Source organism: Nocardia kruczakiae NBRC 101016, from assembly GCF_001612965.1.
GTDB lineage: Bacteria > Actinomycetota > Actinomycetes > Mycobacteriales > Mycobacteriaceae > Nocardia > Nocardia kruczakiae.
On record NZ_BDBL01000033.1, the window covers coordinates 57,672 to 102,755 of the forward strand.

Sequence of the window (45,084 nt, forward strand, 5' to 3'; positions counted from 1 at the left end):
CGCTGAACTCGACCGCGCGCGCGATCAGATCTTCGAGCGATTCGAAATAGTAGGTCGTGGATGCCAGGGGCAGATCCGCGCGCGTCGCCACCGAACGGTGGCGCACGGCATCGAAGCCGCCTTCGAGTAGCAACTCCGCGGCAGCCGCAACCAACGCTTGGCGACGCCTTTCGCCTTTCGGGGTCGTCGCGGTGATCACCGTGTCATCGTGCCAGTCATCATCGGTTCATCCGTGCCAAATCGGTGCGATCTGTGCAAATCTGTGCGTCTGTGCAATCCCGGCCGAATCGTTGCTGTGCAATCGACCATGGGACCGCGCAAATTTCCGGGATCCGGTCCGAGCGGACAGCCGGGACCGGTTCGAAATAGCAAGGGTTGAAATCACAACCCGAATCATTTGTACCGCATCCACGCGCTCCGGTGGGCCGGTACGGAAAGTCTGTGCGTCAGCTCAGATATCGGCCCAGTCGCACGAGTGCCTCCTCGATATCCGCCGTGGCGCCGGCGAAGGAGAAGCGGACCGTGCGGTGTCCGTTACGAGTGTCGAAATCGATTCCGGGCGCGAGGGCGACACCCGTGTGCGCCAACAGATCCGCGCACCAGCGCGTCGAATCCTGGCTCAGGTGACCGATATCGGCGTAGACGTAGAAGGCGCCGTCGGCGGGCGCCAGATCGGTGATCCCGAGTGCGGGCAGCCCGTCGAGCAGTAGCGCCCGGTTGCGGGCATAGCGGCGCACGTGGCCGTCGAGTTCGGATTTCGCCTCGGTACCGAACGCGTGCGTCGCCGCGAATTGCGAGATCGCCGGCGGGCAGACGGTCATATTGGAGGCCAGCCGCTGCAGCGCCGGACGCAGCCGCGCGGGCGCCAGCATCCAGCCCAGCCGCCAGCCCGTCATCGAGAAATACTTCGACACCGACCCGATCACCACCGATTCGCGCGAGGTCTCCCAGGCCGAGCTCACCGGTTCGGTATCGCCGTCGTCCCCGGAATAGGCGATGCCGTGATAGATCTCGTCGGAGATCAGCAGCGTGCCGTGGTCGTCGCACCAGCGGGCCAGCGCCGCCAGCTCGTCGGGGGCGATCATCGTGCCGGTCGGATTCGCCGGGCTGGCCACGATCACACCGGCGGGCGGTTCGGGCAGTTCCTCCAGCATCGCCACCGTCGGCTGGAACCGGGTCCGGGGCCCGCAGTCCAGTTCGATCACCCGGCAGCCCAGCGCGGTGAGGGTGTTGCGGTAGGCCGGATAACCGGGGCGAGCGACCACGACGGTGTCACCGGCGTCGAATGCGGCCAGGAAGATCAGCGTGAACGCTCCCGAGGAGCCGGTCGTGATCACCACGTCGTCGGCCTCGACCTCGACGCCGTAGGTGGCGCGGTGATGGGCCGCGATGGCGGTGCGCAGTTCCGGGATACCGAAAGTCTCGGTGTAGCCGAGTAATTCGGCGTCGAGGGCCACCCGGGTGGCGCGCCGCACCGGCACCGGGGCGGGTGTGGAGGGCTGACCGGCCGCCAGGACCAGCACATCGCCGTGGGTGCGGGCGCGTTCGGCCGCGGCCTTCCAGACATCCATGACATAGAAGGTCGGAACGGTGGACCGCCGGGATTCACTGCGCACCAGACGACGGTAGAACACCGGATTCGCCGGCCGGCGCGCAGTCCGTTCCCGGCACCGGGCGCCTGAGACGTTGCTGTGCGCCGCCGCGCCTGCCTGCGCGTCCGGGCGAGCCCCTGTTATCGTCGGCAGAATGCCTGACCAGGCACGCCGCGCGAAGTCGTACCAGGGGGGCTGGACCGTGATCCGCCCCGACTGGCGAACGACGCTGCGTCGCGAGCGCCCCTCGATCGCCGGCCGGATACGGTCCTCGGCCCGTCACTCACGCCAACTGGGGCAGGCCGCGACGCTCGAATGGCGCGCGCGATCGCGACGGTGGCGCCGTGCGCTGCGGAATCGGGACTGGCGCGAGGAATTCGAGACCCTGTGGCCCAGGCTGCGCGGCTGGGTCGGCGACCATCGGGTGCTGGTGATCGGCATGGTCGTGGTCGCCCTGTTCGCCGCCGCCGACACCGTTGCGCCGCAACCGATCGATTCGACGCCGAAACCCGGTGCCGCACAACGGATCGCGGTCGCATACCCGCTACAGGTGCAGGCCGAACCCGAAACCAGCAAACGCTATCTGGCCGCCATCGACAACGGGGAGCGCATGCGCGAGGCACAGGTGGTCGCCGCGGCCTCGCGGGCCACCCTCGACCGCGCGAAGGCCGAGGCCGCCGCGGCGGTCGCCGGAACGCCGCAACCGTGGCTGTCCGGACCGGCCACCACGATTCCCGGCGGCATCGCTCCGGGCGGAATCGCCCCGGGCATCGGCGGTTTCGCGCTGCCCGCGCGCGGGGTGTTCACCTCCGGTTACGGCGGCCGGTGGGGCACCTTCCACTACGGGATCGATATCGCCGCACCCATCGGCTCACCGATCTACGCCGTCGCCGACGGCACCGTCATCGACGCCGGGCCGGCGCAGGGCTTCGGACTGTGGGTACGCATCCGCCACGACGACGGCACCATCTCGGTGTACGGCCACATGTACGACTTCTCGGTCTCGGTCGGCGAGCGGGTGCGCGCCGGCCAGCAGATCGCCCGCATCGGCAACCGCGGCGATTCCACCGGCCCGCACCTGCACTTCGAAATCCTCATCGGCGGACAGCACGTGGATCCGCAGCCGTGGCTGGCCGTGCACGGCATCCAGGTCGGCTGACCCGGGCCGCTGTTTCCGCTACACCCGCGTGGGCAGCGAGATCCGGTCCTCCACGGCGGCGAGGCCGATATCGGTCCGGAAGTGGCTACCGGGCAACTTGATTCCCGCGATGCGCTCGTAGGCGTTAGCCCGGGCCTCGGTCAGATCACCGCCCGTCGCAACGACATTCAGCACCCGGCCGCCGGCCGACAGCAGCGCGCCGTCCGCGCGCAGCGACGTACCGGCATGCAGCACTTCGGCATTCGCGCCCGAAGCAGGCGTGCTCTCGGTGCCGGAGATGACGTCGCCGGTGCGGGGGCGGCCCGGGTAGTTCTCCGCGGCCAGCACCACCGTGATCGCCGCGCCGTCCTTCCAGACCGGCGGCTGCGCCTGCGCCAGGGTGCCGGTGGCGGTGGCGTGCAGCAGCGCGCCGAGCGGACTGTCGAGCAGGGCGAGCACGGCCTGGGTCTCGGGATCGCCGAAGCGGCAGTTGAATTCGACGACGGCGGGACCGGCCTGGCCGATCGCGAGGCCCGCGTACAGCAGTCCGGAGAACGGGACGCCCCGCCGGACCATCTCGGCGGCAACGGGTTTCACCACGTCCTCGACGATTTCGGTGACGGTTTCCGGCGGCAGCCACGGCAGCGGGGTGTAGGCGCCCATGCCGCCGGTGTTGGGACCGGTGTCGCCGTCGCCGACGCGCTTGTGATCCTGCGCGGGCAGCAGCGGCACCACGGTCTCGCCGTCGACCAGGCAGAACAGGGAGACCTCGGGACCGTCGAGGAACGATTCCAGCAGCACCGGATGGCCCTGTTCGAGCAGTTCGGCACCGTGGTCGCGGGCCGCGGACCGATCGGCGGTGACCACCACGCCCTTCCCCGCGGCCAGCCCGTCGTCCTTGACGACCCAGGTCGGCCCGAAGCGATCCAGCGCGGCGTCGAGTTCGCCCGGATGATCGACGACCTCGCTGTGCGCGGTGCGCACCCCGGCCGCGGCCATCACATCCTTGGCGAAGGCCTTCGATCCCTCGATCCGCGCGGCGGCGGCGGAGGGGCCGAAGCAGGCGATCCCCGCCGACCGGACCGCGTCGGCGATACCGAGCACCAGCGGCACCTCGGGACCGATCACCACCAGGTCGGCGCCGAAATCGCGGGCCAGGCCCACGACGGCCTCCGCACTGGCCGGATCGACCGCCCGCACCTCGGCGACCTGGGCGATCCCCGGATTGCCGGGCGCGGCCGCGATCGCGGTGACCCCGGGATCCCGACGCAGGGCTTCCACCAGGGCGTGTTCACGGGCTCCGGATCCGATGACGAGTACGCGCACGCGTGACAGCTTAGGGGACGCAGGTGAACAGCGGATGCGGGTACCGGGAGGACAGCCGGCCGCCCTCGTCGGCGGCACCGCCGACCTGTGGGCCCCGCCACCGCCTCCGGCCCGGGCGGGGCAATATGAAACCCATGCCATCTGTATTCAGCGCGATCATTGCCGGACAGCTGCCGGGGCGGTTCGTGTGGGAGGACGAGGAATTCGTCGCCTTCCTGACCATCGCCCCGGTCACCCAGGGTCATACGCTCGTGGTTCCTCGCAAGGAGATCGACCAGTGGCAGGATCTGGATCCCGCCACGTTCGCGCGGATCAACGAGGTCGCCCAGAAGATCGGCCAGGCGGTGCGCAAGGCGTGGGATGCGCCGCGGGCGGGCCTGCTGATCGCCGGGCTGGAGGTGCCGCATCTGCACGTGCACGTCTTCCCGGCGTTCGAGCTGGGCGATTTCGACATCTCCGGCGCGGACACCGATCCGAGCCCGGAGTCGCTGGACGAGGCGCAGGACAAGATCAAGCAGGCGCTGCGCGATCTCGGTTACGGCGCGAACGTCCCTTCCTGAATCACTCCTGCGAACGGGGCAGGCGCACCGCGAACGTGGTGCCCTGTCCTACCGCGCTGCGCACCGAGACCGTGCCGCCGTGCGCGGCGACCAGCGCCTGCACGATCGACAGGCCCAGTCCGGTGCCACCGCTGTCGCGGCTGCGTGAGGTGTCGGTGCGGTAGAAGCGTTCGAAGATGCGCTCGGCGTCCTCGGTGGGCAGGCCCGGTCCGGTATCGCTGACCTCGATGACGACCTCCTCCGGCGCGGGTGTCAGCGCGACGGCGACCGCGGCCTCCGGCGGGGTGTGGATCAGCGCGTTGTTGACCAGATTGCCCAGCACCTGACGCAGCCGCGCCTCGTCACCGCGCACCTCCAACGTTCCCGTCCCCGGACGTATTTCGAGGTCGATGGGCCGGCGTGGCTCCTCGGACCGCTGCGCCGCGTCGACGGCCCGGGCGTTGTGCACCGCATCGCTGGCCAGTGCCAGCAGATCCACCGGCCGCCGTTCCACCGGCCGCTGCGCGTCGAGGCGCGCCAGCATCAGCAGATCCTCCACCAGCAGGCTCATCCGCTTGGATTCGCGTTCGATCCGATCCATGAACAGCGCCGGATCCGCCAGCGCCCCTTGCCGATACAACTCCGCGAAACCCTTGATCGTGGTCAGCGGGGTTCGCAGTTCGTGGCTGGCATCGGCGACGAATCGCCGCATCCGGGCCTCCGAGCGCCGCGCGGATTCCTCCGATGCCTCGGTGGCGGCGAAGGCGCTCTGAATCTGGGACAGCATGCCGTTGAGCGACTGCGACAACCGATCGACCTCGGTGTTGGTGTCCTGCACCGGAACTCGGCGATGCAGATCGCCGCTCGCGATGGCCGCGGCGGTCTTCTCCACCTCACCGAGCGGGCGCAGGCTCCGGCGAATGACGAACTGCGCCACCACCGCGAGCACCGCCAGTACGATCAGGCCCACCGCGACCTGCAATCCGATCAGGCGGTCGATGATGTTCTCGGTTTCGGTGAGCCGCAACGCGACAACGCTGGATCCCTGAGGTGTCACCACCTTGATCGCGCGCCAATGTTCGCTGGGGTCACCGACCGATCCCACGGTCTCGGGATGTTTCGACAGATCAGACGGAGTGTCCGGAACGGTGGGCCCCGAACTCAGCAGCAGGCGCTGATTTCCGGTGGACCCGGTCACCTGCACGTAGAACAGCGCGGGCGGGCGCTCCCGCCCCGGCGGTTGCGGAAGATGCTGGGGCGGTGGCGCATCGGGGCTGGCCCAGCTGTGGGCGGCCTCGAACAGTTGCCGATCGACCTTGTCGATCAAGACATTTCGCATCGCGGAGGTCACCGCGACACCCGACACCAGCAGTCCGAGGCCCGCCAGGCAGACCAGCGCCAGCACCAGGGTGACCCGCAGGGGCACCGCGGCCAGGCGTCGCGAGATCCGGCGCCGAATCCCGCGCCGAGGCGGTGCGACGCCCTCGGCGCTCGCGCCGGGCTCGGCGACCTCGCCGGATCCGGGATCGGTTCCCGGCTCGAATTCACCGGCGGGGCGCACCGATTCGATGTCGCCCGCGTCGTGGTCGGCGCGTTCCCGCACCGAGCGCGGATCGTTCATTTCGCCGACGACCGGCTGCGGCTGGGCGCCCGCATCACGTAGCCGACACCGCGCAGCGTGTGAATCAGCCGGTCGGGGCCGGTGTCGACCTTCTTGCGCAGGTAGGACACATAGGTCTCCACCACGCCCACCTCGCCGCCGAAGTCGTAGCGCCAGACGTGGTCGAGGATGCGCGGCTTGCTCAGGACGGTTCCGGCATTGACCATGAAGTACCGGAGCAGCGTGAATTCCGTCGGCGACAGCGCGACCGGTTCCCCGGCCTTCCACACCTCGTGGGTGTCGTCGTCCAGTTCGATGTCCTCGAAGCGGAGGCGCGAGGACTTCGTCTGCTCCACCACGTGACCGGAGCGGCGCAGAATCACCCGCAGCCGCGCCACCACCTCCTCGAGCGAGAAGGGTTTGGTGACGTAGTCGTCGGCGCCGAGGGTGAGGCCGGTGATCTTGTCCTCCACCTCGTCACGCGCGGTGAGGAACAGGACGGGAGCGTCGATGCCGTCGGCGCGCAGCCGGCGCAGCAGGCCGAAGCCGTCCATACCGGGCATCATGACGTCGACGATGAGGGCGTCGGGCCGGAACTGCTTGGCCCGGTCCAGCCCTTCGGCGCCGTTGGCGGCCGTGGCCACCTCGAAACCCTGATAGCGCAGACTCACCGACAGCAGTTCGACGATCATCGGCTCGTCGTCGACCACCAGCACCCGAGCCTCCGGGGTTCGATCGCCAGCCACTCCACTCATGCTGGATATCGTCTCTCCTGCACCCCGGAATGCGCTGAACGTTGTCTGGGAGTTTCCTGCGAGCCGCCTGCGCGACCCGGACAGCGAGCGGCAGGCGCTCAACTTTCATCACGGCGGCCCGCAGCGGAGCACACGGCGCGAAAAAAGAGCAGAATGGACATCGGAAAGGTCGTCATGGGAGCGATACGGGGCCTGCTCGACGTGGTGTTGGGCATCCTGACGGCCGTGCTGGGCACGGTGGTCGGACTGCTCGCGGTCGTGGTGTGGATCCTCGGCGCGGTGTTGTGCGTGACGATCTTGTTGATTCCGCTGGGAATCCCCGTCTTCAAGCTCGGTAGCCGGCTGTTCGGTCTGGCCCGGCAGCTGATGCATCTGCCCTGACGACGGAAAAAGCTCCGACCTGCTGTCGCAGGCCGAAGCCGAGAGAGCCCCCTGTCAGGATTGAACTGACGACCTTCGCTTTACAAGAGCGGTGCTCTACCACTGAGCTAAGGAGGCGGGTGAAGCGGTGCAATCATAACCGGGGCGCGGGCCGTCCGGAAAAATCGTGCATTACCGCAGGAGGGAACGACGCGATCGCGGCGGCTGCGTGTGCCCCGGCCAGGGCATCACGCAGCCGCCGATCACCGTCGCGCCGCGCCGTGCGTTCCGGCGCGGAAATCAGGACTGGGCGCCCTGGCGAGCCGCGTCGTCGGCGGCCATCGCGTCACGCAGGCTCTTGGGCCGCATATCCGTCCAGTTCTTCTCCACGTATTCGACGCAGGCAGCCCGGCTGTCCTCGCCGAACACCACTCGCCACCCGGCCGGGACCTCGGCGAAAGCAGGCCACAGGGAATGCTGCTCCTCGTCGTTGACCAGAACGAAGAAGCGGCCGTCCTCGTCGTCGAAGGGGTTGGTGCTCATTTCACCTCACTGGATGCTGGCGCTGTGTACGGGAACGCGCTGTGTACGGAAACTCGCGGGGCGCGGGCACGAGCCGAAACCGACCGACCAGAGCCGTAGCCCCCGAGCGATGTGTCGACACTAGCAAGACCGACGTTACGCGTTGGCGGTTACCTCGAGCCCGCGAAGAAATCGAGCAGGATCTTATTGACCGCCTCCGGACGTTCCAGATACCCGTAATGGCCGGCGTCGGGGATCTCCTGGTAGCGGGCGTCGGGAATGACTTCGGCCAGCTCACGGGTCAGATATGCGGGGATCATCCGATCGTCGGCGAATCCGATGGACAGACACGGCACCTTGATCGCCCGATAGGCCTGCAACCGATCGAAATCGTGATCCATCCGGCGCTGGGCCCGGATTCCCGGCGATGCCGGTCCGCCGGTGAATTCGAACAGATCCAGCCAATCGCGCGCGGAATTCGGATCGGCCATCGTGGCCGGCGAAAGATTCATCACCGCGGTGACGGCGGCGTCGTATTTGGCGGGCAGTCGCACGCCGGAGGCGTCGAGTTCGTGCTCGCCCAGCGAGAGGGTCTTCTGGAATTGGTCGAGCCGGGCGTGTCCGGCCATGAAAACGGCCTTACGCACGAGGTCGGGACGCGCCAGGGCCAATTCCTGGGCCACTCGCGCCCCCATCGAGGTGCCGGCGACCAGGGCCGGGCCCTCGTCGAGGAATTCGATCAGCGCCGCGGTGTCGGCGGCCAATTCGTCGATGGTCATCCCGTCGGGCGCCTCATAGGACGGAGCGATGCCGCGATTGTCGAACGTGCACACCCGGTAACCGGCCGCCACCAGCGCCGGAACCTGGTGCAGCTCCCACACCCGGCCGGGACTCCCGGTGCCCATGATCAGCACGACCAGCGGGGCGGCCCCCTTGGTGTCGGTGCCTTTGGCCTTGTCTCCCTTCACCTGGTAGTTCAGCGAGATTCCATTCACCGTGGCCAACGGCATGTGCTGCGACCCTTTCCACTCGATTCGTGCGGTGCTCGGTACACGAGGCAGGTGAAATTCACCTCCCTACCAACGGTATAGGTTCGCGGGGCTCCGGCGTTTCGCCGGTGTGACGGGTCCCGCTCACAGCTGTTGCGGTTCGGCAGCGGTCGGCACCGAGCCGACGGGCCCCCGGCCGGCGACCGATACCATTGACACCGCACGGCGCCGACACCACGACGGTCGAACCCCACCGCCGTGCCACGACCCCGAGCCGAGAGGACACGATGATGGCCGCGAAGAGCGCCAACGACATCGCGGACGACGACCTGGAACCGCTCGCCGACGAGACCGCACGGCAGGCACAGCGCGTCGTGGCCGCCTACGCCACCGATGCCGACGAATGCCGGATGCTGCTGTCGATGCTCGGAATCGGTCCCAGCGCGCGCAGCGAATAGGACGAGCGCGCCGCAGCGCGCATGACAACTAAAACCCACGCCTAGCTCCGCCATTTCGGCGACCGGAGGATCCAGCAGTGGACCAGATGCGCGACATACGCAGCGATCGATCTCGAGACGCTTCGCCGGAAACCGAATCCGCACCAGCGGACCGTCCCGGGGGCGCCGGCTCCGGTTTCGTCGTGGTCGCCAACCGGCTCCCGGTGGATCTGGAACGTCTCCCCGACGGAACCAAGCGGTGGAAGCGCAGTCCGGGCGGCCTCGTCACGGCCCTGGAGCCGGTGCTGCGCAACAACAACGGCGCCTGGGTGGGCTGGGCCGGGGTCCCCGACGTGGATGTCGACCCGATCATCGAGGACGGCCTGGAGTTGTATCCGGTGCCGCTCACCGCCGAGGAGGTCGCCGCCTACTACGAGGGTTTCTCCAACGGCACGCTGTGGCCGCTCTACCACGACGTGATCGTGCGGCCGGAGTACCACCGCGACTGGTGGACGGCGTATGTGGACGTGAACCGGCGCTTCGCCGAATACACCGCGAAGGTGGCCGCCGAGGGCGCGACCGTGTGGGTGCAGGACTACCAGCTGCAGCTGGTGCCGAAGATGCTGCGTATGCTGCGGCCCGATCTGACCATCGGTTTCTTCCTGCACATCCCGTTCCCGCCGGTGGAGCTGTTCATGCAGCTGCCCTGGCGCACCGAGATCGTGGAGGGTCTGCTCGGCGCCGACCTGATCGGCTTCCACCTGCCCGGCGGCGCGCAGAACTTCCTGTATCTGGCGAGAAGGCTTGCCGGGCAACCCACCTCGCGCGGCACGGTCGGTGTGCGGTCGAAACTCGGTGTGGTGCAGGTCGGTTTCCGCACCGTGCGAGTCGGCGCCTTCCCCATCTCGATCGCCTCCGCCGAACTCGACGAGCTGTCGCGAAGACGTTCGGTGCGCGAGCGCGCCGCCCAGATCCGCCGAGAACTCGGTAATCCCAAGCACATCCTGCTCGGTGTGGACCGCCTGGACTACACGAAGGGCATCGATATCCGCCTCGCGGCGCTGCAGGAACTCCTGCACGAGGGTCGGCTGGACCCCGCCGAGACGGTGATGGTGCAGTTGGCCACACCGAGTCGCGAACGCGTCGAGAGCTACATCCAGATGCGCGGCGACATCGAACGACAGGTCGGCCGGATCAACGGCGAATTCTCCCGCGTCGGTTACCCTTTCGTGCACTATCTGCACCGCCCGATCCCCCGCGACGAGCTGGTCGCCTTCTTCGTCGCCGCCGACGTGATGCTGGTGACCCCGCTGCGCGACGGCATGAACCTGGTCGCCAAGGAGTACGTGGCCTCGCACAGCGGCCTCAACGGCGCCCTCGTGCTCAGCGAATTCACCGGCGCCGCAGCCGAATTGCGGCAGGCCTATCTGTGCAACCCACACGATCTGGACAGCGTCGAGAACGCGATCATGTCCGCGATCGACGACGATCCGGAGACCAAGCGCCGCCGGATGCGTTCGCTGCGCCGCCAGGTGCTCGCCCACGACGTCGACCGCTGGGCCCGCTCCTTCCTCGACGCGCTGGCCCAGGATCGGGTGGCGGGCAGTGCCCTGCTCACCGATGCGGATGTGGATCCCGGAGGCGCGGAGCGCTAGACAGCGATCCGAGGCGGGTTACACCCTTCGAACCGACCGTCCGGCAGCCGGAGAGCGCCGCCCACACCGAATCTCGGTCCTGGCCTCCGCCGGGGCCGGCGGTCGCCGCACACCGCCACCCCGGATTCCGCCGCACCCGCCGGATCGCCGCACGGTCACGGCCGTGCGGCACAGGCGCGCTTCACCGGCGGGAGATCTGCGCCGCGACCGGAGCCGGTATCGACCACCGATCCCGCCTCGGAATCGCTGTGCCGTCGACGGTAGGGACGAACTCTTAACGGGGATAACGGGATTCGCTTAAAGGCGGATCAGATCGGGGTGATGGCGTCGACCAGCCAGTGGCCGCCGTCCTTGTCCAGCGCGACGCGGACCCGGCTCGGCGTCACCGTTCCCTGCGGGGAATCCTTGCTGGTGGTCACCTGATTCAGGTACAGCAGCACGACCGCGTGCGAGCGCTCCGCCGACACCACACCGGCCGCCGTGGCGTTCGCCTGCACGGTGAGCTGCTTCTCCTTGGCGCCGGGCGCGATCGCCTGCTGAATCAGCTTCAGATAGTCCTTGCGGAACGACGGAGTGAGGTTGTCCGCCGATTTCGGCAGTTCGGTGTCGACGGTCTTGAAGTCGTAGGTGAACACCGACTCCACCGCGTGCCGGGCCGCGGGGACCGCGTCGGTGCGGGCGTGCTCGACCTGTTTGTCGGACCAGTACTTGTAGCCGGTGACCGAGGCCATCGCGACCGCGGCCACGAACAGCACCGCCGCGCTGATGAACAGGATCGGGCGTAGCTTGCCGGATCCTTGTGTACTCACGCCACGTTCACTCATGCCACGAACTCCACTTGCGAGGCGGTGATACCACCGTTGTCGTCGCGGTCGACCGTGACCCGGAAGCGGTAGTAGCGCTCCTGCGGATCCTTGGCACCGGCGTTGGTCAGGGTCTGCTTGGCCGCGACCAGCACCTTCGCGGTGTGGTCGTCCTGGCTCTCGACCGCGGTCTCGATGATCTCGCCGCTGGCCTTCACCTTGGCCTGCTGCACGACCTGCGCGTAGGCGTCCTTACGCTCGGAGTACTCCTGCTTGAGCTGCCCGGAGGCGACCGAGAGCACCCGGTCGATGTCCTGCTTCGCGGTGTCGTCCTTGATATTGGTCAGATTGAGGATGGCCTGCTTGGCGGTCTGGATATATTCCGTGCGCTGGTCGGCCTGGGCACTGACCTGATGCTGGTGGTAGGCGAAGAAGCCGCCCGAGCCGACCAGCAGGATCAACGACAGCACGGCCACCACCGCGGCGGCCCAGCCCAGCGGGCCGAGGGAGCGCTTCGCCGGCTCGGAGGTGTCGGCCGGTACGTCGGCGGCTTCGGTCTCCTCCGAGGTGCCGGTGAGCCGCACGGTCTTGTCGTCAGCGGCTGCCGTCGAGAGTTCGGCGGTGCGATCCGACGCCGTGTCGGTATGGGAAACCGATGCCACCTCCGAGGACGACTTCGCGCCGCTCGCCGGTGATGTGCTCGACAGTTTCACCGTCGCATCGCCGGCCGGCGCGCTCTCGGCCCGCTCGACAGCGACCGCATCGGTCGGCGCCCCCGCCTGCCTGCTGGCGCGCCGCCGGACGCGACCGGTGGGTGTGGAATTCGATTCGCTCATTTCTGTTGCTCCTCGAGCATCGCCTGCCAACTGGACGGTACAGTGCCCGATCCGTCGGGGCCCACATCCCCCTGGCGGTAGGTCCGGCCGTCGGGTCCGGTGAAGGTGTGGTTCTTCAGGTCGTAGGTGCGCAGCGCCGCAGCCGGCTGGGTCTGCGCGGCGGGAGCGTCGCCCGGGTCGGCCGCCGGCTCACCGGACGGGGTCACCGGATGCGGATCGCCGAACGGCGGGTTGTCGCCCTCGGGGACATAACCCTGCGGGTCGTGGCAGAGTTCCGGACTCGGGGCCCGCTTACCCGGCACATCCGCGCACGGCGTGTTGCGGATACCGCGGACCGCTTCCTTCGCGTTCTGCGCCACCTTGCAGTAGAGGTTCGGCGGCGTGTCCGGCGTGTCCTTCAGGGCCGGCGAGCGGCGCTGATCCTGCGGCAGGAAGCCGGTGGTGCAGCCCGGCGGGTCGTTGAGCCCGAGCATGAAGTCGACCATGGCGCCGTACTGCGTGGGCCCGCGGATCGACGTCAGCAGCGCCGCCACCAGCTGCGGGTAGATCACCAGAATCTGTTCCACACCGGCGTGATAGGTCACCCCGACCTGGCCCACGCTGGTCAGGTTCGACAGCAGCAGCGGCAGCGTCGGTTTCAGATCCTGGAAGGTCTGCGACACCTTCTGCGCGGCCGCGGGCGTGCGGTCGAGCAACTGCCCCAGCGAGGGGTCGTGCAGGCGCAACTGGTCGGTGACGGTCGCCAGATCCTTCGTCCACGAGCGGATCGCGGCATCGGACTGGTTCTGGGTGTCGAGCAGCGGACCGATCTTGTCGAGCAGATCCTTCGTCTCGTTCGTATTCTTCTTCGCCTCCTGCACCAGTAGCGAGGCGGAGTCGATGAACTTCTGCAGATCCGGGCCGGCGCCGTTGAACGCGGTGAAGGCATCGTCGATGACCTGGCGCAGTTTGGTGTCGGCGACACTGCTGAGCAGCCGGTCGGCCTGGTCGAGCATATCGCCGACGTCCTGCGGAAGTTTGGTGCGCTGCACCGGGATCACCGAACCGTCGTGCAGATTCCCGCCGTGCGGATTCTCGGCCGGAACCAGATCCACGTACTGTTCGCCGATCGCAGACACGCTCTTGACGTAGGCATCGACATCGCTCGGAATCTTGAAGTCGCTGCTGATCGACAGCTTGGCGTCGACCCCGTCCGGGGTGAGCTTCACATCCTCGACCTTGCCGACGTTGGTGCCGCGATAGGCGACGTTCGCGGTCGGGTACAGCCCGCCGGTGGCCTCGAGCTTCACGGTCACGCCGTAGCGGCCGATGCCGAACATGGCCGGCAGGTGGACGTAGACGCCCGCCATCACGACCAGGCCGATCACGGTCAGGATCGAGAAGATCACGAGCTGGGTCCGGACGAATTTGCTGAGTTTCATCGACCCGCACCCCCTTGTTGCGGCGCGGGCACCGTCAGCCCGGGTATGGCGGGCAGGTTCGGAATCGGCGGCAGGCCGGGAATGCTCGGCGTCGGCGCGGCCGTGCCCGGTGCGGGCGGTGGCGGCGGCTGCATCGGCCCGGTGACCGGGTCACCCTTGCCCATCGCGGTATCGGGTGCGATCGTGCCGAGCGCGCCCTCGACCCCGCCGAAACGTCCGCCCAGCGGCGTACCGGTGAGGAAGTTCGAATCCAGTCGCGCGCCGGTGAGGTCGACGGTCATCAGCAGGTTGAGGTAGTCGCCCTTGAGCGCCTTGTTCAGGTTCCGCATGGGGAACGGGAAGGTGAGCAGAATCTGCAGGGAGTCGGCCAGTTTCGTTCCGGTGTTGGCCAGCGATTCCAGGGCCGGGTGGAGATTGGCCAGATCCGCCTTCAGGTTGTCACCACTCTCGGCGATCACCCGGCTCACGACATCACTCAGATCACCCAGTGCGGTAATGGTTTTGGTGATGTTCTCACGGCGGTCGGCCAGGACGGTGAGGGCCGGATGCAGCTGCGTGACCGCCCGGGTCACCTGGTCCTTCTGGTTGTTCAGCTGCCCGGCGAAGCGGTCCAGCCCGCTCATCGCGTCGATGATGTCCTTGGTCTGGGCGTCCAGGGTGCTGGTCAGCTGTGTCAGCTGCGGCAGCAGGTCGCGGATGGCGTCGGACCGTCCGGAGAAGGTCTTGTTCAGCTCGTGGGTGATCGTCTCGAGCTGCGAGATTCCGCCACCGTTGAGCACCACCGACAACGACGACAGCGTCTGTTCGGTGGTCGGATAGACACTCGCGCGCGACAGCGGAATCACATCGCCCGGCTTCAACTGACCTTCCGGCGCAACGTCTTTCGGCGCCGACAGTTCGACGTGATTACTGCCGAGCAGGCTGGTCTGCCCGATCGCGGCCACCGTGTTGGCCGGCAGGTGGACACCCTTCTCGAGGCTCACCGTGACCAGTGCGTGCCAATCCTCGACCTGGATGTTCTTCACCGTGCCGACCGTGACGTCGTCCACCTGCACCGGTGAATTACGGGTCAGGGTGGTGACATTCGGCATCTGGATCTTGATCTGCCAGGCGCCCTCCCCCGTTCCGGCCGCGCCGGGCATCGGCAGGGTGTTCAGGCCGTCCCACTCACATCCGGTGGCGCCCAACAGGATCACCAGGCCGACGGCGGCGCCGGCGAGTCGCATTCGTCCGCGTCGCATCATCGTCCTCCTCCCGGAATCGCGAGGCCGGACAGACCGCTCGGCACCTCGGCCGGAGCCTCGCCGGGCGCCGGATATTCGACGCGATCGGCCAGACTCGGCGGCGAGAAGGTCAGCTGGTTCGGGAAGGCCTGCTGCCCGGACGCCGGATTCACCAGCAGCGGTGGGTAATTCATCATCAGCGAGCTGATCACCGGTGCCACCTGTTGCTTGCACAGGTCCGCGGTCCGCTGCGAACCGTTGTCCTCGAGCGCCTCGACGGCGCCACACAGGAACGCGAACGGATTGCGGAAGTTCGGCAGCACCACGGCGCCGGTCAGCGTGCCCTGCGCGGGCTTGTAGATCTGATAGAAGTTCGACAGCGCGACAGGGCCCGAATGCAGGACCTGCTCGAGCTGCGGACGCTTGTCGGCCAGGATCTGGGTCACCTGCGCCAGGTTCTGCACACTCTCGGTGAGCTGGCCGCCGCGTTCGTCCAGGAAGCGCTTGACGTCGGCCACCGCCGAATCGAGATTGTCCAGTCCGGCGCCGAGGTCGTCGGAGACGCCCGACAGCACCGAGGACACCGAGGCGAGCCGGCCGCCGAACTGCACGATCTGATCGTTGCTCTTGGACAGCACATCGACGAACTGCTGCAGGTTGCGGACCGTGCCGAACAGATCGGTGCGACCGTCGGACAACGTATTCAGCGTGCTCGACAACTCGTGGAGCGTGTCGCGCAGCGCCTGGGCATTGCCGTTCGCGAGATTGTCGGACGCGGTGTTGACGAACCGTCCGAACGAGCCCTGCTGATCCTCACCGATCGGGCCCAGGGCCTTGGACAGTTTGGTCAGCTCGGCCTTGATGTCGTCCCATTCCACCGGCACGGCGGTGTGCTCGATCGGAATCACGCCGTCGTCGTGCATCTTCGGGCCACCGGTGTACACCGGCGCCAATTGCACGAAGCGGGCCGAGACCAGATTCGGCGAGACCGTGACGGCCTTGGCGTCGGCCGGGATGTCGACGCCGCGGTCGACCGTCATCGTCACCCTGGTCTTGTCCCGGCCCGGCTCGATCGCATCGATCCGGCCGACCTTGACGCCCAGCACCCGCACGTCGTCACCGGCGTACAGCCCGGTGGTGGACGGGAAATAGGCGGTGATGTGGGTCTTGCCGATATTGGTCACCGCGCCGTAGACGATCCAGCCCGCCAGCGCCACCACCAGGGCGGCGGCCACGACGCGGACCCATTTCGGCACCTTCGTGATCGTGCGAATCGCGTTCATCGCGGCGGCTCCTGGATCGCGGGCCCGATCGAGGGCGGCGGGGTGGTCAGGTACTTCCAGAACGATTCGGGCACATGCTGCGGCCAGACCAGCGCGTCCACCAGCGGCTGCAGCGTCATACTCGTGGCGTTGGAGACGTAGGCCTGGAAGTACGGGCCGCTGCCGACCTGTTCACCGAGGGCCGCCTCGAACGGGCCGAGCGCGTCCAGGGCCTTGCTCAGGTTGTCCTTGTTCCGCTCGAGCAGTTGGAGCACCGAATTCAGCTTGTCCAGTGTCGGTTTCAGGCTCTGCTCGTTGTCGTTGACGAAACCGGTCAGCTGCTGCGCCAGTCCGTTGACATAGACGATCAGCTGGCTCAGCGCGGTGCGCCGGGCGTCCAGCTCACCGAGCAGGTTGTTGCCGTCCAGCAGCAGGGCGTTGATCTGGTTCGACCGATCCGCGAGCACCTTGGTGACGTTCTGCGCGTGCGAGAGCAGTTCGGTCAGGGCCTTGTCCCGTGCGTTCAGGCTGCGCGAGAGCTGCGTGATGCCGTCCAGTGCCGAGCGCAGCGGCGCCGGTGTGTCGGCGAAGGCGTCCGACAGGGCGTCGAGAGTCTTGTTGACCTGGTCGGTGTCCAGCCCCTTCACGGTATTGCTCAGATCGCCCAGGGCGTCGTTGAGCGAATACGGAGAAGTGGTGCGGTCCAACGGAATCGGCTGATCGCTGCGCAGCGCACCGGACCCCTGCGGATCGACCTCCAGGGATTTGCGCCCGAGCACGGTGTTGGTCTTGATCGCGGCGGTCGTCTTCTTCCCCAGGACGATGGATTCGTCGAGGCTGAACCGCACCTTCACCTTGGGACCGTCGAGGCTGACGTCCTCGACCTGCCCGGACCGGACACCGGCGACCTGCACCTGGTCACCGGTCACCAGGCCGCCGGCATCGGCGAAGTACGCGGTGAATTCGGCGCCACTGCGAATGAAGGGAAGCCGGTCGAACTGCAAGGCGGACAACGCGATCGCGACCGCCAGCACGACGCCGACGACGCCGTGTTTGATGAGCGGGGAGGTCTGGTTCACTTCGTCGAACACCTTCCGGTCGTCTGCAGACCGGGCAGATTCACATGCATCGGCTTACCGTCCGGGCCGTCCACGAGGAAATTCGTTCCGCACACGTACATGTTCAGGAACGAGCCGTACGCACCGAGCCGCACCAGCTCCTTGTAGGTCGAGGGCAGGTTCTGCAGGACCCACTCGACATCGTCGGACTTCTGGTCGAGATTGTCGGCGACACGGCCCAGCTGGTCGAAGGTCGCCTTGAGGTCCGGGCGCGCCTGCTTCAGCAGATCGGTGAGATCGCCGGTGGCGCCGGCCAGTCGTGGCAGCGCCGCGCCGATCGGATCCCGGTCCGCGGCCAGGCCACTCACCAGACGCTGCAATTCGGTCAGCGTGGTGTCGAAATCCTTGTTGTGATCGTCGATGGTGGCCAGCACCGTCTTCAGGTTCTCGATCACGCTGCCGATGAGGGCGTCGCGGTCGCCCAGGGTCTTGGCGAACGAGCCGGAACTGTTCAGCAGTGCGACCAGGGTGCCGCCCTGTCCCTGGAAGACCTGCAGCAGCGCCTCGGTCAGGGAGTTGACCTGCTGCGGGTCCAGGCCGCGCAGCAGCGGTTTGAAACCACCCAGCAGCATGTCCAAGTCCAGCGCCGGCTTGGTCTTGTCCAGGCCGATGGTGCCGCCGGAGTGCAGCACCTGCGCCGTGCCCGGGGCGTCCATCAGTTCCAGATACCGGTCACCCACGAGGTTCTCGTAGCGCACGGCGGCTTGGGTGCTGACATAGAGCTTGTACTGCCGGTCGACGTCGAAATCGACATGGGCCAGATGGTCCTTGCCGACCTTGACACTCTTCACCGAGCCGACCGGCACACCCGCGATGCGCACCTTGGACCCGGGCAGCATGCCCGAGGAACTGGTGAACACCGCGTGGTAGCCGTTCTCCCGCGCGAAGCGCATCTGCGAGAAGATGACGACCAGCAGGGCCAGTACCAGCACCATCACGAGGGTGAAGATCCCCAGTTTGACGCTGGTGGCGTGTGGTTTGAGCCTCACGGATTACCCACCCCCGGCAGACCCGCGAACAGCAACTGGAAGACCCGGGGCCCGTTCAGATGGGTGGACAGTTCCGGTGTGTACACCCGACCCTCGCTGGTATCGGTGACCAGGTAGTTCGAGTGGCTACCGGGTTGGCGGTCGAGGATGCCCTCGCAGTGCGGGCCACCGGTCGCATTCACCTTCGGCAGATCCTTCGGATAGGAATAGGGCGTGCCGCCCGGCATGAAACTGGCGTTCAACGTCACCCAGGGTCCGGTTCCGCCGAAGATCTCGTTGGCTCGCGGAATCGCGCCCGCGACACCTTCGACGAGGCAGTACAGCGCCGGGTTGTATTCGTTGAGCAGTTCGGCCGTCGGCCGCAGCAGATCCAGGGCCGTCGACAGGCCGTTCTCGTTCTCCTTCAGCACCGCGCCCGTGGTGTCGGCCAGGCCGATCAGATTCAGCAGCACGGCGTCGAGGCTGTCCTTGTGGCCGACGAGGGTCTTACTCGTCACGGCCGCATTGTCGGTCGTGCGCAACAGGTTCGGCGCGGTGTCGGCGTACAGGTTGGTGACTCCCACCGACGTCTGCAGATCGCGTTGCAGATCCGGCAGGCTCGGATTGATATCGCGCAGATATTCGTCACTGTCGACCAGCAGCTGACCGAGTTTGTCGCCGCGGCCCTGCAATGCGGTGCCGAGCGCGGTCAGCGTCGCATTCAGTTTCTCCGGCGCGATCTTGCCGAGCACCTCGGTCAAATGCTGGAACAGCGTATTGAATTCGACGGTCACCGACTGCGCGGTCAACGTGGCGCCGGCCTGCAGATGCTGCGCGGAGGGGACCTCCGGCTCGACGAAGTTCACGTATTTGGCGCCGAAGACCGTGGTCGATCGAATATCGACGGTCGAGTTCGCCGGCACCATCTTCAATTGATCGGGGTCCATCGCCAGGGTCAGCCGAGCCTGGTCGCCGGTGTACGCGATATCGGAAACGTGGCCGATCTGCACACCGCGAATCTTGACCTTCGCGTCCTTGTCCATCACCAGGCCCGCGCGTGGGGCGTCGAGATAGACCGGTTTCGAGGTGGTGAATCCGCCCACGAACATCGTCAGAGCGACGGCGACGATCGCGGCCAGAAACAGAATCAGCGCCACCCCCGAAAGCTTGACACCCCATCCGGCGCCGAAAAACTTTCCGGCGCCTTCCTTTTCGACGAGTTTATTTGCCGCCATACCGCCTACCCGGAGAGATGGAAGTTGCCGGAGGTGCCGTAGATCGCCAGCGACATCAGCAGGGTCACCGACACCACTGCCACCAGCGAGGCGCGCACCGCGTTTCCGACCGCGATTCCGACACCGACCGGTCCACCGGTCGCGTTGTAGCCGTAGTAGGTGTGAATCATCATGACCGCCAAGGCCATGAGGATCGCCTGCACGAACGACCACAGGATGTCACTGGGAATCAGGAATGTGGAGAAGTAATGGTCGTACACACCGGCCGACTGGCCGTAGATGACGACCGTGGCGAAGCGGCTCGCGACGAACGACGCGATCACCGCCAGCGCGTAGAGCGGAACGATCGCGATCATGCCCGCCAGCACGCGCGTGCCGACCAGGAAGGGCATCGGCCGGATCGCCATGGATTCCAGCGCGTCGATCTCCTCGGCCACCCGCATGGCGCCCAGCTGGGCCGTCGCGCCGGCGCCGATGGTCGCGGCCAATCCGATGCCCGAGATCACCGGTGCCGCGATCCGCACATTGAGGAATGCGGCGAAGAATCCGGTCAGCGCCTCGACACCGATATTGCCCAGCGAGCTGTAGCCCTGCACCGCGATGGTGCCACCGGTGAACAGGGTGAGGAAGCCGACGATCACCACCGTGCCGCCGATCACCGCCAAAGCGCCTGTGCCCATGCTGATTTCGGCGATCAGGCGAATGGTTTCGGTGCGATAGTGCGTGAATGCCTTCGGTACCGAGGCCAACGACCTGCCGTAGAACTGGGCGTGATGCCCGATTCCGTCCATCGAACTCGAAACCCGCCGCACGCGTCGAACAGTACGGGGGAAGCGGGACTGGATTACGAACGCCATCTGATCACCGCACCGTGAACTTGATGCCGACGGCGGTGACCACGACGTTCACCACGAACAGAGCCATGAAGGAGAAAACCACCGTCTGGTTGACCGCGTCACCCACACTCTTGGGACCGCCCTTGACGTTGAGACCGAGGTAGCAGGCCATCAGTCCGGCGATCAGACCGAACAGCGCGGCCTTGACCTCGGAGATCACCAGCTCCGGCGTATGGGTGAGCAGGGTGAGCCCGTTGACGAAGGCGCCGGGGTTGACCCCTTGCAGGAGTACCGAGAACAGGAAGCCGCCGGCGATGCCGATCGTCGAGACCAGGCCGTTGAGCAGCGCCGCGACGAACATCGAGGCGAGTACGCGCGGTACCACCAGGCGATGGATCGGGTCGATGCCGAGCACCTTCATGGCGTCGATTTCTTCCCGGATCGTGCGAGCGCCCAGGTCGGCGCAGATCGCGGTGGCGCCGGCGCCGGCGACGATCAGCACCGTCACGATCGGACCGACCTGGGTGACCGTTCCGAATGCGGCGCCCGCGCCGGAGAGATCGGCCGCGCCGATTTCGCGCAACAGAATATTCAGCGTGAAGCTCACCAGAACCGTGAACGGGATCGCGACCAGGATGGTCGGGATGATCGACACCCGGGCGACGAACCACGACTGGTCGACGAATTCCCGTCGCTGAAATGGCGGACGTATCAAGGCCCGCGCCACAGCGGCCACGAGTTCGAAGAACCCGCCGACCGCACGCAACGGCACGGCAAGAACCTCGTTCATTCCGCGATTCCTCCTTGCCGACCCGTACGCGCAACGTTGCGCCAGCGAGCCTCCACACCTCTTCCGCTCCGAAGATTAGAACACGTTCACATCGAATCGGAAGAGAATTTGACATTTTTGACCTGCTCTTTTCATCCGAGCTTCAGCTCCGAAGCTAGAACAGGTTCATACGGTGTACAGAACGCCTTTGTGAGGCACCCCACAACCATCGACCCCCATGTCTACCAAGTGCGAGACCGCCGATCAACCGGAGTTGGTCGGACGACCTGCACCTGATAATCAGCCGAGATCGTGCAGCGAACTCGCAGAAAACGTACGCCCGGCGGGGCGCTCGGCGAAGTAGGTGCCGAGTGTGTCGGCCAGCGCGTCCGCACTCCATTCCGCGCCGGCGGCGTCGAAGCGCGCCTCGACTTCGGGTGCGGCCATCAGCGCGACCATGGGGCCGTACACGACGAACACCTGACCATTGATCGCGTCGGCGCCCGGAGAGGCCAGGTAGGCGACCAGGCGGGCGACATGCTCGGGCGCCAGCGGGTCCACATCCCCTTCGGGAGCGGCGGAGAAGACCGATTCCGTCATGGCGGTCCGGGCCCGCGGGCAGATGGCGTTGGCACGCACGCCGTATCGCGACAAACCGCGCGAGGCGGACAACGTCAGCGCGGTGATTCCGGCTTTCGCCGCCGCGTAATTCGGCTGCCCTTCCGGACCCAGCAAACCGGCTTCCGATGACGTGTTGATCAGGCGCCCGTAAATTGGAGCACCGGATTCCTTCGATTTACCGCGCCAGTAGGCGGCGGCATTACGCGACAACAGGAAATGGCCGCGCAGATGGACCGCGAGGACCGCGTCCCAGTCCTCGTCGGAGAGATTGAAAAGCATGCGGTCGCGGACGATTCCCGCATTGTTGACGACGATGTCCACACCGCCGAAGGTCTCGTCCGCGGTACGAATCAGGGCGTCGGCGGTGGCACGCTCGGCCACACTGCCACCCACGAATTCCGCTTTCGCGCCCAGCGCGCGAATATCGGCCAGGGTGGCGGCCACCGCATCGCTTTCGGCCAGATCGTTGACCACCACCGAGGCGCCGGCCCCGGCCAGCGCCAGCGCTTCGGCCCGCCCGAGGCCCGCGCCGGCTCCGGTCACGATCGCTACCTTGCCGGACAGATCCGTCCCCGGCTGATTCGACGATTCACTCACGCCGTGACTCTAGAACGTGTTCCAGTTATCGGCAAGCATCCATTTCACTGCAACCGCAGGGCGGCCTTCGGGCATTGCGCGACAGCGGTCTCGACGTCGGAGAGCCGGTCCTCGGGCACGTCGGCGGTGAGGACGTGCAGCTGGTCCTCATCGTCGAGTTCGAAGACGTCGGGGGCGATTCCGACACAGATTCCGTTGGCCTCGCACTGGTCGAAATCCACACTGACCTTCATTGATAACTCCTTCACCACCAGGTAGTGCCGAGCCTACAAGCCCGGCCGGGCCGCTGCGGCCGAAGCGGCCGGATTCGGTTTCCATACTGGAACATGTTTCAGTAGATATGCAATGATCGACGTCAGGGCAGATCGGCCCAGCGCGGACCGTCGCCGGACCGATCGTCACAGGGCGATGTCGTCACATCCGCCATCACATCACCGAGCACGAGGTAACCGCCATGCGGATTGCTTATACCGAGCAACAGGAGCAGCTGCGCGCCGAGCTCCGCGACTATTTCGCCAAGCTGATCACGCCGGAGCGCCGCGAGGCTTTGTCGTCGCAGACCGGTGAGTACGGGCACGGCAACGTCTACCGCGAGGTCGTGCAGCAGATGGGCCACGACGGCTGGCTCACCCTCGGCTGGCCCAAGGAGTACGGCGGCCAGGACCGCTCGACGATGGATCAGCTGATCTTCACCGACGAGGCGGCCGTCGCGGGTGCGCCGGTGCCGTTCCTGACCATCAACTCGGTGGCGCCGACGATCATGCACTACGGCACCGAGGAGCAGAAGAAGTTCTTCCTGCCCAAGATCTCGGCGGGCGAATTGCACTTCTCCATCGGGTATTCCGAGCCCGGCGCAGGTACCGACCTGGCGTCGCTGCGCACCACCGCGGTCCGCGACGGTGACGACTGGGTGATCAACGGCCAGAAGATGTGGACCAGCCTCATCCAGTACGCCGATTACATCTGGCTGGCCGCCCGCACCGACCCGACCGCCAAGAAGCACAAGGGCATCAGCATGTTCATCGTGCCGACCTCGGCCGAGGGCTTCTCCTGGACGCCCGTGCACACGATGGCCGGGCCCGACACCAGCGCCACCTACTACCAGGACGTGCGGGTGCCCCATTCGGCGATGGTCGGTCCCGAGAACGGCGGCTGGGCGCTGGTCACCAATCAGCTCAACCACGAGCGGGTGGCGTTGACCTCGGCGGCGCCGCTGGCGCTGGCGGTCGCGCAGACCACCGAATGGGCGCGCGACACCAAGGATTCCAGCGGCGCGCGGGTGATCGACGCCGAGTGGGTGCGGCTGAATCTGGCGCGGGTCCACGCCCAGGTGGAATTCCTCAAACTGCTGAACTGGGAGATCGCCTCCGGCGCCGATGCGGGCGGCGACGCCGCGCCCCGGCCGTGGGATGCCTCCACCTGCAAGGTGCTCGGCACCGAATTGGCCACCGAGGCCTACCGACTGCTGATGGAGATCCTCGGACCGCAGGCGTATCTGCGGCAGGACTCCCCCGGCGCGCAGCTGCGCGGACGGCTCGAACGGATGCATCGTGCCTGCCTGATCCTGACCTTCGGCGGCGGCACCAACGAGGTGCAGCGCGACATCATCGCGATGACCGCCCTCAAACAGCCCGCTGCCGCCCGCTGAGCCGCGGACCGGTCGGACACGTCGAAAACTAGGAACAACGATGGATTTCACACTTACCGAGGGGCAGCAGGATCTCGCGCGGCTGACCGGCGAGGTCTGCGCCAAACTCGTCACCGCCGACCGGCTGCGGGAACTGGACAAGGCCGAGGTCCGCTTCGACGACCAACTCTGGCGGTCGCTGGCCGAGACCGGCGTGCTCGCGGCCGCGCTGCCGGAATCGGTGGGCGGCAGCGGACTCGGTGCGCTGGAACAGACCGCGATCCTGCGGGAGATCGGCAAATCCGCCGCCCCCGTGCCCTATCTGTGGTCGGTCGTCCTCGGCGCCGGCGCGCTGGCCCGCTGGGGTGACGAGGCGCAGCGCGAGCTGGCGGCGAAAGCCGGTGCGGGCGAGACGATTCTGGCCGTGGCACTGTCGGAGGAACGCAACTGGGAGCCGGCGAAGCCCACCACGACCGCGACCGAGGAGGGCGGCTGGAAGCTGGTCGGCGCCAAGACGGTTGTTCCCTTCGCCGCACAGTCCGCGCGAATCCTGGTGCCCGCCACGGTCTCCGGCAAAGCCGCGGTCTTCCTGGTCGACCCGGCGGACGCGCGCGTCACGCCGCAGCAGGTGGTCGACCGCAGCCCGCAGGCCGAGGTCGAATTCGATTCCACGCCCGCCGAATTGATCGGCACCGTGGACGACGGCGCCGAAATCCTCGCGTGGCTGCTGAACCACGGCTGGCTCGGCCTGGCCGCACAACAGCTCGGGACCTTGGAGCGCGCGGTCGAACTCGTCGCCGAATACGGCCGTGAGCGTGAGCAGTTCAATCGCAAGATCGGCAGCTTCCAGGCGGTCGCGCAGCGGCTGGCCGACGGCTACATCGACCTGCAGGGGCTGCGACTGGCGGTCACCCAGGCCGCGTGGCGGGTCGACGAGGGGCTGCCGGCGGAGGCGGAGATCCACACCGCCAAATTCTGGGCCGCCGAGGCCGGTCACCGCATCGCCCACACCGCCGTGCACGTGCACGGTGGCGTCGGCATCGACCGCGACCACATCGTCCAGTGCTACTTCACCGCCGCCAAACACAACGAGTTCGCGCTCGGCGGCGCCACCGATCACCTGCGCGCTCTGGGCACCCTCCTGGCCGAGGCCCACTGACGCAGGCGCTCGCCCGGGCCGAACCGCCGCTCCACCGGTTCGGCCCGGGCGAGTATTTCTCCGACGGTCTCCTCGACCGTGAGATCGGTTGTGTCCAGCCATAATCCGATGCGAGGCGTTTCCGCGTGCAGGACGGTGTCGAGCTGATCCACGGTGAAGACCCCGTAGGCCTTCTTGTCCCGTCCGGCCTCACGCCGGGCCACCGCGGCCGGACGCGGGCTCAGCACGACCACGTACAACGGGTCGGTGTGAATCTGCTCGATCATCCACGGCAGCAGATCGCCCAGGACGACGTCCTGGACCACCGCCGTGAATCCCGCGGCGGCGTAGTCGTCGGCCGTCGCGGCGGCCAGGCGGTGCCGTAACCGCAACTGCCGCAGGGCTTCCTCGCTCGGTTCGCCGGACATCTCCGCGCGGCCACCGACCACGAAGCGGCGGAACACGTCACCGTGGACGTGGGCGGAGCGGGGCAGTCGTTCGGCGAGGGCCTGCGCGACCGTCGATTTTCCGGCCGCTTGGATACCGGTGATCAGGTAGACGGCACTCGACATGGCCGGACGGTATCGCGCAGGACACTCGACCGCTAGCGAATTTTCCCGGCCGGTGCGGCATCAGTGCAGCTCAGAGCCGGTGCGCCGAGGTTTCCGATGAGTTTGCCGCGCCCACCGCGTCTCTACTGACGACACGTATTGATGCCGCGAGAGGACCGGACATGCCCAGCAAGATGATCTTCATCAATCTCCCCGTCGAGAATCTGGAGCGGTCCACATCGTTCTACGAGGCGCTGGGCTGGAAGGTGAATCCGGACTTCACCGACGAGAACGCCGCCTGCGTGGTGGTCGACGACAACATCTGTCTGATGCTGCTGGTCCGGCAGTACTTCGACACCTTCACCAACCGCCCGATCGCCGACACCCGGGCGGCCACCGGTTCGATCTACGCGCTCTCACTGGGCAGCAGGGCGGAGGTCGAGTCGCTGATCGCCGCCGCGGTGGGCGCGGGCGCCACGGAGGAGGTCAGCGAGGACAAACGCGCCCAGGAGGAGGCGGTGGGCATGTTCAGCCGCGCCTTCGTCGATCCCGACGGTCACCACTGGGAGGCCTTCTGGATGGATTATCCCGGCGGCAACTGATCCGCGCCGGGTGAGCGGCCGGCCGCTCACCCGGGCGTTCATGCCGTCTGCGCGTCCAGGAAGCTGATGATCTTGGCGTGGAAACCGGCCGGGTCCTCGCCCGGAGCCCCGTGGCCGGCATCGATCTCGGCGTAGCGGGCGTCGGGTATCGCGGCGAGCAGCTGCTGTTGCTGCGCCGCCGGAACGACCCGATCGTGCGCACTGGCCAGGATCAGCGTCGGCGCGGCGATGTTGCCGAGCAGATCGGTGAGATCCACGGTGCGATCCACCTCGGTCTGCCGTGCGGCGCCGCGCGCGATCACCTTCGCCAGCTGTTCGATCAGGGCCGCGTTCTGTTCCGCGCTGGTCCGCTCCCAGTAGCGCGGGCCGAACGCCATCAGCGGCAGCATGTGCGCGAACAGGCTGGTGCCGTAGGCGGCATCGGCGCGCAGCACCTCGATCCAGTAGCGGAATTCGGCGTCCATCCGCGCGTCGGTGCGCACCCAGCCCGCATGCATCAGCAGGGAGCGCACGCGGTCGGGTACGGTCGCCGCGACGTGCGCGGCCACCACCGCGCCCAGCGAATGCCCGACCAGGTGGAATCGGGCCAGTCCGGCGTGGTCGGCGACGGCGCGCACCTCGGCGGCCAGATCGGCCACGGTGAGCGCGCCGCCGTGGTCGACGGTGTCACCGGAGCCCGAATAGTCCAGTGCCACAACGGTATAGCGGTCGGCGATGTCCGCGGTCAGCGGTGTCCACTGGTCGCGGGCGGCCGCCGTGCCGTGGACCAGCACGACCGCCGGACCCGTTCCGGTCACCTCATAGGCGACCTCGGCGGTTCCGCCATGGATTCGGGCTGTTGCAAATGTCATCGAATATCCTTGTGTCGCAGTTGGTTCGGTGGTCAGGCCGCAGCCTGCAGAGCGAAGTTCGCGATCGCCGCGCGCAGGGCGGCCGTGAACTCGGCGGCCCGCTCCTGTTGCGGCATATGGCCCGCGCCGGCGATCACGCCGACCCGCGCGCCCGGTGTGAGCGCCGCGCAGGCTCGCGCCACCGCCACCGGGATTTCGGCGTCCAGCTCGCCGTGCAGATAGTGGATCGGCGTGCGCAGCCGCGGCAGCCGCGGCCGGGGATCGTAGGTCGCGAAGAGGTGGAACAGTTCATCGATGTACACACCCGAATCGAGGATCTGCCGCACGGTCCAGTCCACCAGGGCCGGCGAGGTTCCCGGGGCATACCAGTTCGGCACCCAGCGCGCGACGAATTCGGCCCGGTGATCCCGCATTTCGCCGATGATCTCGGCCAGCGGCATCCCCTGTCCGGGCCAGTAGGCCGGGCCGTCGACCGCGACCACGCCGCCGAGCAGATCCGGACGGGCCAGCGCCAGTTCGGTCGCGAAGGTCGCGCCCACCGAGGATCCGATCACGACGGGGCGATGCAGCCCGAGTTGCCGGATGAGCTCCACCAGGTCGGCGAGCACACCGGTGAGGTTGTTGCCGGCGACCGGCCGGTCCGAACGCCCGCAGCCGCGCCAATCGACGGTGACCACCCGGAACTCGGTGACCAACGCCGCCTGCTGAGCGCCCCACACCCGCCCGCTGGTACCCCAGCCGTGCAGGAACAGCAGCGGCTGCCCGGTTCCCTGATCCTCGTAGTACAGCTGGACGTCGTCGACGGTGAGATACGGCATGGTCATCACTTCCCGGTGCGGTTTCCGATGTGCTGAGACCAGGAAATCGCGTTCGGCCGCGCCGAAAAATGAGGGAACCGCGCTGGCACTGTTCACCGAAACTGATTAATCTCGCCGCCGTGGAGCTCCGCCAATTGCACTACTTCCTGACCGTGGCCGAGGAACTGCACTTCGGACGCGCGGCCGAGCGGCTGCATATCGTGCAGTCGGCCGTCAGTCAGCAGATCACCCGGCTGGAGCGGGAATTGGGCGTCGCACTGTTCGAGCGGACCACTCGCACGGTGCGCCTCACCGAGGGCGGGCGGCGACTGCTCCCGCATGCCGAACAGGTACTCGCCGCGGTGGCGCAGGCCCGTGCCGCCATCGACGATCTGCGCGTCGAACGCACCGGCACGATCCGGCTGGGCACCAGCACCGGCCTCGGCACCCGCCTGGAGAACATTCTCGTGGCCTTCGCTCACCGCGCCCCGCACGCCCACCTCGAACTGGTCGACGCGGACACCGAGAGTCGGATGAAGCGGGTGCGCTCGGGGGAACTGGACGCGGCGATCGTGCGTGGTCCGCGGGACGAACCCGGCCTCGAACTGCTGCCGCTGTGGTCCGACCGACTGGTGGCCGCGATCCCCGCTCGGCACGACCTCGCGGTGTTGCGCGAGATCGACCTCGCGCGCCTCGCGCAGTTGCCACTGCGATTGGTCGCCCGCGCCCGCAATCCCACCCTCTACGACCTGGTCGTCGATTCGTGCCGGGAGGCCGGGTTCGCACCGGCCTTCGGACCGGAGTTCACCACCGAACAGGACACGCTGGCCGCGATCGGCTTCGGCGCGCCGAGCTGGACGGTGTACTACGCGGCCCAGGCGGCGAATTTGTCGTTCCCGGGGGTGGTCTGGCGTCCTCTGCGCAACCCGGAGCCGAGGATGCCGAGCTATCTCGCGGTGCGGCCCGATCCGCCGCGTGCCGAGTTGCGCGCACTCATCGAGGCCTGCCACACCGTCACCGACCGATGACCTGCTCGTAGCCTCCCTCTCGCCGAAGATGTTCTGCTCCAGCGCAATTCGTTCCACCCCGCGACCTCCGCCGACGTACCCGGCGCGGCCACTCCGGCCTTGCCGAGCTATCGGCGCGCCACGCGAGCCCTGCGGCCACCCGCGAACATCTCGCAATACCGATACCATGTGATCGCGGTATTCTCCTGTGGCGCAACGTCTTCCGATTTTCGTATGCTGGAACTCCGAGCGGTGGGGGGTATCCGGTGAAACGTCTGCTGATGTTCGTTCTGGCGGCCGTCGCGGCGCTCTCGAGCTACGACTACGCACGCTCCCCCGGACACGTCGGGATGGCGGTGGCGGCCGGAGTCGTCATCACGATCTGGCTGACCGCCAAGGCGATCGACTGACAGTCGTGTGGCCCCCGATTTGTCGAGGGCCACACGCGGGTTGCGTGGTCACGCACCGGCCGGCACTCGCTCACGAGCCGGCGACCGGAACGTCGCCCAGCCGAGCGCCGCCGCCGGCACCGCGATTCCCGCAGCGGCGCCGACCTCGGGGGCACGGACCACCGCGAAGACGGCCGCGCCCAGGCCCAGCGTCGCGGTCAGGGCACCGAGCACGTCGACCGAACCGCCGGGCGCGGCCGCCCCGCCGGGAACCAGCACCGCGGCCGCGACGACGGCCAGCGCGGCGATCGGGATGTTGATGTAGAAGACCCACGGCCACGAGGCGTACTCGGTGATGAGCCCGCCGAGAAATACGCCGGCGGTACCGCCCGCCGGGGCGGCGGCGCGGATACCCGAGTCGACATGGAAATGCTCACTCCTCGGTTGCGGGCGCCTCCGCTGCGCCCGAGACTCCGAGGTCGATATCTCTGTGACCGCGAAAGAAGAAGGCCCGTCGGTCATTCGACCGGCGAGCCCTTCACGATGCCGAACGGATCAATCGCGCAACTCCGGTGGCAATCCGAACAGCGGGAACAGCCGGTCGGTGTCGAGGAAGAAGTTCAACCCGCTGATCGCGGGGCCGTCGAATTCCAGCACCGTGATCGACCAGGGCGAGAAGACCCCGGGCTCGTCGGTGGGTTTGTACTGACCGAAGGCCGGCAGTCCGTTGGCGCCGGCCAGCGGGATCAACCGCGAACCCCGGCAGGCCGAGGGACCTTCCGACAGCATGAACCGAGCGACGTTCTCCGGGCCGGAGACCCACAGCTCGATAGGCGGCATCGACAGCGCCACATCCTGTTTCAGCAGCGAGGTGAGCGCATCCATGTCGTAGGCCTCGAAGGCGCGCACGAAACCGTCGACGAGTTTGCGCTGGCTGTCGTCGGATTCGTCGTAGCCGCTCGACTCCGAGGGCTGCACCTTCGACATGGTCGCGCGTGCCCGCTGCAGCGCGCTGTTGACCGAGGCCGGCGACATCGTCAACATCTCGGCCGTCTCGTTGGCCGAGAACCGCAGCACCTCCCGCATGATGAGGATCGCCCGCTGGGTGGCCGGCAGATGCTGACAGGCCGCCACGAACGCCAGCCGCAGCGAATCCTTGGTGCTGGCATGTTCGGCCGGGTCGGCGCCGAAGGCCAGCGCGTTCGGAATCGGTTCCACCCACACGTAATCCGGCTGCGGCGGCGGCAGCGGGCTGTCCGGACTCGACGGCCCGGACAGATCCATCGGCCGGGCCCGGCGCTGCGGGCCGTCGAGCATATCCAGGCAGATGTTCGTGGTGATCTTGTACAGCCACGATCGCAGACTGGACCGGCCCTCGAACGAGTCGTAGGCCTTCCAGGCCCGAGTGAAAGTCTCCTGAACCGCGTCCTCTGCCTCGAACGAGGAACCCAACATCCGATAGGCGTAAGCACACAGCTCCCGCCGGTAACTCTCGAATTGCTGCAGCACGTCGTCGACGGTGCCGGCGGAAGCTTGTTCGCTCATGCGGATCACTGTGGCACAGGGCACCGACAGAAAACACCCCGGAAGTAGGGGCATCGACACGGACGCCGTGCTCAGCAGGCCGCGGCTCCGCAATGGCGCTCGACGGATCTTCGGCGGACGACGGTCGCCGCCTTCCGGCGATACGAGATCGCCGCGCCTCCACTCCGGTGGCGGGCGCGGCGATATCGATTGCCAGTTATTTACTTCGGCGAGCTATCTATTTCCGCGTGGCTATTTCGAGGACGCCTGGGATTCCTCGTCGGCCGGGCGCGAGCGGGCATGTTCGTTGGCCCACCGGTAGTCGGGCTTCCCGGCAGGCGAACGCTTGATCTCGTCCACGAACCACAGGCTGCGCGGCAGCTTGTAGGAGGAGATCTCCTTGGTCAGCACCGGACGCAGCTCCTCGAGCGTCGGACGGTTGCCACCGCGACACTGCACGACCGCGGCCACCCGCTGTCCCCAGCGCTCGTCCGGCACACCGATCACCAGCGCGTCGAAGATCTCCGGATGGCATTTGAGCGCACCCTCGACCTCCTCCGGGTAGATCTTCTCGCCGCCGCTGTTGATGCTGACCGACCCGCGGCCCAGCATGGTCACGGTGCCGTCCTCCTCGACCCGGGCGAAGTCGCCGGGGATCGAGTAGCGAACGCCGTTGAACTCCTTGAACGTCGCGGCGGTCTTCACCGGGTCGTTGTAGTAACCGAGCGGGATGTTGCCGGTGCGGGCCAGCACACCCACCTGACCGGAGCCGGGCGCGACGGGGTTGCCCTCCTCGTCGATGACCGCGGTGGAGGCGTCGATCTTGACCCGGGGACCACCGGTATGGGTCGCCCCCTTGGCCGCCACCGACAGGCCGCCGAAACCGGTTTCCGAGGAGCCGATGGAATCGGTGATGACCGTATTCGGCAGCAGCTCGATGAACTCGTCCTTCAGCGCCGGGGAGAACAGCGCCGCACTGCTGGCCATCGCCCACAGACTCGCGTGCTGGTACGGCTCACCGGTTTCCGGATGGCCCTCCTTGAGCGCGTCGAGCATCGGCCGCGCCATGGCGTCACCGGTGATGAAGATGAGGTTCACGCCGTGGCGGTCGATCGCCTGCCACACGGTGTGGGCGCTGAACTCCGGCAGCATGATCGTCTTGCCGCCGTCGAACAGGCCGTGGAAGGTCGCCGACTGCGAACCGCCGTGGATCATCGGCGGGATCGGATAGCGGACCATCTGCCCACCGGCGGCGCCGGCCTTGGCCTGCTGCCACTCGTCCTCGATCGCCTCACCGGTAACGAAGTTGATGCCGCCGCCGAGCACCCGCCACCAGTCCTCGTGCCGCCACATGACGCCCTTGGGCATGCCGGTGGTGCCGCCGGTGTAGATCATGAAGATGTCGTCGTTGGAGCGGTCGCCGAAGTCGCGCTCGCCGTGCGAAGCCGCCAGGGCCGCTTCGTATTCCACCGAATCCGCGGGCAGCGGCACCTCGGCTTCGGTACCGTCGTTCACGGCGATGACCGTCTTCAACTTCGGCGTGTTCGGCCGCACGGCCGACACCTTGTCGCTGTAGCGACGTTCGTGAATCAGCGCGACCATATCGGAATTGTCGAAAATGTATTGCAACTCGTTCTCGACGTACCGGAAGTTCACGTTGATCATTACTGCCCGCGCCTTGAAGATCGCGACCATGGCCTCCACGGCCTCGATCGTGTTGCGCGAGTAGATGCCGACCTTGTCACCCGGCTGCACACCCTGTTCTTGCAGGTAGTGCGCCAATCGGTTGGCCCGGTCCTCCAGCTCGGCATAGGTCACCGAGCGGACGTCGTCGGCCAGCGCGACACGGTCCGGCACGAGGTCGATGGTGTGTTCGACAAGGTCCGCTATGTTGTAGCTCACAGGACCAAAATAGAACGTGTTCTCACGCCTGACAAGACTTGATTTACACAGTTTACTAATTCCGCCGAAGCGGCAGCGGGTTTTGCCGGAACGCGTATTCTGCAACGCCGACGAGCCCGCCGGCACAGCCGGGCGGGCTCGAGGGCGCGCGATCGAGGACGCCCCACACAGGGCAGGACGGTAAGGGCGTCCGGACTCGATCGGCAGACTGCGGCTACGCGGGCACGTAACGCTCGCGCAGCTTGCGCTTGTACAACTTGCCGTTCGGATCGCGGGGCAGTTCGGGCAGGTAGTCGATGCTCCTGGGCAGCTTGTACTTCGCCAGGCGAGCCGCGGCGAACTCCATCAGCTCCCGGGTCAGCTCGTCGTCGGCCGCGACCCCTTCGGCCGGCTGCACGACCGCCTTGACCTCTTGGCCCCAATCCGGATGCGGGATACCGAAAACCGCCACGTCGGCGACCTTGGGATGGGTGATCAATTCACCCTCGATCTCGGCAGGATAGATGTTCACGCCCCCGGACAGGATCAGGTCCGAGCGCCGGTCGTGCAGGAACAGATAGCCGTCGGCATCCATATGCCCGATGTCGCCCACGGTGAACAGATCGCCCACCCGCGCGTCCTCGGTCTTCGACTTGTCCTTGTGGTACTCGAAGTTGGAACCGCCCATCTTCATGTACACCTGGCCGACCTCACCGGGTGCGACCTCGTCGCCGTTCTCGTCGAGCACCTTCACCACCGCGTACGGCCACGCCTTGCCGACCGAACCGGGCTTGCGCAACCACTCCTCGCCGGAGATCGACGTGCCGCCACCCTCGGTCGCCGCGTAGTACTCGGTGACGACCGGACCCCACCACTCCAGCATCCTGCGCTTGGTCTCCTGCGGGCACGGCGCGGCGCCGTGGATCATGCAGCGCAGCGAGGAGACGTCGTAGCGCGCCCGCACCTCCTCCGGGAGGGCGAGCAGCCGGTGGAACTGGGTGGGAACCATATGGCTGTGGGTCACCCGATGCGTGTCGATCAGCCGCAGCATCTCCTCCGGATCCCACTTGTCCATCAGAACCACCTTGTGCCCCAATTGAATCGAGATCGAGGCGAAGTTCAGCACGGCGGTGTGATAGAGCGGCGAGCCGCAGATGTGCACGTGGTCGTCGAAGGGCTGGATGCCGAAGAGTCCGAAGAAGCCGGTCGCCTGCGGGCCCACCACATCGGGATCGGCGCCGGTCAGCGGACGCCGAACTCCCTTGGGGCGTCCGGTGGTTCCCGAGGTGTAGAGCATCGGCGCACCGGTGGTCCGGACGTCGGGGCGTCCGGACTCCCCCGCGCCGAGTTCGGCCAGAGGCTGGAAGCCGTCGATCTCGCCCACCGAATAACGCGCGCTCGCAGAAACATTCGCCTCATCGGCGGCGATCGACGCGGCCTCGGCGAAGCGCTCGTCGGCGATGAACACCTTCGCCTCGCTGTCGCCGAGAATGTAGGCGACCTCCGGACCGGTCAGATGCCAGTTCACCGCGACGATGTACAGCCCGGCCTGATAGGCCGCGAAGTACACGGCGAGCGCTTCGGTGGTGTTGTGCACCATCGACACCAGCACATCGCCGGGCTGTAAACCCTTGGCCTGTAAGCCTCGTGCGATGCGGTCGGCCTGATCGGCCAGCTCCCGGTAGCCGACCTCCCGCCCCGACGGATCGACGACCGCGATCCGATCGGGGTCGGCGGCCGCGATATTCCACAGTCCCAGCTTCTGCGCCGGCTCCATCGAAGTCACTCCTCGAATCTAGAACGTGTTCTACATCTGAACAAGGGGGGTGAGGCGGTGCAGCTGCGCCACGTCACGAACCGTCACCAGCAGCATTCCGACGCCCGCCGCCTCCCAGACCTTCAGCTGGGAGCGCACATGGTCCTCGTCGCCGATGATGGCGGTATCGAGGATCAGCTGGTCCGGAATCACGGCGGCGGCCTCGTCCTTGCGGCCGGAGCGGAACAGCCGGGTGATCTCGTCGACCTCGGCGCCGTACCCCATCCGGCGATAGACCTGGGCGTGGAAGTTCAGTTCCTCGGCGCCCATGCCGCCGATGTAGAGCGCCATCACCGGTTTGATCCGATCGATCTCGGCGCGGGCGTCGTCGGTGATGATCACCTGGCAGCTCGCCGCGATCTCGAAATCCTCGCGGGAACGCCGGGCACCGGGCCGGGCAAACCCCTCGTCGAGCCATTCGTCGTACATTCCGGCCAGTCGCGGCGTGTAGTAGATCGCCAGCCAGCCGTCGGCGATCTCGGCCGTCAGCGCCACGTTCTTGGGCCCCTCGGCGCCGAGCCAGATCGGCAGATCCGCACGTAGCGGATGGGTGATCGGCTTGAGCGGTTTACCCAGGCCGGTCGAGCCCGGCCCGTCGTAGGGCAGCCGGTACTGCGCGCCCTGGCTCACCACGGGCGCCTCGCGGGCCAGCACCTGGCGGATGATCCCGACGTACTCCCGGGTGCGCTGCAACGGTTTGGCGAACGGCTGGCCGTACCAGCCCTCCACCACCTGCGGACCGGAGACGCCCAGGCCCAGGATGTGGCGGCCACCGCTGAGGTGATCGAGGGTCAGCGCGGCCATCGCGGTCGCGGTGGGAGTGCGGGCGGACAGCTGCACCACGGATGTTCCCAGCCGCATCCGCTGGGTGGACGAGCCCCACCAGGCCAATGGCGTGAAGGCATCCGAACCCCAGGACTCGGCGGCGAAGACCGCGTCGAATCCGGCCTCCTCGGCGGCCACCACCAATTCCCCGGCGTTGGGCGGCGGCCCCGCACCCCAATATCCGAGCTGCAATCCGAACCGCATCATCGACTCCTTCCGCCCGGCCCGTTTCACCGAGCCCGCTGCCGGACACCTTTCCAGGTAGCCCTTGCCACCAGAATAAGAACCTGTTCTACTCGATATCGTGACCAATGGGAACACCATGACCGGCGTAATCGCGAAAGGCAGCGGTCCGGAAGCGGAACCCGCACCCGAGGTACTCAGCGCCGAACTACGAATGAAGTTCGACTACACCCGATCGGTCGGACCGACCATCGGCCGGTTCCTGACCGGACTGCGCGAGGGCCGGATCGTCGGCGTCCGCGGCAGCGACGGCCGGGTGATCGTGCCGCCGGCGGAATTCGATCCGGTGACCGCGGAGCGGCTGACCGACTTCGTCGACGTCTCCGATGTCGGCACGGTGCAGAGCTGGAGCTGGGTCGCCGATCCGCTGCCCGGCCAGCCGTTCGACCGCCCCTTCGCCTGGGCGCTGGTGAAATTCGACGGCGCCGACACCGCGGTGCTGCATGCCCTCGACGTGTCCTCTCCCGACGAGGTGCGCAGCGGATTGCGCGTGCGGGTGCGCTGGGCCGCCGAACGCAGCGGCAGCATCCACGACATCGCCTGCGTGGAACCGGGCGAGACCTCTTCGGCCCCAGCCGGTTCCACCTCGCCGGACGCCGATGCGGCCGAACCGGTCACCGGCATCGTCACGCCGATCGACCTGCGGTACAAGCACACCGCCTCGCCGACCGAGACGCGGTATCTGAAGGCGCTGGTCGAAGGTCGCCTGATCGGCGGTCGCGCCGACGCCGAGAGCAAGGTGTACTTCCCGCCCCGCGGCGCCGACCCGATCGACGGCCGCCCGACCGACGAGATGGTCGATCTGCCCGATACCGGCACCATCACCACGTTCTGCATCGTGAACGTGCCGTTCATGGGCCAGAAGATCAAGCCGCCGTACGTCACCGCGTACGTACTGCTCGACGGCGCCGATATTCCGGTGCTGCACCGGGTGCTGGGCTGTGACCCCAGCGAAGTCCGCATGGGTATGCGCGTGAAGGCGGTGTGGAAGCCGCGCGAGGAGTGGGGTTACACGCTGGAGAACGTGGACCACTTCGAGCCCAACGGCGAGCCGGACGCGGACTACGACAGCTACCGGCACCACCTCTAGGAGCGAAACACCTTGAGCGACAACGCAACAGATATCGCGGTGGTGGGCTTCGCCCACGCCCCGCATGTCCGTGAAACCTACGGCACCACCAACGGTGTCGAAATGCTGGTCCCGTGCTTCCGGCAGCTGTACGACAAACTCGGCATCGGCGTGTCCGATATCGACTTCTGGTGCTCGGGATCTTCCGATTACCTTGCCGGACGCGCCTTCTCGTTCATCTCCGCGATCGACTCGATCGGCGCCGTGCCCCCGATCAACGAATCGCACGTCGAAATGGACGCGGCCTGGGCACTGTACGAGGCGTGGGTGAAACTCCGGTCCGGACAGGCCGACACCGCCCTGGTCTACGGCTTCGGCAAGCCGTCGGCCGGCACGCTGCGGCAGGTGCTGACGATGCAGATGGATCCGTACCTGGTCGCCCCGCTGTGGCCGGACGCGGTCTCCGTGGCCGGACTGCAGGCCCGAGCCGGGCTCGACGCCGGACACTGGACCGAACGCGATATGGCCGCGGTCTCGGCCGCCGACGACGCCGAGATCGAGAAGCGGCTCGCCGCACCGTATGTCGCGAATCCGCTGCGCGAACACGACATCGCACCCATCACCGACGGCGCCGCCGCGATCGTGCTGGCCCGCGGCGACAAGGCCCGCGAACTGTGCGAGCGGCCCGCCTGGCTGACCGGTATGGCGCACCGCATCGACACCCCGATGATCGGCGCGCGCGATCTGACCACCTCCCCTTCCACCGCGGCCGCGGCCAAGGCGGTGCTCGGCGGGGATGCGAGCGGATTCGATGTCGCCGAACTGCACGCGACCTACAGCCACGAACAGCTGATCCTGAAGCAGGCCATCGGACTGAGCGAGTCCACCCGCATCAACCCCTCGGGTGGCGCGCTGGCGGGCAATCCGATGTTCGCCGCCGGTCTCGAACGAATCGGCTACGCGGCCAACGAAATCATGAACGGCACCGCCGAGCGAGCCCTCGCACACGCCACCAGTGGTCCGGCGTTGCAGCAGAACTTGGTGGCCATCCTGGAGGCTGGACGATGACCAATCAAGCCGCCGTACTCGGCACGGGACAAACCCATCACGTGACGAAACGGACCGATGTCTCTATGGCCGGTATGTGCCGCGAGGCAATCGATCGCGCACTCGAAGATGCCGATCTGACCATGGCCGACATCGACGCCGTGATCGTCGGTAAGGCGCCGGATCTGTTCGAGGGCTCGATGATGCCCGAACTGTTCATGGCGGATGCCCTGGGCGCCACCGGAAAACCGCTGCTGCGCGTGCACACAGCGGGTTCGGTCGGCGGCTCGACCGGCGTGGTCGCCACCAACCACGTGCAGGCCGGCGTGTACCGCCGGGTGCTGGCGATCTGCTGGGAGAAGCAGTCCGAATCCAATGCCATGTGGGCCCTGTCGAATCCGGTGCCGTTCACGATGCCGGTCGGCGCCGGCGCGGGCGGGTACTTCGCACCGCATGTGCGCGCGTACATCCGGCGGGCCAACGCTCCCCTGCACATCGGCGCGATGGTCGCGGTGAAGGATCGCCGCAACGGCGCGAAGAATCCGTTCGCGCATCTGCGCCAGCCCGATATCACCATGGAATCGGTACTCGCGTCCCAAATGCTCTGGGACCCGGTGCGTTTCGACGAGACCTGCCCCTCCTCCGACGGCGCGTGCGCGATCGTGATCGGCGACGAGGAATCGGCGAAGGCGGCCGAGGCATCGGGTAAGAAGGTCGCGTGGGTGCACGGCACCGCCATGCGCACCGAACCGCTGGCCTACTCCGGCCGCGACCAGGTCAACCCGCAGGCCGGACGCGACGCCGCGGCCGCGCTGTGGAAGCAGGCCGGGATCACCAATCCGCTCGAGGAGATCGACGCCGCCGAGATCTACGTCCCGTTCTCCTGGTTCGAGCCGATGTGGCTGGAGAACCTGGGCTTCACTCCCGAGGGCGAGGGCTGGAAGCTGGTCGATGCGCGCGAGACCGAAATCGGCGGGAAGCTGCCGGTCAATCCCTCGGGCGGCGTATTGAGTTCCAATCCGATCGGCGCATCCGGCATGATCCGCTTCGCGGAGGCGGCCAAGCAGGTAATGGGCCGGGCGGGCGATTACCAAGTCGAGGGGGCCCGAAAAGCGTTCGGCCATGCCTATGGTGGCGGATCACAGTACTTCTCGATGTGGGTAGTGGGCTCGGAACCACGGTGACACGTAATTCCGCCGGCATTTCCGGCTCACCGGATTGCCGGCGGAAAGCACATTTGCAATTCCATCAGCAAATTCACCGAAACCACCGAGCCGGGAGTCCGAGATGACCACAACCACCACCACCGAACATCCGGCGCGCCTGGCCGGACGGGCCTCCCAGGCCGCGGTGCGCGCCCGGGACAAGGAGGCGTGGCTGGCACTGTTCGCCGCCGACGGCATCGTCGAGGATCCGATCGGCCCCTCGGTCTTCGATCCCGAGGGTGTCGGCCATCGCGGCCGCGACGCCATCGCGGCGTTCTGGGACAAGGCCATCGCCCCCACCGAATCCATCGATTTCGTCTTCGGCGACTCCTTCGCCTGCGGCCACGAGGTGGCCTTCACCGGGCTGATCCGCACCCAGCTGGGCGGACATGTCATCGACGCGGAGGGCGTGTTCACCTACAGGGTCGACGACGCCGGCAAGATCGTGGCACTGCGCGCGTTCTGGGAAACCGATCGCGCGATGGGAACCATGCGCAAGCAGTGAGACCGCCGTACCGACAACAGGGCGGGCACCCATCGGGTGCCCGCCCTGTTCGTGTTTCAGGGTGCGAATCAAGCCTTGGTCTTGTAGTCGACCTGGAATTCCTTGATGCCGTTGAGCCAGCCCGAGGTCAGGCGCTTGGGGTCGCCGAGCTTGGTGATATCGGGCAGGTGGTCGGCGATGGCGTTGAAGATCAGGTCGATCTCCAGCCGCGCGAGGTTGGCGCCGATGCAGAAGTGGGCGCCGGTGCCACCGAAGGACAGGTGCGGATTCGGATCGCGAGTGATGTCGAAGGTGTACGGATTCTCGAACACCTCCTCGTCGAAATTGGCCGAGCGGTACATCAGCAGCACGCGCTGGCCTTTCTTGATCTGCACCCCGGACAGTTCGGTGTCGACCAGCGCGGTCCGCTGGAACGAGCTCACCGGTGTGGCCCAGCGGATGATCTCGTCGGCGGCGGTGGCGGGCCGCTCGCGCTTGTAGAGCTCCCACTGCTCCGGGTTCTCCAGGAACGCGATCATGCCGTGGGTGATGGCGTTGCGGGTGGTCTCGTTACCGGCGACCGCCAGCAGGATGACGAAGAAGCCGAACTCCTCCGAGGTCAGCGCCTCACCGTCGATATCGGCATTGACCAGGGTGGTGACGATGTCCTCGGCCGGTTGGGCCTTGCGGGCCTCGGCCATCTGCCAGGCGTAGCCGAGAATCTCCATCGACGAGGCGGCCGGGTCGGCATCGCTGTCCGGATCGTCGTAGCCGGTCATCTCGTTGGACCACTGGAAGACCTTCATCCGGTCTTCCTGCGGGACGCCGATGAGTTCGGCGATCGCCTGCAGCGGCAGCTCGCAGGCCACCTGGGTGACGAAGTCGCCGGCCCCGCTGGCCGCGGCCGCGTCGACGATCGACTTGGCGCGCGCGGACAGCTCCGCGCGCAGGCCGTTGATCGCGCGCGGGGTGAAACCCTTGGAGATCAGTTTGCGCAGTTTGGTGTGTTCGGGCGCATCCTTGTTGATCAGGATGTGGCGCTGCAGCTCGATGGCCTCGCGCGGGATGTCGTCGTTGAAGCGGGGAATCGCGGTGTTCTCGTAGGTGGAGAAATCGTCGCGCCGCGAGACCTCCTTGACATCGGCGTGCTTGGACACGACCCAGAAGCCGTCGTCGTGGAACCCTCCGACCTCCGGAGACTGCGGGTTCCACCAGATCGGCGCGGCCCGGCGCAGCTCCGCGAACTCTTCGACGGGAATGCCGCGGGCCCACATATCGGGATCTGTGGCGTCGAACCCCTCGGGGAGGTTCGGAGCTACATGGGTGTCAACCACCAGTTGTCTCCTTCGACTAACTGAAACACGTTCTACCTTCATTGCAGCATAGGTGGTATCAGTAGTAAAGAAGCCATAGTCCGCCCTCAGTACATCCACAGAACTTGTTCCAGTTTCTGTGCTGATACGGATCCTGTTCGAAAGGTTGAAGTTATGGGCACCCCCGTCATCGTCGAGGCCGCGCGCACCCCGATCGGCAAACGCAACGGCTGGCTGGCCGGCCTGCACGCCGCCGAGGTGCTCGGCGCGGCCCAGCGCGGCGTCCTCGAGCGCGCACAGCTCGATCCGGCACTGGTCGAACAGGTCATCGGCGGCTGCGTCATGCAGGTCGGCGAGCAGAGCAACAACGTGACCCGCACCGCGTGGCTGCACGCCGGACTCCCCTGGCAGGTGGGCGCGACCACCATCGACTGCCAGTGCGGTTCGGCCCAGCAGGCCAACCACCTGATCGCGGGGCAGATCGCCCAGGGCGCGATCGACATCGGCGTCGCCTGCGGCGTCGAATCCATGAGCCATGTCCCGCTGGGCGCGAACGTGGGCGAGAACGCCGGCCCCCGCCGCCCCGCGAGCTGGGATATCGATATGCCCAATCAGTTCGAGGCCGCCGAGCGAATCGCCAAGCGGCGCGGCATCACCCGCGACGATATCGACGAATTCGGCGTGCGCTCACAGCGTTTGGCCGCCCAGGCCTGGGCGGAAGGGCGTTTCGACCGTGAGGTGCTGACCATCGCCGGCGCGCCGCAGGTCGACAAGGAGGGCACCCTCACCGGCGAGACGCTCGACGTCAACCGCGACCAGGGTCTGCGCGAGACCAGCCGGGAGAGCCTGGCGAAGCTGAAGCCGGTGCTGGAGGGCGGAATTCACACCGCCGGCACCTCGTCGCAGATCTCCGACGGCGCGGCCGCGGTGCTGCTCATGGACGAACAGGCCGCGGCGCGTGCCGGACTGAAGCCGCGGGCTCGCATCGTCACCCAGTGCCTCGTCGGCGCCGAGCCGGAGTTCCACCTGGACGGTCCGGTGCAGGCGACCACGCGCCTGCTGGAGAAGTCGGGCATGAGCATCGCCGATATCGATCTCTTCGAAATCAACGAGGCCTTCGCCTCGGTCCCGCTGTCGTGGGCGTCGGTGCACAAGCCGGATATGGATCGGGTCAATGTCAACGGCGGCGCGATTGCGATCGGACATCCGGTCGGCAGCACCGGGTCACGTTTGATTACCACCGCCCTGCACGAGCTCGAACGCTCCGACAAGTCGATCGCAATGGTCCTCATGTGCGCCGGTGGCGCACTTGCGACCGGGACAATCATCGAGCGGTTGTAATACCGAACAGATTTCCTCCCTAGTTGAACGTTCATCCTCACAGCCCCTAGACGTGTCGTACGCCACACAAACTGCGATACAGACAAAAGGATGAGATGTCAGCTATCTTTCGGTTATCAATGGCCCGTTGAACGAGACTCGTTCGACGGGCCAGAACCGGAGCGTACTGCCCCTCGACCAGTGAGGGCGCGTTGCCCCGCAAACGTGCCGACGCTGAACAGTTCCCGGACGGCCGACCTGGAAGCTTCAAGGAAATCCTGAATCAGGCGTAGGTTTTCAGTTACTCAGCCGCTAATATCAATGATACGTATCCGAGATAACGACTGTTAGTACAGCGAAGGGAATTGGGCGGCTCACAATGGCTGATTTCGCGGCGCGGCTGAACAAGCTGTTCGAAACCGTGCATCCCCCGGGGCGTAAGCCGCACACCAATGCCGAGGTGGCGGCAGCGCTCACCGCCTCCGGGCATCCGATCTCGAAACCGTATCTCTCGCAGTTGCGGTCGGGTCAGCGGACGAACCCCTCAGATGAGACGGTTGCCGCACTGGCAAAGTTCTTCAAGGTCAAACCGGACTACTTCTTCAACGACATCTACGCCGCCAAGATCGACCATGATCTGGAGTTGCTGTCCCAGCTGCAGGGCTATGGACTGCGTCGGCTGTCGAGCAGGGCGTTCGATCTCTCCGAAGAGTCGCAGAACCTCCTGACCTCGATGGCCGAAAAGCTCCGGGCGAGTGAGGGTCTACCCGAGGTTCCACCGGACGGCACGGAATAGCAAGTTGGACAAGGCAACACAGTGCGGCACTCGGAACCGCACTGTGTTGTCTTGTGACCTGAGACCGAGGCGGAGACGCTTCGGTCTCCACTGTGCGAACGGACCGCCGCCCAATCGGTCCGGTCGCACCGATGATCAATCCGCCTGCGTGACCGCTGATTTCCGGTCGGTCGCGGTGCGCTCGAAGGCGCGGGCGATCGCCTGCACCCAACCGCGCGAGCTCAGTCCCTCCGGCGGTGCGATCCAACGGGCGTCGACGATGTCGTCACCGAGCGGATTGCGGGCCCAGCGGGCCACCCGTTCGGCACGGTCGGTGACCGAGCGGGCGGGCGCACCGGCCGCCGCCAACTCCATGCCGCCGCCGGTCTGCAGATACAGCGCGTCCATGATCTGGGCCACCTGATCGGAAGCCTTGAGCTGGGTGGCCGACACCGTCTGCTCGTGTGCCACCACCTCGGGGAAACGCTTGATCATCGTGCGGTGCAGGGCCCGAATCTGGCGCAGCAGCAGGCGCGCCCGCACCCAGAGCTCGATCACGATCCATACCGCGCCGACCGCGATCAGCAGGCTCGCGAGCTGCCAGGCCGGCCAGAACCAGCCCGGATCGCCGGGCCGCACGGGTTGTTCACCGCTCGCCAGCCGCCGAATCGACAGCGCCGCAAGCACTCCCGCGACGACCGTGCCGGTGGTGTAGAGCGCGATACCGCGTCCCAGCGCCGTCCAGTCCAGATTGCGCAGACCGGTGACGGCGATGAAGGCGCAGCCGAGCAGGGTCATGACCCAGCCGAACAACATCGACCACCCGATGGTGGCGGCGATGACCAGGGCGCCGAAACCGTAGACCATCCAGGCGATTTGGCGCAGATTCCGACGCGAGACCACCGGCCACGCGGCGGCCGCCACCACCGACGTGGCCACCGCGAACAGCAGCCAGGTCGCCACCACCAGCCGGTCGGCCAGCGCAGCGCCGTTGATGCCCTGCGGCAGCGCGTGATCCACCGCGACCGCGATCTCGGGTATGCCGAGGGTGGACGCGGCGGCCACCGCCGCGACCGCGATCACGATCGCCACCCGGGCCGTGGTCGCGGGCTTCACCAGGACGCGACCGATGCGGGCACCGGCCGCCATCCACACCAGCAGGGCCGTCAACCAGAACGTCATACCTAGTCTGTCCCCTTCGTCAGACGAGCCTTCTGCGGATGACCGAGAGGCCCTCCATGGTTACGCAGGCTGCCGCCCCCGGGCCGCTCGGTCATCCGAGGGCCTCGTCGAATCGGAGCACCGAGACACCGGCGCCGCGGTTGTTGAAGACGCGCAGGCGGGTCATCAGCATGCCGGCGAAGGTTTCGGCTTCCCACTCGTACTGATCGTCGCGCCCGTCGTCGACGATCTGCTGATGCGCGCGCTGGGACAGCATGTAGGCGATCAGATCGTCGCTGGCCTCGAGCGTCACCTCGGCGGCCGGTTCACCCGGGTGGTCGAAGACCACATGGCCCAGTTCGTGCGCGAGGGTGTGGTCGCGGCTGGGCAGGGCCGCGGCCAGCACGATCACGTCCTTGTCCGGATAGCTGCGGCGCTGACCGCAGACGCCCGGACCGAGCTGAGCATCGGCGATCTCGATCATGCGGCCGCGTTCGGCAGCGATCGCGAGGACCACCTCCTCCAGCGTGGTGGCGTCGAAATCGGCGGCGACCGCGCACACCGCGTCGACGGCGGCGGCGACGCGGCGGTAGGAGCGGCCCGTCTGAATCCGGCTCTCGGTCATCTGGCGCCCCCTCAGGCCCTCGGTCCGAAGAATTCCGCGCGTGCGGCGTCGATGCGCGCCTGCGCGGCGGAGGCACTCTGGAAACTCACCGCGCCGGAGCCGGCCGCGGCCAATGCCATGGCGATCACGCCGCCGAGCACGGCCAGCGTCTTCACCTCGGGCAGTCCGCTGGTGGCAGCGGTCGGGCGCACGGCCGGATTGGGTTGCGCCAGTGCGGGCGCCGGGGCGGCCG

The 45,084-nt window shown here is 67.0% G+C and carries 46 protein-coding genes, 1 tRNA gene and 1 pseudogene (1 of these 48 cut by a window edge); 16 read left to right on the forward strand and 32 right to left on the reverse strand.

From position 1 onward, the window contains the following. Positions 1-199 carry the start of a TetR/AcrR family transcriptional regulator gene (locus NK1_RS23285; RefSeq protein WP_083870566.1) on the reverse strand. The gene continues 506 nt to the left of window position 1, outside the view, so the window shows 199 of its 705 coding nt (coding positions 1-199); its start codon is at positions 197-199; its stop codon lies off the left edge, out of view. 247 nt (positions 200-446) lie between these two features. After that, the gene (locus NK1_RS23290; protein WP_063011948.1) at positions 447-1,616 is read right to left on the reverse strand and encodes a pyridoxal phosphate-dependent aminotransferase; all 1,170 of its coding nucleotides are present in this window, start codon (positions 1,614-1,616) and stop codon (positions 447-449) included. Between the two features lie 130 nt (positions 1,617-1,746). Between NK1_RS23290 and NK1_RS23295 the strand changes: the two genes are divergently transcribed. Further along, positions 1,747-2,751: a M23 family metallopeptidase gene (locus NK1_RS23295; protein ID WP_063011887.1), complete on the forward strand. Its 1,005-nt coding sequence runs from the start codon at positions 1,747-1,749 to the stop codon at positions 2,749-2,751. Between the two features lie 18 nt (positions 2,752-2,769). Here the strand turns inward: NK1_RS23295 and purD are convergent, their stop codons facing one another. After that, positions 2,770-4,056 carry a phosphoribosylamine--glycine ligase gene (gene purD / locus NK1_RS23300; RefSeq protein ID WP_063011889.1) on the reverse strand — a complete coding sequence of 429 codons (1,287 nt, stop codon included), beginning with the start codon at positions 4,054-4,056 and terminating at the stop codon, positions 2,770-2,772. A 134-nt stretch (positions 4,057-4,190) separates the two neighbouring features. Between purD and NK1_RS23305 the strand changes: the two genes are divergently transcribed. Then, positions 4,191-4,616 (forward strand): HIT family protein, encoded by a 426-nt coding sequence (locus tag NK1_RS23305; protein WP_063011891.1) that lies wholly within the window; start codon positions 4,191-4,193, stop codon positions 4,614-4,616. A gap of 1 nt (position 4,617) precedes the next feature. Here the strand turns inward: NK1_RS23305 and NK1_RS23310 are convergent, their stop codons facing one another. Both NK1_RS23310 and NK1_RS23315 read right to left on the reverse strand, forming a co-directional pair. Beyond that, positions 4,618-6,021, reverse strand: a complete 1,404-nt coding sequence (locus NK1_RS23310; RefSeq protein ID WP_063011950.1) for a sensor histidine kinase — start codon at positions 6,019-6,021, stop codon at positions 4,618-4,620. A 191-nt stretch (positions 6,022-6,212) separates the two neighbouring features. Then, positions 6,213-6,950 carry a response regulator transcription factor gene (locus NK1_RS23315; RefSeq protein ID WP_084461430.1) on the reverse strand — a complete coding sequence of 246 codons (738 nt, stop codon included), beginning with the start codon at positions 6,948-6,950 and terminating at the stop codon, positions 6,213-6,215. Between the two features lie 174 nt (positions 6,951-7,124). Here NK1_RS23315 and NK1_RS23320 point away from each other — a divergent pair, with 174 nt between their 5' ends. Beyond that, positions 7,125-7,331 (forward strand): hypothetical protein, encoded by a 207-nt coding sequence (locus NK1_RS23320; protein ID WP_036497739.1) that lies wholly within the window; start codon positions 7,125-7,127, stop codon positions 7,329-7,331. 45 nt (positions 7,332-7,376) lie between these two features. Here NK1_RS23320 and NK1_RS23325 read toward each other — a convergent pair. The 3 genes from NK1_RS23325 to NK1_RS23335 all read right to left on the reverse strand — a co-directional run bounded on the left by NK1_RS23325 (position 7,377) and on the right by NK1_RS23335 (position 8,842). Next, positions 7,377-7,448: transfer RNA gene (locus tag NK1_RS23325), tRNA-Thr, on the reverse strand. Between the two features lie 162 nt (positions 7,449-7,610). Beyond that, on the reverse strand, positions 7,611-7,853 hold the full coding sequence (locus NK1_RS23330; RefSeq protein WP_011207082.1) for an MbtH family protein: 243 nt from the start codon (positions 7,851-7,853) through the stop codon (positions 7,611-7,613). A gap of 149 nt (positions 7,854-8,002) precedes the next feature. After that, positions 8,003-8,842 (reverse strand): alpha/beta fold hydrolase, encoded by an 840-nt coding sequence (locus NK1_RS23335; protein WP_036497726.1) that lies wholly within the window; start codon positions 8,840-8,842, stop codon positions 8,003-8,005. A 266-nt stretch (positions 8,843-9,108) separates the two neighbouring features. Here NK1_RS23335 and NK1_RS23340 point away from each other — a divergent pair, with 266 nt between their 5' ends. Further along, the gene (locus NK1_RS23340; protein WP_157104400.1) at positions 9,109-9,279 is read left to right on the forward strand and encodes a hypothetical protein; all 171 of its coding nucleotides are present in this window, start codon (positions 9,109-9,111) and stop codon (positions 9,277-9,279) included. An 86-nt stretch (positions 9,280-9,365) separates the two neighbouring features. Further along, positions 9,366-10,913, forward strand: coding sequence for an alpha,alpha-trehalose-phosphate synthase (UDP-forming) (locus tag NK1_RS23345; protein WP_063011952.1), 1,548 nt, complete (start codon positions 9,366-9,368; stop codon positions 10,911-10,913). A 308-nt stretch (positions 10,914-11,221) separates the two neighbouring features. On the opposite strand, the gene NK1_RS23350 is transcribed toward NK1_RS23345, so the two are convergent. From NK1_RS23350 to NK1_RS23405, 12 genes are all read right to left on the reverse strand, one after another. Next, positions 11,222-11,737: an Rv1363c family protein gene (locus tag NK1_RS23350; protein WP_063011895.1), complete on the reverse strand. Its 516-nt coding sequence runs from the start codon at positions 11,735-11,737 to the stop codon at positions 11,222-11,224. Then, positions 11,734-12,552, reverse strand: coding sequence for an Rv1363c family protein (locus NK1_RS23355; RefSeq protein WP_063011897.1), 819 nt, complete (start codon positions 12,550-12,552; stop codon positions 11,734-11,736). Before NK1_RS23355 ends, NK1_RS23350 begins: the two co-directional genes overlap by 4 nt. Further along, positions 12,549-13,973 carry an MCE family protein gene (locus NK1_RS23360; RefSeq protein WP_063011899.1) on the reverse strand — a complete coding sequence of 475 codons (1,425 nt, stop codon included), beginning with the start codon at positions 13,971-13,973 and terminating at the stop codon, positions 12,549-12,551. The genes NK1_RS23355 and NK1_RS23360 overlap by 4 nt, the downstream gene beginning before the upstream one ends. Further along, positions 13,970-15,217 (reverse strand): MCE family protein, encoded by a 1,248-nt coding sequence (locus tag NK1_RS23365; RefSeq protein WP_063011901.1) that lies wholly within the window; start codon positions 15,215-15,217, stop codon positions 13,970-13,972. Before NK1_RS23365 ends, NK1_RS23360 begins: the two co-directional genes overlap by 4 nt. Next, the gene (locus NK1_RS23370; RefSeq protein WP_063011904.1) at positions 15,214-16,479 is read right to left on the reverse strand and encodes an MCE family protein; all 1,266 of its coding nucleotides are present in this window, start codon (positions 16,477-16,479) and stop codon (positions 15,214-15,216) included. The genes NK1_RS23365 and NK1_RS23370 overlap by 4 nt, the downstream gene beginning before the upstream one ends. Next, positions 16,476-17,537, reverse strand: coding sequence for an MCE family protein (locus NK1_RS23375; RefSeq protein ID WP_063011956.1), 1,062 nt, complete (start codon positions 17,535-17,537; stop codon positions 16,476-16,478). Before NK1_RS23375 ends, NK1_RS23370 begins: the two co-directional genes overlap by 4 nt. Further along, a complete protein-coding gene (locus NK1_RS23380) occupies positions 17,534-18,565 on the reverse strand; it encodes an MCE family protein (protein ID WP_084461432.1) in 1,032 nt (343 codons plus the stop codon). The genes NK1_RS23375 and NK1_RS23380 overlap by 4 nt, the downstream gene beginning before the upstream one ends. After that, complete coding sequence (locus tag NK1_RS23385) at positions 18,562-19,779, reverse strand: MCE family protein (RefSeq protein WP_063011906.1); 1,218 nt, start codon at positions 19,777-19,779, stop codon at positions 18,562-18,564. Before NK1_RS23385 ends, NK1_RS23380 begins: the two co-directional genes overlap by 4 nt. A gap of 5 nt (positions 19,780-19,784) precedes the next feature. Beyond that, positions 19,785-20,636, reverse strand: a complete 852-nt coding sequence (locus NK1_RS23390; RefSeq protein ID WP_036497709.1) for an ABC transporter permease — start codon at positions 20,634-20,636, stop codon at positions 19,785-19,787. A 4-nt stretch (positions 20,637-20,640) separates the two neighbouring features. Further along, positions 20,641-21,405, reverse strand: a complete 765-nt coding sequence (locus NK1_RS23395; RefSeq protein WP_030518640.1) for an MlaE family ABC transporter permease — start codon at positions 21,403-21,405, stop codon at positions 20,641-20,643. A 279-nt stretch (positions 21,406-21,684) separates the two neighbouring features. Next, the gene (locus tag NK1_RS23400; RefSeq protein ID WP_036497707.1) at positions 21,685-22,602 is read right to left on the reverse strand and encodes a 3-oxoacyl-ACP reductase; all 918 of its coding nucleotides are present in this window, start codon (positions 22,600-22,602) and stop codon (positions 21,685-21,687) included. 44 nt (positions 22,603-22,646) lie between these two features. Next, positions 22,647-22,835, reverse strand: coding sequence for a ferredoxin (locus NK1_RS23405; protein ID WP_063011908.1), 189 nt, complete (start codon positions 22,833-22,835; stop codon positions 22,647-22,649). 221 nt (positions 22,836-23,056) lie between these two features. On the opposite strand from NK1_RS23405, the gene NK1_RS23410 reads away from it, so the two are divergent. Beyond that, on the forward strand, positions 23,057-24,250 hold the full coding sequence (locus tag NK1_RS23410) for an acyl-CoA dehydrogenase family protein (RefSeq protein WP_063011910.1): 1,194 nt from the start codon (positions 23,057-23,059) through the stop codon (positions 24,248-24,250). A 40-nt stretch (positions 24,251-24,290) separates the two neighbouring features. Beyond that, complete coding sequence (locus NK1_RS23415; RefSeq protein ID WP_063011911.1) at positions 24,291-25,388, forward strand: acyl-CoA dehydrogenase family protein; 1,098 nt, start codon at positions 24,291-24,293, stop codon at positions 25,386-25,388. Here the strand turns inward: NK1_RS23415 and NK1_RS23420 are convergent. Next, positions 25,346-25,939: an AAA family ATPase gene (locus tag NK1_RS23420; RefSeq protein ID WP_157104401.1), complete on the reverse strand. Its 594-nt coding sequence runs from the start codon at positions 25,937-25,939 to the stop codon at positions 25,346-25,348. The genes NK1_RS23415 and NK1_RS23420 overlap by 43 nt on opposite strands. A 161-nt stretch (positions 25,940-26,100) precedes the next feature. Between NK1_RS23420 and NK1_RS23425 the strand changes: the two genes are divergently transcribed. Next, entirely contained in the window at positions 26,101-26,520 is a 420-nt protein-coding gene (locus tag NK1_RS23425; RefSeq protein WP_063011913.1) for a VOC family protein, read from the forward strand. A gap of 38 nt (positions 26,521-26,558) precedes the next feature. Here NK1_RS23425 and NK1_RS23430 read toward each other — a convergent pair whose 3' ends face one another. Both NK1_RS23430 and NK1_RS23435 read right to left on the reverse strand, forming a co-directional pair. Further along, complete coding sequence (locus NK1_RS23430; RefSeq protein WP_063011915.1) at positions 26,559-27,371, reverse strand: alpha/beta fold hydrolase; 813 nt, start codon at positions 27,369-27,371, stop codon at positions 26,559-26,561. A 32-nt stretch (positions 27,372-27,403) separates the two neighbouring features. Continuing rightward, complete coding sequence (locus tag NK1_RS23435) at positions 27,404-28,285, reverse strand: alpha/beta fold hydrolase (protein ID WP_218023161.1); 882 nt, start codon at positions 28,283-28,285, stop codon at positions 27,404-27,406. A gap of 23 nt (positions 28,286-28,308) precedes the next feature. Here NK1_RS23435 and NK1_RS23440 point away from each other — a divergent pair, with 23 nt between their 5' ends. Together NK1_RS23440 and NK1_RS34675 are read left to right on the forward strand one after the other, a co-directional pair. After that, on the forward strand, positions 28,309-29,196 hold the full coding sequence (locus tag NK1_RS23440; RefSeq protein WP_063011917.1) for a LysR family transcriptional regulator: 888 nt from the start codon (positions 28,309-28,311) through the stop codon (positions 29,194-29,196). A 245-nt stretch (positions 29,197-29,441) separates the two neighbouring features. After that, positions 29,442-29,585, forward strand: a complete 144-nt coding sequence (locus NK1_RS34675; protein WP_157104402.1) for a hypothetical protein — start codon at positions 29,442-29,444, stop codon at positions 29,583-29,585. Between the two features lie 48 nt (positions 29,586-29,633). On the opposite strand, the gene NK1_RS36350 is transcribed toward NK1_RS34675, so the two are convergent. From NK1_RS36350 to NK1_RS23465, 5 genes are all read right to left on the reverse strand, one after another. Beyond that, positions 29,634-30,086 (reverse strand): hypothetical protein, encoded by a 453-nt coding sequence (locus NK1_RS36350; RefSeq protein WP_063011919.1) that lies wholly within the window; start codon positions 30,084-30,086, stop codon positions 29,634-29,636. Between the two features lie 33 nt (positions 30,087-30,119). Then, positions 30,120-31,109 carry a sigma-70 family RNA polymerase sigma factor gene (locus NK1_RS23450; RefSeq protein WP_036497661.1) on the reverse strand — a complete coding sequence of 330 codons (990 nt, stop codon included), beginning with the start codon at positions 31,107-31,109 and terminating at the stop codon, positions 30,120-30,122. A gap of 231 nt (positions 31,110-31,340) precedes the next feature. After that, positions 31,341-32,990 (reverse strand): acyl-CoA synthetase, encoded by a 1,650-nt coding sequence (locus NK1_RS23455; protein WP_063011921.1) that lies wholly within the window; start codon positions 32,988-32,990, stop codon positions 31,341-31,343. A gap of 214 nt (positions 32,991-33,204) precedes the next feature. Next, positions 33,205-34,746 carry an acyl-CoA synthetase gene (locus NK1_RS23460; RefSeq protein ID WP_063011923.1) on the reverse strand — a complete coding sequence of 514 codons (1,542 nt, stop codon included), beginning with the start codon at positions 34,744-34,746 and terminating at the stop codon, positions 33,205-33,207. A gap of 30 nt (positions 34,747-34,776) precedes the next feature. After that, positions 34,777-35,814 carry an LLM class F420-dependent oxidoreductase gene (locus NK1_RS23465; RefSeq protein WP_063011925.1) on the reverse strand — a complete coding sequence of 346 codons (1,038 nt, stop codon included), beginning with the start codon at positions 35,812-35,814 and terminating at the stop codon, positions 34,777-34,779. Positions 35,815-35,932: 118 nt separating this feature from the next. Here NK1_RS23465 and NK1_RS23470 point away from each other — a divergent pair, with 118 nt between their 5' ends. The 4 genes from NK1_RS23470 to NK1_RS23485 all read left to right on the forward strand — a co-directional run bounded on the left by NK1_RS23470 (position 35,933) and on the right by NK1_RS23485 (position 39,679). Then, complete coding sequence (locus tag NK1_RS23470) at positions 35,933-36,943, forward strand: Zn-ribbon domain-containing OB-fold protein (RefSeq protein ID WP_063011927.1); 1,011 nt, start codon at positions 35,933-35,935, stop codon at positions 36,941-36,943. Between the two features lie 12 nt (positions 36,944-36,955). Continuing rightward, a complete protein-coding gene (locus NK1_RS23475) occupies positions 36,956-37,990 on the forward strand; it encodes a thiolase family protein (protein WP_063011929.1) in 1,035 nt (344 codons plus the stop codon). Continuing rightward, on the forward strand, positions 37,987-39,153 hold the full coding sequence (locus NK1_RS23480; RefSeq protein WP_063011931.1) for a thiolase family protein: 1,167 nt from the start codon (positions 37,987-37,989) through the stop codon (positions 39,151-39,153). The genes NK1_RS23475 and NK1_RS23480 overlap by 4 nt, the downstream gene beginning before the upstream one ends. Positions 39,154-39,256: 103 nt before the next feature. After that, positions 39,257-39,679 carry a nuclear transport factor 2 family protein gene (locus NK1_RS23485; protein WP_063011933.1) on the forward strand — a complete coding sequence of 141 codons (423 nt, stop codon included), beginning with the start codon at positions 39,257-39,259 and terminating at the stop codon, positions 39,677-39,679. A 68-nt stretch (positions 39,680-39,747) separates the two neighbouring features. Here the strand turns inward: NK1_RS23485 and NK1_RS23490 are convergent, their stop codons facing one another. Further along, entirely contained in the window at positions 39,748-40,932 is a 1,185-nt protein-coding gene (locus tag NK1_RS23490; protein ID WP_051024169.1) for a cytochrome P450, read from the reverse strand. 213 nt (positions 40,933-41,145) lie between these two features. Between NK1_RS23490 and NK1_RS23495 the strand changes: the two genes are divergently transcribed. Next, positions 41,146-42,312 carry a steroid 3-ketoacyl-CoA thiolase gene (locus tag NK1_RS23495; protein WP_036497647.1) on the forward strand — a complete coding sequence of 389 codons (1,167 nt, stop codon included), beginning with the start codon at positions 41,146-41,148 and terminating at the stop codon, positions 42,310-42,312. A 358-nt stretch (positions 42,313-42,670) separates the two neighbouring features. Beyond that, positions 42,671-43,087 carry a helix-turn-helix domain-containing protein gene (locus NK1_RS23500; protein WP_014348820.1) on the forward strand — a complete coding sequence of 139 codons (417 nt, stop codon included), beginning with the start codon at positions 42,671-42,673 and terminating at the stop codon, positions 43,085-43,087. Positions 43,088-43,222: 135 nt separating this feature from the next. Here the strand turns inward: NK1_RS23500 and NK1_RS23505 are convergent, their stop codons facing one another. The 3 genes and pseudogenes from NK1_RS23505 to NK1_RS35080 form a co-directional block, all read right to left on the reverse strand. After that, positions 43,223-44,248, reverse strand: a complete 1,026-nt coding sequence (locus NK1_RS23505; protein WP_063011935.1) for a hypothetical protein — start codon at positions 44,246-44,248, stop codon at positions 43,223-43,225. Between the two features lie 91 nt (positions 44,249-44,339). Next, positions 44,340-44,852, reverse strand: coding sequence for an ImmA/IrrE family metallo-endopeptidase (locus tag NK1_RS23510; protein WP_039775925.1), 513 nt, complete (start codon positions 44,850-44,852; stop codon positions 44,340-44,342). A gap of 11 nt (positions 44,853-44,863) precedes the next feature. Further along, a pseudogene (locus NK1_RS35080) lies at positions 44,864-45,084 on the reverse strand (cell surface protein); the annotation flags it as partial.

What these genes read in the sequence shown, in the direction of transcription:
- NK1_RS23295 (WP_063011887.1), top strand. Translation starts at nt 1,747, where the DNA reads ATGCCTGACCAGGCACGCCGCGCGAAGTCGTACCAGGGGGGCTGGACC.
- NK1_RS23305 (WP_063011891.1), top strand. Translation starts at nt 4,191, where the DNA reads ATGCCATCTGTATTCAGCGCGATCATTGCCGGACAGCTGCCGGGGCGG.
- NK1_RS23315 (WP_084461430.1), bottom strand. Translation starts at nt 6,950, where the DNA reads ATGAGTGGAGTGGCTGGCGATCGAACCCCGGAGGCTCGGGTGCTGGTG.
- NK1_RS23320 (WP_036497739.1), top strand. Translation starts at nt 7,125, where the DNA reads ATGGGAGCGATACGGGGCCTGCTCGACGTGGTGTTGGGCATCCTGACG.
- NK1_RS23330 (WP_011207082.1), bottom strand. Translation starts at nt 7,853, where the DNA reads ATGAGCACCAACCCCTTCGACGACGAGGACGGCCGCTTCTTCGTTCTG.
- NK1_RS23335 (WP_036497726.1), bottom strand. Translation starts at nt 8,842, where the DNA reads ATGCCGTTGGCCACGGTGAATGGAATCTCGCTGAACTACCAGGTGAAG.
- NK1_RS23340 (WP_157104400.1), top strand. Translation starts at nt 9,109, where the DNA reads ATGATGGCCGCGAAGAGCGCCAACGACATCGCGGACGACGACCTGGAA.
- NK1_RS23345 (WP_063011952.1), top strand. Translation starts at nt 9,366, where the DNA reads ATGCGCGACATACGCAGCGATCGATCTCGAGACGCTTCGCCGGAAACC.
- NK1_RS23350 (WP_063011895.1), bottom strand. Translation starts at nt 11,737, where the DNA reads ATGAGTGAACGTGGCGTGAGTACACAAGGATCCGGCAAGCTACGCCCG.
- NK1_RS23355 (WP_063011897.1), bottom strand. Translation starts at nt 12,552, where the DNA reads ATGAGCGAATCGAATTCCACACCCACCGGTCGCGTCCGGCGGCGCGCC.
- NK1_RS23360 (WP_063011899.1), bottom strand. Translation starts at nt 13,973, where the DNA reads ATGAAACTCAGCAAATTCGTCCGGACCCAGCTCGTGATCTTCTCGATC.
- NK1_RS23365 (WP_063011901.1), bottom strand. Translation starts at nt 15,217, where the DNA reads ATGATGCGACGCGGACGAATGCGACTCGCCGGCGCCGCCGTCGGCCTG.
- NK1_RS23370 (WP_063011904.1), bottom strand. Translation starts at nt 16,479, where the DNA reads ATGAACGCGATTCGCACGATCACGAAGGTGCCGAAATGGGTCCGCGTC.
- NK1_RS23385 (WP_063011906.1), bottom strand. Translation starts at nt 19,779, where the DNA reads ATGGCGGCAAATAAACTCGTCGAAAAGGAAGGCGCCGGAAAGTTTTTC.
- NK1_RS23390 (WP_036497709.1), bottom strand. Translation starts at nt 20,636, where the DNA reads ATGGCGTTCGTAATCCAGTCCCGCTTCCCCCGTACTGTTCGACGCGTG.
- NK1_RS23395 (WP_030518640.1), bottom strand. Translation starts at nt 21,405, where the DNA reads ATGAACGAGGTTCTTGCCGTGCCGTTGCGTGCGGTCGGCGGGTTCTTC.
- NK1_RS23405 (WP_063011908.1), bottom strand. Translation starts at nt 22,835, where the DNA reads ATGAAGGTCAGTGTGGATTTCGACCAGTGCGAGGCCAACGGAATCTGT.
- NK1_RS23410 (WP_063011910.1), top strand. Translation starts at nt 23,057, where the DNA reads ATGCGGATTGCTTATACCGAGCAACAGGAGCAGCTGCGCGCCGAGCTC.
- NK1_RS23415 (WP_063011911.1), top strand. Translation starts at nt 24,291, where the DNA reads ATGGATTTCACACTTACCGAGGGGCAGCAGGATCTCGCGCGGCTGACC.
- NK1_RS23420 (WP_157104401.1), bottom strand. Translation starts at nt 25,939, where the DNA reads ATGTCGAGTGCCGTCTACCTGATCACCGGTATCCAAGCGGCCGGAAAA.
- NK1_RS23425 (WP_063011913.1), top strand. Translation starts at nt 26,101, where the DNA reads ATGCCCAGCAAGATGATCTTCATCAATCTCCCCGTCGAGAATCTGGAG.
- NK1_RS23430 (WP_063011915.1), bottom strand. Translation starts at nt 27,371, where the DNA reads ATGACATTTGCAACAGCCCGAATCCATGGCGGAACCGCCGAGGTCGCC.
- NK1_RS36350 (WP_063011919.1), bottom strand. Translation starts at nt 30,086, where the DNA reads ATGACCGACGGGCCTTCTTCTTTCGCGGTCACAGAGATATCGACCTCG.
- NK1_RS23450 (WP_036497661.1), bottom strand. Translation starts at nt 31,109, where the DNA reads ATGAGCGAACAAGCTTCCGCCGGCACCGTCGACGACGTGCTGCAGCAA.
- NK1_RS23460 (WP_063011923.1), bottom strand. Translation starts at nt 34,746, where the DNA reads ATGGAGCCGGCGCAGAAGCTGGGACTGTGGAATATCGCGGCCGCCGAC.
- NK1_RS23465 (WP_063011925.1), bottom strand. Translation starts at nt 35,814, where the DNA reads ATGCGGTTCGGATTGCAGCTCGGATATTGGGGTGCGGGGCCGCCGCCC.
- NK1_RS23470 (WP_063011927.1), top strand. Translation starts at nt 35,933, where the DNA reads ATGACCGGCGTAATCGCGAAAGGCAGCGGTCCGGAAGCGGAACCCGCA.
- NK1_RS23480 (WP_063011931.1), top strand. Translation starts at nt 37,987, where the DNA reads ATGACCAATCAAGCCGCCGTACTCGGCACGGGACAAACCCATCACGTG.
- NK1_RS23485 (WP_063011933.1), top strand. Translation starts at nt 39,257, where the DNA reads ATGACCACAACCACCACCACCGAACATCCGGCGCGCCTGGCCGGACGG.
- NK1_RS23490 (WP_051024169.1), bottom strand. Translation starts at nt 40,932, where the DNA reads ATGTGGGCCCGCGGCATTCCCGTCGAAGAGTTCGCGGAGCTGCGCCGG.
- NK1_RS23495 (WP_036497647.1), top strand. Translation starts at nt 41,146, where the DNA reads ATGGGCACCCCCGTCATCGTCGAGGCCGCGCGCACCCCGATCGGCAAA.
- NK1_RS23500 (WP_014348820.1), top strand. Translation starts at nt 42,671, where the DNA reads ATGGCTGATTTCGCGGCGCGGCTGAACAAGCTGTTCGAAACCGTGCAT.
- NK1_RS23505 (WP_063011935.1), bottom strand. Translation starts at nt 44,248, where the DNA reads ATGACGTTCTGGTTGACGGCCCTGCTGGTGTGGATGGCGGCCGGTGCC.
- NK1_RS23510 (WP_039775925.1), bottom strand. Translation starts at nt 44,852, where the DNA reads ATGACCGAGAGCCGGATTCAGACGGGCCGCTCCTACCGCCGCGTCGCC.